Genomic DNA, 56196 nt, shown 5'->3' on the forward strand with positions numbered 1-56196 from the left:
CTTAACACTTCGTGCTAAGTTACTGTTTTATCAGAAGTTTTAATCTTCATCACTGCCGATGGATGTGCATTCTACAGCATTTCACACTCAACACAACCCTTATTTTTAAATAATTCAGCAAAAACCCAACGACTGTTTATTTATTCTACAAAAAATGCAGGTTTTTCTATTTTTTGAGCATTAAAGGTACAGAATTTGATAAATGAGTTAAAAGTTTGTCGGTTTTATCTTGTTCTTGAAAGCGTAAAGGACGGCAATCAATGTATTCACAGTAGCCACCTTCCCCATTTTCGTTCTCTTCATTTATTTTGACCTGATAACTAAAACTTCCAACATAGCCCGCGGCCAAACCAAATTTGAAATCACCGCGACTTTGCCCTTGTACCCAAATACAGGTACCATCTTTAGCTTCGTAACACCATTCAAATTCACGTGGCAAATACATATTTTGCCCATTCGGCGTGGTGACGCGCGGATAGACACGATGAACTTTAAAATACACTTTTTGGTCAAACATCTGAGTCTGCATCTTGTTTAAATCACGCAAATACATCCGAGACTGAACAATACTATTCACTCCATCCCGAATTTGCGCCAACAGTAGCTGCCGGTTTTCACTCAGGTTAATAATTTGATAAGTCAGGAAGGCCAAAGGCAGATAAGGGAAATTGAAACTTCGTGCATATTCAAAACTTCCGAGGCTATCAATATTATATGTCTGTTGTTTATATTTTAATGTGCCCTGGCAATAGCACAGCAAAGACCAGTGCTCGGCAAGTGAAAACCTCACCTGGCTAAAGTGGGAAATGAGCTGAGTGGTATGAATGCTTAAATCGAAACTGAGTTCCGAGTCAAAACGCTGCAAACGAAAATGAGGAAAGGCCCCACTCAGTTGCTCCCGATCTAAAAACTGAAATAAGCCAGCATCAAAGTTACAGTCCTGCTGTACTGAATAACGATGCAGTTGGCCGACCATATGCGAACTCGTGCTGCAAATCACCGTAGCGGTATCCAGTGCGTTGGTTTGAATTGCACTGGGATTGGCCAGCATCGGTGCATTCGGCTGCCCGATAATGCTGAGAAAATTTAGATAGTGCAGCGGCGCCGGAAGTCCAGGAATCATCAAACCTTGATGAATAATCTTATATTTTGAGTTGGGGCCATGATAGGCAGGATAATGCGAAACAGTTGGAGTCTGATTCAGCTGTTTCGAACGATCTAAAAAATCTTGAAGAAACCGCATCTCAGACTCCTTATATTTTTATAATCTACTCGATCTTTTTGCCATAAAGGTGGTCACAAAACCAGATAAGGCATAGAGAATAGAAATTACCAGAATGCCGACAGGAATATTATAAGTCATCGCAGCAAAGACAAATACGGCAATTGGTAATACAAAAAACGGAACGCGTTTACGCTCTACGGTCTTGAATGAATAATATTTGATATTGGAAATCATCAACAAGCCCACCGCAATAATGACAACGGCGTTAATGATCTGAATGGATGCTTCACGAATATCAAAAATTTCAGGAAAATCTAAACCGACCCAGACCAGCGAAACAATCATGAGAGCCGCCAATGGACTGGCCACACCAATAAAATAACGCTTGTCTACCACGCCAATCTGTACGTTAAAACGGGCCAGACGAAAAGCAGCACAGGCGGTATAGACAAAACAGGCGGCCAGACCAATCCGGCCTAAATCACTCAACCCCCAGCTATACATCAAGATCGCGGGAGCCACACCAAAAGCCAGCATATCGGAAAGCGAATCAAACTGTTCACCAAACGGACTTTGCGCACCAATCGCACGCGCCACGCGCCCATCCAAACCATCCAGCAAAGCCGCAATAAAAATTGCATAGATCGCTTGCTGGAAATTGCCATTCATACTGGCAATAATGGAGTAGAAACCCGCTAACAACGCAGCGGTTGTAATCAGGTTCGGCCATAGATAGATGCCTCGACGCTTAACTTTCTGCCCTTCCTGGGTATGTTCCTCTTCTTCCACCTCAAAGGTGATGCCATCAAAAGGCAAGTCTTTTGATGAGTCGCGTTCCGGTTTGCTTATATTTGTCATTCTTGTCGATCCTAGCTATGACCTGTGCTTTGAAAAAATTATTCGCCGACTAACCAGCGAACTGCAGCGTGACCACCATTTTCACTCATACGAAGATGTGGGAATAACCATTGTAGTGCTTCATCTGCATCTTCAGAGAATTTCCAAGGCGGATTAATCACCAGCAAACCACAACCATTCAAGCCGACTGGGGTGTCATCCGGCCATACACAGACTTCACACACCAGTTGACGGCGGATGCCGGTCTTGAACATTTTTTTCTCGAAGCGTTCAATCATGGCACGGTCTTTAATTGGATACCAAACAGCAAATACACCTGTCGGCCATTTCTTATAAGCGGCAACCAGCAATTCTACCAATTGTGGAAAATCTTTACGCTCAAGCTCATAAGGTGGATCGATCATCACCAGACCACGTTTTTCTTTCGGCGGAATCACCCCCAAAAGACCTTCATAAGCATCACGCTCATGCAAACCGGCACGCTTGTCAAAAATATTATGACGAAGCTGCTGAAACACATCACGCTGCATTTCAAAAATGGTCGCTTTATCAATCTCGCGCATGCCTTCTAGTGCAAACCAAGGTGAACCGGGATAAGCACCCTTACCAAAGTTTTCACGCATTTTCTCAACAACTTTCAAATATTGTTGTACACCTTCAGGTGCATTACGCTTGATCGAGTCATCCAGTTTAACAAGACGATGAATACCGTTTAAGAACTCACCAGATTTTTGCGCTTCAGCAGTCGATAAATCATATTTACCCGCACCACCATGTGTATCTACATAGCGATAAGGTTTGTCTTTTGCATTCAGTCGAGTCAACAACTGAAGCAATAAAACGTGCTTCATGACATCGGCAAAGTTGCCTGCGTGGTAAGAGTGACGGTAATTCATGTTTCATTAATTCCTAATATCAACAGCTATTTTAACATGAAAAATAGTTTCGTTCAGGCACGATTCTTACACTAAAATAGCGAACCTGTTTTGCCACACTATCGAGAATTGAAAAAAATGGAAGCTGTTATCATCCCAGGGGATTGGAATGTTGATCAAATCTTAGATGATTTAGATCAACATGGCTTTAGTATTGTTGACGATGCTTATTCTAGTGAATATCAACATGCGGTAAGTCAGGAATGCTTAAGCCACTTAAACGAATTTCGTAATGCAGCCATTCAAAATGGCGTCGTCAGCAACATCCGTAGTGATCATATTCTTTGGTTACGACCTGAATTTCAAATTTCCCACCTACACACCCAAACCCTGCAACAGTTTTCTCAAGCTTTAAACCGCGCGTTTTATTTAGGCATTAAAGAAATCGAAGCACATTTTGCCTGCTATCACGCTGGCGAGTTTTATGCGCTGCATCGTGACAATCCTAAAGCTAAAAATGGCCGAATGATTTCCAGTGTGTATTATCTGCATGAACAATGGCAGGCAGATTGGGGGGGTGAATTGCGTCTGCAAGATAAAAATGGCCAGTGGCATATTATTCAGCCACAGCCGAACCGGATTGTACTGTTCCAGAGTGATTTGTTACATGAAGTTTTAATTTCCAAACAGCAACGTCTATCCATTACGGCCTGGTTAAGAAGCGATACAGCCCTAGTCTAATGCTCGCTCATGCTTTAAATTTATTTTTTTAACCTCATATAGGCATTATTGAGAAATGAGGATTGCGTTGATGCGATTAACAACCAAGCAGATTATTGAGCGACTGGGTGAAACTGACCAATTGTACTTAAAAGGCAATACGCCAGAATTAACGCTTGAACGTGCTGATCTTCGTTTACAGCTGGTGACTTTAAGTGAGCTGCGTCAGGAACAGCGACATTTCCTGCAAGAAGCGATTGTCTTACTTGAACAAGGCCGGGTGGAATTTGAAGAAATGCCGCTGCGCATGTATATCAATTTATCCTTGCATCTGGCCAAGGCTTATATGATGTTTTTTGAATTGACCAAAGAGCAGCATTTTGCCCTGATTACCCAGCAAATTCTTAAGCCGATGGCCAGTTATGAACATGGCGATATTTATTTTTTACTGGCCTATGCCAGTGCCAGTAAAAATGAGCCGGCCCTGACACGTCACTGGTTAGGTAAATACACCAAAACGGCTGAATGTGAACTGGAATTGTTGCAGCAGCATCATGCCTTTAGTGATTATCGTCAGCAGGAATGGTTTATCAAAATATTAAAAAGTAAAATGCATTAAGCTTAACAGCGTCAAAAAAACGCCTCATTTGAGGCGTTTTCTTTTGAGCATCACTTTCATTTTTTAAGTAATACCAAGATATAACACAGTTAAGCAGGCTGACGTCTGTAGGCATCCATGTGTAATTGCTGGTTCAGCTCATCCACCCAGATTGCCCAATCATCATCCTGTACCAGATGACTAATCAATAAAGAGCGCTGAGCTTTATTCCAGAACGGCGCATCGTGCAAGGACAGCCCTGCTGGCAGTTGATGAGTGCGTACATACAATTCAATAGCCGCAGGACTATTGGCGAGACCGAGCTGAGAAAACAAGAGCTCTAAGGATGGTTGGTTCTTTGCGAGCATCGCGCCCTCCTTATATCAGATAAATTGTAATTATTTATAGATCTAACTTATAAGATAAGGCAAAAAAAACCTAGTCATTTGACTAGGTTTGTTGTTTCTTTTTGTATGAATGCATTTAAGAGCTTTGCTTGTCGCTTTCCACATGTAAAAGCTGATTTAACTTGTCAATAATGACAATCCATTCATCATCTTGGTGCCAGTGTTCACGCAAGAAGGCACTTTGCCCCTCACTCCAGAATTCGGCATCTGGCAATGCGACTTCAGATGGTAATTGATGGGTATGGGTAAACTGAGTAATTGAGGCTTCATCAGAAGGCAAACCCAATTGTTCAAATAATAATTCTAAAGTTAACTGTTGTTCCGTAAGCATAAATAGACTCCATCGTAGCGTTAAATTATGAGCGTGTTGAGATTCGAATTCTTAGGTTGATTTATGGCTGGGTATGTCACAGGAACCTGAACCCTCTGCCTCAATATGTAATTGTTCATTTAACACATCGACAAAAATGGCCCAGTCATCATCTTTCTTCCAGTGACTGATTAGAAAGTCATGCTGTGATTTACTCCAAAAAGGAGCTTTATGCAGTGGCACATCCATACCAATTTGATGCGTGCTAATAAACTCGTCAATCGCTTCCGGACTCGAATCCAGACCCAATTGTTCAAAGAAAAGTTCGAAGGTGGCGCGTTGTTCTAACATCTGAACCTCCATCTTTTTTATCTATAATCTTGTCTCTACCTTAGATCGCTCATAGCGAAAACTCAGTTGTCTCTCCTTCACAGCTTGTTATTTTTTGTTGATTAAAGTGAGGGACATAAAAAAAGCACCCCAAATGGAGTGCTTTTTAATTTAATCTGTGCAGATCAAATTATTTAAGCATGTCAGCAATTGCTGCGCGCTCTTCTTCAAGTTCATTCAACGTAACGTTGATACGTTCACGGCTGAATTCGTCGATTTCTAGACCTTGAACGATTTTGTATTCACCGTTTTCAGTTGTTACAGGGAAACCGAACATTACGCCTTCAGGGATACCGTAAGAACCGTCAGAAGGGATACCCATCGTTACCCATTCGCCGTTTGTGCCAAGAGCCCAATCGCGCATATGGTCGATTGCAGCATTAGCAGCAGAAGCAGCAGAAGACAAACCACGTGCTTCGATGATCGCAGCACCACGTTTACCAACAGTCGGAAGGAATGTATTTGCATTCCATTCTTGGTCGTTGATCATGTCTTTAACGCTTTCGCCGTTAATTGTTGCAAAACGGTAGTCAGCATACATAGTTGGAGAGTGGTTACCCCAAACTGTAAGATTTTTGATGTCTTTAACCGCTTTACCAGTTTTAGCAGCAATTTGAGATGCAGCACGGTTGTGGTCAAGACGTAACATTGCAGTGAAGTTTTTCGCTGGAAGATCTGGAGCAGATTTCATTGCGATGTAAGCATTCGTGTTTGCAGGGTTACCAACAACTAGAACTTTAACGTCACGGCTCGCAACTTCGTTCAATGCTTGACCTTGACCGATGAAGATTTCACCGTTCACTTTAAGCAGGTCAGCACGTTCCATACCTGGACCACGTGGACGTGAACCAACTAGAAGCGCGTAGTCAGCATCTTTAAATGCAACTTTAGGATCATCAGTACCGATCATGTCTTCTAGTAATGGGAATGCGCAATCTTGAAGCTCCATCATTACGCCTTTAAGCGCTTGTTGAGCTTTCTCAAAAGGAACTTCGAGCAATTGCAAAATCACTGGTTGATCTTTACCTAGCATTTCGCCGCTTGCGATACGGAATAATAGGCTGTAACCAATTTGACCTGCAGCGCCAGTAACGGCAACACGAACTGCTTGCTTCATCTAATTATCTCCAATTGAGGATATTCAATGCGATTAAATAGTTAGTATTTAATCTAATAATCGTAAACGCGAAAGATTGTACTCCAATCCTTTGCCAGATGCATATAAAAGAGGACGGATTTCACCTAAAGTCTGATAGGAAATATAAATTAAATCGGCAAAAAAGCTCAGTATGTTCCTTTTATTGTGACAGTTTTTGGACATGTATTAATAATGTTGGCAGGACAGGATTTGTAATTGCCATTCGGGCGATAACAGACCTTGATTGAGGTAAGCACGCTGGCCGACTGGGTCTGCTGGCAGTTGAATCGCAAGGCATTGCCCGGTAATTGCGGATTAATTTTCAGGAATTTTGCCCGCAATGTATCGACAGAAATCGTAATATTTTCCTGTTCCGTCAGTTCTGCAGGCACTTTGAGACGATCTGCATAATTGATAATCGTCCGGAAATATTGACTGGCATTCATCGGCACGCAGCCACCGATATTGCGCCATAAAATTGTCCGGGTATTGTCATCCGGCATGATCCTGGCCACTACCTTGGACTGCAGTGGTGACAGTTTCGCGGAGCTATTGGTCGTACAATTTTGTGATGTAGTCTGAGGATATAAGCCGGAAATATTCAAGGAATAACCTTCTAGACATTTTCGTTTCTTTGCATATTCAGGGTACAGGCTACACAAAGCCGGCACCATTTCTACATCCATAACATAGTCTGTCGGCATGGCGAATGCTGCCGGACTGCTGCCCAAAAATACAAGCGCTGCCCATTTCCCCCAAACTCGACGATCCTTCATTATTTTCATGAATAAATCACCATCCCCAATAATTTTAATTTTATTGTGTATTACGTAATGGTATCAGTTGCATACGCTTACCCACGGACTGTGCACCCTGTCCTAACAAGAGACCGTAATGCGTGGCATTGGTCATGACATGTTTCACATAATCCCGAGTTTCAAGTAAAGGAATACTTTCAGTATATTGATCTGCTGCCATGCCCTGAAATTCTGGCTGCCAACGGCGGGCACGGTTTGGTCCGGCATTATAGCCTGCGGTTGCCAAGACTGGGCTGTTGCTGAGCTGACGCTGAATGGTCGATAAATAAAAGGTGCCGTAACGGATATTGGTATTCATATCGGTGAGAGCTGCCGGATTATAAGCCTCACCCATTTGACGCGCCACCAGCTTGGCGGTATCTGGCATGATTTGCATCAGGCCACCGGCGCCCACATGTGAACGTGCCACGGTATTAAAACGGCTTTCCTGACGCATCAAGCCATAAGCCCAAGCCGGATCGATCCCGGCATTGCGGCTATGACTGACCACGTAATTCTGGTGCGGCATTGGATAACGATAATTGTAGTTATGTTTGTTCACGGTGCGGTCAGCTGCATAAATGGCCCGATCATGCCAGCCCATGTCCATGGCACGCTTTGCTGCGGCCAGCAACAGCTCATCATCTTTCTTCAGATAGGCCTGACGCACTGCCCAGTTCCATTCACGGTTAATGTAGTTATTCGGTGCACTGATATTACGTAGCGTGAACGCACGACGGAAATGAATATCCTGATTCAAACGTTGCATGGCCTGATTCGATGGCTGAATTGGATTGGGTGTGCTCGCAGTTAGCTGTCCCAACTTGTCGCGTGCCAGCAAGTTGTGATAATCATCCCCGGCGGCCAATGTACGATAAATACTCTCTGCAGTTTTCTTTGAACTACGATCTGCACGCTGCTCACTGGCACGGGCCAGCCAATATTGCCAGCGATCTTCCTGTTTCTGATTGACGCTCATGGCATCAATCGCACGGATTAGGCTTTCCCACGCACTAAAACGGATGGCCTGACGCGCATAAATCTCAGCTTCTTCCGGACTAAATGGCAGACCATAACTGGCATCAAAGGCATTTAACACTTCCCGGTTAAAGTTGTTCTTCATGACTGTGGTTCCACCGACATAACCCACAGCTCGGTATAAGGCACGTTGTACTTGTACTGGTGTGCTTTCAGCAGTCCGTTTCAGAATGGATAACGCCGAGTCCAGATCACTATCTGCCAGACGTCCCAGTGCATAAATCAGATAAGCATGTTCTGCCGCACTGTTTTTCGGTGCAGACCATAAATAATTGGTTGGATTGGCCTGAATCGAATTGAGTTGTGCTAAAGACAGATTCAGACCGATTCCTTGCGCAGTGGCAATGGCCTGACCTGACTGACCGGCACGCAATTGTACCCAAAGTCGCTGTTGGCGGTCTTCTGCCGTCATTAAAGGACTAGAAAGCATCATTCGACCAAGTCCAGTACAAGAATCCGGTTGGCTATTGGTGGTTAACCAGACCTCTTTAAACTCGGCATAAACCAGCTCATCACCGGCTTTGGCACGAACTTGTGCTACGGCACAGGCTTCAGCTGGATCGGCATTGGTCACATAAGGCAATACCGGTTGAGCCGTGGTGAAATCTGCCATTTTGACTTTTTCTTCGACATAGTCCGCTGCCAGCTTTTCAGCCATCGCAGATTGCGGGTAGCGCTGAGCAAAACTGACAATTTGGCTGGCAGGTTGCAAGGCAAGATTCTGGTTTAAAATCCAGTATTCCGGATAATAGCCTAAAGCATCATTCTGCATGGACAGGCGATATTGTTGTAATAATTCAGTATTACCTGCATTGGCCGCACGTAAGGCATCGTTAAATTGCTCTTCAGCTGCATATGTACTTGCTGAACAGATACACGCCACACTTAACGTAATTAATTTATAATATTTATACATATTTTCAGTGTGTTTCAACATCCCTTTGCCTTCTCTCATCGATTCTGTGCCTAGCCTATGTTGCTTATCATAAGAGCTTTGTTGAAATATTATAAGCAACTGTATTGTTCAGTTATGTAACCTTATGATTAAGCAATATTAATCTACAGACAATTTTTACCCATAAATCAATATTTTTCCACGTTTAATTTAAGCTATAAGTTTAAGCGACTTTCCTGCTAAAATATGCGCCTTCCCATATTTCAGTCCGTGAATTGAATTGTTATTCACCTGTTTGATGCGTCAATCAGGCTGTTCGTTCACTCTTTCAACGTATTACCTTGTAGGAGCCTACATGACGGTTCAAACCTTCATTCCGAATGGTGCCCCAGCTGCCTCAGAAAACACTGTTACCCAGCCAGCGCACACCCCTGTCCATGAGATTGCAGTAAAAAAACTGTATATCGAAACGCAAGGGTGTCAGATGAATGAGTACGACAGTCACCGTATGGCAGACCTGTTAGGCGATTCTCATGGCTATGTGCTGACCAACGATCCTAAAGATGCCGATATTCTGCTGATGAATACCTGCTCGATCCGTGAAAAAGCCCAAGAAAAAGTGTTTTCCGAGCTGGGTCGCTGGCGCAAACTGAAAGACAAGAATCCGGATCTGATTATCGGGGTTGGCGGCTGTGTGGCGTCTCAGGAAGGCGACAACATCCAGAAACGTGCCAATTATGTCGACATGATTTTTGGCCCGCAAACCCTGCACCGCTTGCCACAAATGCTGGATCAGCATTTTGACCAGATCGAAAAACCGAAAAAAGAAAAAATCAAACTGGTAGATATCTCCTTCCCGGATATCGAAAAATTCGACTTTCTGCCTGAACCGCGTGTTGAGGGCTATAAAGCCTTTGTTTCGATCATGGAAGGCTGTTCAAAATATTGTTCGTTCTGCGTGGTGCCTTATACCCGTGGTGAAGAAGTGTCTCGCCCACTGGATGATGTATTGGCTGAAATTGCGGGTCTGGCAGAAAAAGGCGTGCGTGAAATTTCCCTGCTGGGTCAAAACGTCAATGGCTATCGTGGTGAAACCTTTGAAGGCAATATCTGTACTTTTGCCGATCTGTTGCGTTTAGTCGCGGATATTCCGGGCATTGGCCGGATTCGTTATACCACTTCGCATCCACTCGAATTTAATGATGACCTGATCCAGTGTTATCGTGACCTGCCACAAATGGTTTCACATCTGCATTTGCCGGTACAAAGTGGTTCGAATGATGTGCTTCAGGCCATGAAACGTAATCATACCATCGATGTCTATATCGAGAAAATTAAAAAGTTACGCTCAGTTCGTCCCGATATGCATTTATCTTCAGACTTTATCATTGGCTTCCCGGGTGAAACCGATGAGAACTTTGCAGAGACCTATCAATTCATTAAAGATCTGGATTTCGATCATTCTTATAGTTTTATCTATTCAAAACGTCCGGGTACGCCTGCGGCAGAACTGGAAGATACCATTCCGGAAGATGTCAAAAAAGAACGTCTGGCCAAAGTTCAGCAATGGATTAAACGCTCGAGTATTGACAAAACGGATGCCATGCTCGGTAGCATCCAGCGGGTACTGATCGAGAAAGTCTCTGATAAAGATCCGAATATTCTGGTGGGTACGGCGGACAACACCCGTTATGTCAACTTTATTGGTGATCCTGCCTGGGTAGGTCGCTTTGCCGAGATCGAAGTGACCGAAATTAAAACTTTGAATTTAGTTTATGGTGAACTCTTGAATCTTGAGCCTGACGTGGCGTAATGTAGAGCATATAACGTACACTTCATAAGGAATACTCTTTGACTGCAGCGATTCGACGTACAGTAGCTTTTCCTGGGATTTCAATGGACCGTATCCAAGCGATGTTAGGTGCTTATAACGGTCATTTGAAGCAAATTGAACAACGTTTAGATGTCAAAATCTCCCATCGCGGAGAGAGTTTTATTGTGGATGGTGGAATCGATGCCGTTGAAAGAGCCGAAATGCTCTTGCAACGTCTGCATGAAGAATCTGAACAGAGCCAGCAGATCAGCGCAGATACCCTGCACCTAATGATTCAGGGCAGTCAGACTGACCGTGAACTCCAGCAAGATCTAGAAGACCAAGAACATACCGGCCTGGACAATGTCTGGTTACAAACCCGTAAAGGCCGGATCAATCCGCGTGGTGCCAACCAGAAACGTTATGTACAGCGTATTCTGCAAAGTGATATTTCTTTTGGTATAGGTCCTGCCGGAACCGGTAAAACCTATCTGGCTGTCGCTGCTGCTGTGGACATGCTGGAACGCAATGAAATCCAGCGCATTCTACTGGTTCGTCCAGCGGTCGAAGCCGGTGAAAAACTGGGTTTCTTGCCAGGGGATTTAAGCCAGAAAATCGATCCTTATTTGCGTCCATTGTATGATGCTTTGTATGAAATGCTCGGCTTTGAAAAAGTGGCCAAGCTGATTGAACGTCAAGTGATTGAGGTGGCGCCACTCGCTTATATGCGTGGCCGCACCTTGAATCATTCTTTCGTGATTCTGGATGAGGCACAGAACACCACCCCTGAACAGATGAAAATGTTCCTGACCCGTTTAGGTTTTGGTTCGCGAGCGGTCATTACTGGTGATGTGACGCAGGTGGATTTACCGCGCGGCCAACAGTCTGGTCTTTCACATGCCCTTCGTGTGATTGATAAAATTCCTGAAATTCATATCACCCGTTTTCATTCGCGTGATGTGGTTCGTCATCAACTGGTACAGAAAATTGTTGAAGCCTATGAAGGCTGGGACAGTGATCAGCAGCGTTTAAGTGCTGAAGCACGTGCCGAACGTAAAGCACGTCAGGACGCCTTGATCGCTGAAAATAATGCTGCCGCAGATGCACAGCATTAAGCTTTCAATTTAAGGATTTGTGTTGAAACTTAGTCTTTCCTTACAGCAGGATTTTCAGTCACCTGAACTGGTACTAAAACGTGCCTCTATTAAAAAAGTAGTCGAAACCACTTTAGGTCATATCGGTACGCAAAGTAATTGCGAAATCGGAATTGCCTGTGTCGATCATGATGAAAGTCATAAACTGAATCTGGAATATCGCGGCAAAGACAAATCGACCAATGTCCTGTCTTTTCCGAGCGATCTTCCAGATGAAATGGCGCAATTTCTGGATGCCTTTCCCATTGGCGATCTGGTGATCTGTATTCCTGTGGTACTTGCTGAAGCGCTTGAGCAGCAAAAAGCGCCGTTGACGCATTTCACCCATATGCTGGTGCATGGCACCTTGCATTTAATGGGTTATGATCATGAAACATCAGATGAAGATGCGGAAGAAATGGAAGGCATTGAAATTGAAATTCTGGCCAAGCTGGGTTTTGAAAATCCTTATCTGGAACGAGATTAAGATTTAAAAGAAAATGAAGGAAGCGAGCTGAGGCTCGCTTTTTTAATGCTTTATATTCGCTCTTCCTCTAGGAGATGAGAATCCTCAGAATATATTCTGAGTTCGCAAGGGAGAGGTTCTAATACCTGTTAAAACCCCTCTCTAACTCTCTCCCAAAGGGAAAGAGAACTAGAATGAATTAACGTACTTCAAACTCTGCTTCAGCCGGATCAAAACGCCAGGTTCGGATAATCCGCAATTCAGAAATTTCCTTCATTTTGGCATCAAACGCACCAAATGGCGCCGCTTTACGTACAGAAGATTTCGCAGCCTCATCCAGCATGGCATGTCCTGAACTGTCAATTAATCGGATGGCACGAATCCCTCCATTCTGATTCAGGATCACCATCAGACGAACTTCACCTGCCAGATTCTGCTGCTTGGCAGCTTCCGGATAATACTGATTGCCATAAAACTCTACTTTCTGACGGAACTTTTCCAGATAGGCTGCGGAGACATCCTGCTTGGATTGAATACCATCCACAGTTTTAATTTTTTGCTGACGACTAAAATTTTGCTGACGCTGTAAATATTGCGCTTCCAGACTGGCCACCATGGCTGCTTTGGCCTGAAACTGGCTTTGTAACTGCTCCTGCATTTTTTTACGCTGATTTTCTTCTGCCTGTTTTTGCCAGCTCAAGGTGGTCATCAGCACTTTTTCTTCAAAACTGAGTTCCTGTTTCTGTTGCAGCAGATCCGGACTTTCTTGTTGTTCTTCCCCTGCCTTCTGCTCTAACAAAGGAGATGGCATATCACTCGACATCCGATGCGCTTCTCGAAACTTGCCAGACCCTTGCTGGTCTGTCTGGGCCAGAAAATCAGCGTGTTCAATTTTTTCATCTGTTTGTCGCAAGCTGACTGCAATTTCTTTGGTGCTGGTCTCCCGATCTTGCGGCATACCAAATTCCAGTGTCAATACGATCAAATGCAGAATGCCTGCGGTGAGCACGGCACTGCTAAACACTGGATCTTTCCACCAGGTTCTGACCAGAGGCATTAATATCATTGTTTATCACATTACCCAAACTCAGTCCTGAGTTCAGTTCCCCAAAAAAGTATTTTAAAGATTAAAAACAAACAAATTGGGCATTTCTATTTTAAAAATGCCAAATCCATCAAATCTTCAACGTTACATAACTAAAACTATAAAAATGGTGCTATTTATTTTGCTAAACTTCAAGCTTGAATACTTGTATTTTTCATACAATTCGACAAGATACACTTCGAGTCAAAAATAAAGTTGCTAGGATGCTTCAATATGCAAACGCTAATTTCCAATATTTCCAACCGAATCCGCCAAGTGTATCAGAGGGCGGAAGGATTTATTGAGGATGAGCGTGAATTCCCTTTATCGCAAGTCTTCTTAAATGCAACTTTTCAACGCTTTGTCACCGACAATGTCGATGCACTGAAAGACTTACACGCAGACCTGCATGAAGACTGGCTGCGTCTCTACGCGACACTAGACTATAAAGGCCTGAATATCACTTTGTCGGTAGACTTGAAGCTGGTTCAGATGGAACTGAATAAGACCACCCAGCTGATTGTATTCGAGCAAATCAGTGATACACAGCTTATTGACGCCAAATATCCAAATCTGTTGTATAAGCTTGGGGTGCGTTTTGCCCTGTTCTTCTATCAACGCATCTTGAACAAAGATCCATTGGGCATGATTCTGGAAAAACTTGGCGTTATTAAAGTCATTGATGACTTGCTGTATCTGGACTTGAACCGCTGGTTAGGCAAAAACCGTTCGATTATTGATACTCTAGGAAAAGTTCATGTGAATCATGCAGTGCTTCGCGAAGCTGAACTGGTGGTGATTGGTAATGTGAATCTGGCAGCCCTGTTTAGGAAACTTTCTCAAGACAGAGAGGAAAATTGGGATGAAGACGAAATGGACGATAACCTGGTGACCCCGATCAAACAGAAAGATCCGTCTTGAATACTATTCAATCCCGTTTTTTGAACTTTTGTTGAAAAAAACTACATGAAAGATACATTTTTGCTAGAAATATCCCTTAAATTTCCATATTTTGCCTAAAGAATAAAAGCTACAACAAGTAAGATATTTTGCCCGTTTAACCAATATAGGAAAATGACTAATGGTGAAGACTGTATTTAAGACTTTAGCGATGACCACAGGTCTAAGCGGTGCAATACTGTTGACTGGTATTTCTAGCCAGGCTTTTGCCATGACGCCTTTCCAAGCCAATTATCAATTTAGCTATAATGGCAAGAATATGGGTTCTGCCACCCGTACTCTGAGTAAATCCGGCAATAACTGGACTTACGTCTTTGCTGCAAAAGCCGGTGGTATTGCTTCAGCAACTGAAACCAGCCGTTTCACCTTTAATAACGGCAAGATTGGCTCCAGCAGTTTCAGTCGTAGCAGTAAAATCCTGGTACATAACAACACCATGAGTATTAACTTTAATCCTTCCAGCAAAACCATCAATACCAGAAAAGATGATGAAAAGCGTTCTTTTGCCTGGAGAGCCGATGTTCTGGATGAACTGAATGCGGAATTACAAATTCGTGAAGATCTAAAAAATGGTGGCTTAAAATCGAATTATTATCTTGCTGATGCTAAAGAGGTCGAAGGCCGTAAGTTTGTTCGACAAGGTTCAGAAACGGTCAGTACCAAATATGGTTCTTTTAATACCATCAAGGTGGTGATGAAGCATAGCAAGCCGGGTCGTGAAACCATCTTCTGGCTGGCACCGAAACTTGACTATCTGCCAGTCAAAGTTTCGCATGTAGACAAGAAAACCTCTTATGGTTTGCTATTAACTGACTATAAAGGTGCAAGCAACTAAGATTTTGGCGAATTTCACTTGATTTTTTCCGGGTGCTTTTTACAATACGCTTTTGCTTGAAAAAGCACCTGCTCTTGAGGATTCTCCCGTGCATGCACTAGAACAGAAAATCTTGGCCGAAGGCATCGTTCTCTCTGAAGAAGTTTTGAAAGTGGATTCTTTCTTAAACCACCAGATTGACCCAGTCATGATGCAATTAATTGGTCAAGAATTTGCGCGTCTGTTTAAGGATGCTGGTATCACCAAAATTATTACGATTGAAGCATCAGGTATTGCACCTGCAGTGATGGCAGGTTTAGAACTTGGTGTACCTGTCATCTTTGCACGTAAATACCAGTCTTTGACCCTGAAAGATGATTTATACCGCTCTAAAGTGTTTTCATTTACCAAACAAACTGAAAGCACCATCGCGATTTCAAATAAACACATCAGCTCAACCGACAAGGTTTTAGTGATTGATGACTTCCTGGCGAATGGTCAGGCGGCGCTGGGTCTGGCCGATCTGATTCATCAGGCAAACGCAGAAGTGGTCGGTATTGGTATTGTGATTGAAAAATCATTCCAGCCTGGTCGCGACTTGCTGCTTGAAAAAGGCTACCGTGTGGAGTCACTGGCACGCGTAAAATCTTTGGCAAATGGCACAGTTGAATTTGTTCGTGATTAAGCAGTCATGCTGATCATGAATTTAAAAGCGCCAGATCTGGCGCTTTTTTTTATAGCTAGCCAACTCAAAAATAAAAACCAAAATGTTCACAAAATATCAATTGTTTATCGCCTAAAGCACCTTATGCTTAACAGAACAAGATTCTAATCTTTTCAATTAAACCTATATTTATAGAAACATTATGCGTGTTACGACAGGTAGCATGTCATACATCATGGAATGAGACTATGCAATGTCCTAAATGTGGCTCAACCGAGATCGAACAGCGCGATCACGAACAGAATTTAAAGAAAATTGGCGGTATTCTCATGAGTTCTGCCGGCGCAACTGCCGGGACTGTGGGTGGTGCTGCTTCGGGTGCTTCCATTGGTGCTGCGATTGGCACGGTAGCAGGACCTTTAGGTGTTATTGTCGGCGGGACTGTAGGCACCTTTGTCGGCGCAATCAGTGTCGGGATTACTGGTGGTGTAGTGGGGAATTTTCTAGGCAAGAAAGCCGGGATTTCCGTCGACCGTAATTTATTCTTGGATTATCAATGTTTAAAATGCAAACATAGATTTATTCAAAAAGATCAAAAAGATCAAAAAGATCAAAAAGATCAAAAAGATCAAAAAGATCAAAAAGATCAAAAAGAAGATTAATATCATGAAGGAAATGAAGTGAGTGAGTTCTTCATTTCCTTCTGAGTTAATGCTTAAGACTGATTGAGTTTGAAAGCCACTTCAGCCAGTCGTTTGCCCTGTACTTCGCACAAAACTTTTTCATCTGGGCTTAAACCCTGATCATGCCGTGGGCCACTGACATGACTGGCACCGTACGGCGTACCGCCAGTCTTGGTATTGGACAAGGCAGCTGTAGCATTACTGAGCCCCATAATCATCATACCGTGGTGGAATAATGGTGGCAGCATAGTCAACAAGGTACTTTCCTGTCCGCCATGCATGGAACCCGATGCGGTAAAGACACAGGCCGGCTTACCGTGCAGCGCACCATTCAGCCATAGACTGGTGGTCTGATCCCAAAAGTATTTCATTTCTGAGGCCATATTGCCAAAACGGGTCGGTGAACCTAAGGCCAAGCCAGAACACTGGGCCAAATCCTCTAAACTGCAATAAATATCTCCTTCTGCCGGAATACTCGGCTCGGCTATGGTTACGACGCTAGAAATATTCGGGACAGTCCGAATTTTTACCGCCATTCCTGCCGATTCAACGCCATTGGCTATCAGATGTGCCATTTCTTTCGTTGAGCCATATTTGCTGTAATATAAAACAAGAACATAAGGTTGCATGAGGCTTCTTATTCATTACTTAAAAAAATAAAACTATACGATATTCTGTAACTTTTTTGGTTAAGCTAATGGATGAAAATTCATGATGATTAAAAAAATTGAGATTGGATGCACATGATTGTTGAGTATTTAAAAAAGTTACCCTTTTATGAGAAACACTGGTTTCAGTTTATTTTATTCGTACTCCGACGCTTTGAAGCAGACCGTTGTCGTGAGCAAGCCGGTTCCCTGACCTATACTACGCTTTTCGCAGTCGTGCCGATGTTGACGGTTTTCTTGGTCATTATTTCATCGATTAAAGCCTTAGAGCCTGCACGACAACAATTGCAACAGCTGATCTACAGTAACTTTCTACCCAAAACCACGATTGCCTTTGATAAAGCGCTGAATGCCTTTACCGATAAATCCAGTAATTTAACCGTGATTGGTATCCTGTTTTTATTTATTACGACCGTATTGATGCTCACCAGTATCGAAACGGCCTTTAACCGAATTTGGCGAGTGACTCAGACCCGAGGTGGAATCATCGGGTTTATGCGCTACTGGACTATCATTTCGCTGGGACCGATTTTACTGGGTAGTGCCTTCGTCATTTCATCAACCGTGGCTTCCATGAGTGTCCTCAGCAATAACTTTGCCGGGTATGAACTTAATGGTGCTTTTGTCCTCTGGGCCATTTCTTTTTCTCTGACCGTACTCGGATTTTTCATTCTAAACTGGACCATCCCCAATCGCAGTGTGCCACTCAAGTCTGCATTTATTGCCGGCCTGTTTAGTGCAGTGGTGTTTGAGCTGCTTAAAAACCTGTTCGGTTTTGTGATGTCAAACTTTACCAGTTATGAGATTGTCTATGGTGCATTCGCCGCTGTGCCGATCTTTCTACTGTGGATTTATTTATCCTGGAATATTGTCTTACTCGGCGTTGAGATCAGTTATGCCCTGACGGCCTTTGAATCTGGCCAGGATCATAAACGTCACCCAATCATCATGCTGCTGGATCTATTAGAGCTGTTTCATAAAAAGCAAAAAACTGGTGAGAGCATTAGTGAAGCAGAAGCATTAGATGCTTTGGGTCGTGATGAAATTGGTCGCTGGCCAAACTATGTAAGCATGTTTGAAAAACAAAATCTGATCAAACGTACCGATGACAATGAATATGTCTTGGTACGTGATCTGGATCAGGTGAGTTTTTGGGACTTTTATCTGCAACTTCCTTATCCATTGCCACGTAAGCATCACTTCACCGAGGCACATACCGAGGAAATCTGGATGCAGAAATTCTCGCCTAAACTACAGGAAACCGATCAATATCTGGAAGAAAAGCTGAGTTTTCCACTTTCTGAATTGTTCCGGAATAAATAATCCTAAATCCTCTCGCTTGAGAGGATTTTTTTAAGTTGTTTGCGTAGACTTCCAGCAGACGATCGCACCTGCGGTCACCAAAGCAGTACCAATCCAAAAACTCAGCTCGGGCCGAATATCCAGAATCAGCATCGACATAACTGAAGACAGAATTGGCATAAAATAGGTGGCCAAAATCAGTACCTTGATATTGCCGTACTGCATGCCCTGATTCCAGTTACTATAAGCAATCCCGATCAGACTGCCTACTATGGCGATTTCCAGCCAGAGCTTCAATGAAGGCATCCTGAAAGGCTCATCCAAGCCCAGATGTAAGCCCCATAACGCAATGACGGCGACCACAAAAAAAATCGGTACGCCGTTTTGTCCACGACCATATTTTCTGGTCAGAATGCAATAACATGGCCATAACAAGGCACCGATAAAAGCAAAGCCATAAGCCCAAGGATTTTCAGCTAAAACCTGCATAAGTTTCGATAGATTAGTAATTTCAGGATTGACCACCAACATCAGACCGACTACAGCAAGCAAAAATCCTGGAATGACCCAAAGACGCGCCTGCAATTGCCGGGCAAATATCGAAAAGACAATCATCAAGGGTGGCCAGAGATAATTAATCATCGCAATCAGCATCACCTGTTCACGGTGATCCGACCAGGCAACTGCAACAAGAAATAGAATTTCATAAGCAACGAACAAAGCCCCACAACCCAATAGATAGCGCTTGGACATTTGCCTGATTTTAGGAAATCCAATCAATGCCAGAATCGCCAGACTACTAAAAGTGTAAATCAGGGCAATCCCCTGCACCGGACTGGTAGATTCGGTAATCAATTTGACCACAGCCACCAGACTGGCCCAGATCAGAATGGAAGACAGGCCAATCCAGGTGGCCAGTTTCATCGACCAGACGTTCATGTTTGCTCTTGAGGATTGTTCGTTGTATTCGGTTTTTTCAGCCATCCCTGCAAGCTCACCAGAATCACGCCCAGCATGACCATACAGGTTCCAACAATAAAATTCAGTTCGATCTGTTCATCCAGAATCAGCACCCCAAACAGCATGCCAAATACAGGCGTTAAAAAAGAAAATACGCCCAAACGTGAAGCCAGATAATGTTTCAGCATCCAGAACCAGATCAAATAACTGGCAAAGGAAATCAGCATGGTATGAAAGATCAGACTGGAAATAGACAGGGTCGTCCATTGAATGGTCGCTTGCCCACTAAAAAAGGCCAAGGGTAGCAATAATATGCCGCCCATCAATAATTGATAGAATAAGGTCTGGGTGGCAGGTGCTTCAGCCAGTCGGCTCAGACGTACACTGACAGTGGTGGCTGCCCAGAATATGCCACCAAGTAAGGCCAGAAAATCCCCCCATAAAGCATCGGTTTGTAAAGTAGAGCTTGTCTGTGGTCTGAGTAAAAAACTGACCACAATCCCGCTAAATGCCACGAAGATACCGCCCCATTGCACACGCGACAAACGCTCTGCCGGCAATTTCCAGTGCAGACCCAATGCGACAAAAATCGGCGCAGTATAAAGCAAAACAATGGTATGCGAAGCTGAGGTATAGCGTAGTGCTTCCCCAATCAGATAAAACTCGGTTGCGAACAGTATTCCGACCAGCAATCCTGCAGGCAAATAGCGGGTGCTCAAAAGCTGACGGCGCACGCTCTGCTGAATCAGGGGATACACCATGATCGCAGACAAGGCTGAACGCAAGGCAATTTGCATCAAGACTGAAATATCACTGGCCGCCCATTTCAGCACGACCTGTTGTAGCCCCACAACATACATAATACAAACATGATGGCAGATGCTTTGGCATCTAGCGCCTGACGTTGCTTCACCCCTACTCCTGTGACCGCTTTAAAGTGCCCACTATAATCTTCTCTGCGGTAAAACAATACTTTTCTATTATTTTGCCAGCGCTGTAAATACTTTAAAACTCGATAAAAAAGGACTGCACTCGCAGTCCTTTCAATCAAAAAATAACGTTCAGCTTATTTAACCCAAGTCGTCCAGACATAATCCTGAGACTGGCCTTTCAGGGTCATTTTCAACTGATCGCCTGCATGCAATGCCGCCACACCTGCGGGTGTACCCGTCATCACCACATCACCTTCTTCTAAAGTGAATACCTGGCTGATATCTGCCAGTAAAGTCGCGATATCAAAAATCAATAAAGCGGTATCGCCTTTTTGACGCAGTTCTTCATTCACCTCCAAAGTGTAATGCACATCTTTCCAGTCCGCGACCACATCATTCACAGGAATCCAGTCTGACAACAGACACGAACCATCAAAGGCTTTGGCACGTTCCCAAGGCTGGCCTTTTTTCTTGAGTTCATCCTGCAAGTCACGCAGGGTCAAGTCCAGACCTAAAGTCACCGCACCCACCGCTTGCAGTGCTTTTACAGGATCATTTTCTTTGCTTAAAGTCCGGTCAATACGCAAACTGAGTTCACATTCATAGTGGCAGTTGCCCCACTCCGGATTCCATTCAATCCCTGCATCGAGCGAGCCTAAGGCACTCGGTGGCTTAATAAATAAGACCGGACGATCAGGGATCGCATTTCCGAGTTCTTTGGCATGATCGGCATAACTGCGACCAACGCAGACAATTTTGGATGGGCGTGTACTCATGATCAAAACTTTCCTTTATTTGTCTTTATATCGATCTCTGGATTATTTTTTAAATGCATTCTCGAAAATGTTTTGCTCAGTCGCATCTTTAAAGGCACGTTTTGGCACAATGATGACGGTGCGGTTTTTCAGTTCAAGCATATAGGTCAGTTTGCCGGCAGCAAAATTCTGCACCTCATTATACGCTACCAGCTTGCTACGCTCATTATTAAAAATTTCCGCATAGTCCTGATACAGATCAAGGCCTTGTTCACTCTTACCAAACTGATATTTGACGAACTGGCGTTTAAACATCATCGGCAGAAACCAGTAACGCATGATGCCTTGCAGGATCAGGAAGAATGCCCCCAAAGCCACGTAATAGCGTCCTACCCCGTCAAAGCCCATCGAAAAGCCCCAAAGGATAATCCCGATACTGACCAGAGGCGTCAGAAAACGTGAAATCTGCTTTTTGCCAAAAGTCGCCAAGGCAAAACCATCCTGAGATTCTTCTAAAGTCAGAAAATAACGGGTCGATAAAGTCGGTGCTGACTCAGTCATAGCATCACATCAAAAAAATAAAATCTTGCCCAATACTATAGCAAAATATGCACAATGCTTATGGCCTGACGCATCAATTACATAACTTTGCTTTGGAAAAACGTGTATTTAGTTTTAAATAAACAGCAATTAAAACAAAAAATATGCAACAGGATGTTGAATGAAAGGATTCAAGCAATGTATTGCAATCGGTATCTGTTCGGGTCTGTCTACTCTATCACTGGCCAAGATCATTCCCTGGGATGCAGAATTACCCAGTAGCCTGAGTGCTTATCCGGGCAATGCCCAACAATTGGCAGAATTAACAGGCGAAAGGATTCTGATTTATGCGCATCCGGTGACTAAAACCCAGCTTCCTACCTTAAACAGTAAGGCCACCAGCAAGGTACAATTTTATAGTGCCGCCGTGGTTTTGCCTATGGCTGAAACACAGGTCGAGAAATTGCTACAGCATTATCCGGATTATGTTGGCCTGTTTCCGACTTTAAAGTCAGCCAAAATTCTAGAACAGCAAGGTTCGATTCAGCAGGTCAAATATCAGGTGCATATCCCCACACCAATTCCGATATTGAACTTCAAAGAAACCGTGGTGATGCAGCATCATCTGGGCAATAACAGCATCAGCACTTTAATTATTGATGCACCCATTCCTTATGGCGCGGGAAAACTGGAATGGTTCGCGCTTGATCCGCACAGAACTCTGGTGACAGTGACCCAGTGGGGCGACCTGAACCAGCCTAAAGGTTTTCTATTCAGTAAAATTCTCAATGCTCTGCCTGAAGCCAAACTTGGCATTCCTCCCGGTACCAACGCATTTCTACTCGAAGCACTGCAACAGCGTTTTAAAACCAGTCATGCCACAACACTCACCGCCCCGACTCCACAACTGAAATTTAATTCACAACAGCTACAGAAGATTGCCCAGCTTAGTCAAAAATCCGGCCAACCAGTCAGTTTTATTTTGCCCAGCTATCAGATTAAAGAAGGAAAAGCGTCAGAAAATTTGAGATTTAGCAGCACCTATCAATACTTTCCGCATTCGGTAGACAAGCTACGACCGTGGTTGGCTGCACAAGCCAGTCAACAGCTTTTCCCGCGCCAGATCAAGAAAGTCGAACTTAACCCGATCAATACCCAAAGTGTAGATGCCAACTATAAAGTTTCAGTGGGCTTAGGCGTGATTCAGATTCCATTTAACTTCAAGATGCGTTTTTACCAGCCCGATCCCTTGCAGAATCAGTTCAATGCCAATGGTGGCGACTTAAAGTTTGTCAAAGGCAGCATGAAGCTATTGCCGCAATCACAAGGTAATCTGTTCCAAATCACCAGCAGCATGAAGATTCATGATCAAGCACCGTTTTTATTAAGGGCCATGCGCAGTCTGCCCTATCACGATGTATTACCTGCGGTGGGTGGCAATACCGTCTATGCACTCAAGGTACAGCAAAAATTAAGATAATCAACGAATCGGTAGTTATTGGTTTTTTATATGAAAAAGCGTTAAATATTACAGACGTAAAAAAACCGCATCAATGTGCGGTTTTTCAGAATTCTTATCAAGATTGGTGCGCTCAGAGAGATTCGAACTCCCGACCCCTTAGTTCGTAGCCAAGTGCTCTATCCAGCTGAGCTATGAGCGCGTAACTTGTGTGCCTAGGTTGGCAATACGTTTTTCTGCTTAACTTACTTGGTGCGCTCAGAGAGATTCGAACTCCCGACCCCTTAGTTCGTAGCCAAGTGCTCTATCCAGCTGAGCTATGAGCGCGCGATATAAGTAAGCGTGGCGGTGAGAGAGGGATTCGAACCCTCGATACAGTTACCCGTATGCGTCCTTAGCAGGGACGTGGTTTCAGCCACTCACCCATCTCACCGTAACGTGCGGCCATAATACAAATTTCGGCATGGCACTGCAAGCGCAGCATCGAAAAAAAGTGCATATTTTTGCTCGTTTAAATACTTTTTAAGCAATTCAGCGATTTTTCGTACATTTTCCTGCTCAAAAAACCGAATAAATTTCCAGTTATCTAAAATGAACAGAAAATTGAAAACTTAAATGGATTATTGCAATCATTTACGTGCAGTCTGCGCACACATGTTTTATGCTAAACCTATCTCCTAAGATAAATTTAAAGACATGATGAAAAACTGGGTCGATCCTGAAGCAAAAGCTGAAGCCGAACGTTATGACAACCCTATCCCAAGCCGTACGCTAATTTTAGAAACCATAGAAAAAAATAATGCCCAGTCTCATGCCGACCTGGTAGAACATTTCGAAATTGCAGATCAAAAAAGTATTGATGCTCTCAGCCATCGTTTAATTGCGATGGTGCGTGACGGGCAATTGATGAAAGATGGTTATAAATTCCAGATTGCCGTCGAGCAGCCTGAATCCGAAGCGACGGTTTATATCAATTCCCGCGGGATGGGAACTGCCAACATTTCTGGCCAGGACGATCTCTTACTGGCTGAGCGTGAACTACGGCTGGTCTTTAATGGCGACCGTGTCAAAGTACGTCAAACTTCAGTAGACCGTAAAGGTAAAGCCTGGGGTTATGTGACTGAAGTTGTGCAGCACCGCGTTAAGCAGATCATTGGTAAAGTTTCCCTATATGAAGGTGAATACTTTGTTCAACCTGCTAGCCCAAATGCGCATCAGCCGATTACTCTTGAAAAAGAACTGATTGAACATGCGCAAGTCAATCTGGGTGATTCGATTCGCGTGGCGATTGATACTTATCCGACCCGTGAAGAATTTGCGACCGGTCATATTGTCCAGTCCATGGCAGATAAAGCCGATACCGAAATCATCATTCCACAAACCATTTTAGAATATGGTTTACCGTATGAATTCCCGGAAGAAGTGATTCAGGATGCAGAAAGCTTTAAAGAACCAACAGAAAAAGACCGTGAAGGTCGTGTGGATCTGCGTGATTTAGCTTTGGTCACCATTGATGGTGAAGATGCACGTGACTTTGATGATGCAGTATATGCTGAAAAACGTCCGGGCGGTGGCTATCGCGTGGTCGTAGCGATTGCCGATGTCAGTCATTATGTACGTACAGGCAAACCACTGGACGATGAAGCTCAGGAACGCGGAACTTCTGTCTACTTCCCGCACTTTGTTTTACCAATGCTGCCTGAAGCCTTGTCGAATGGCTTGTGTTCTTTAAATCCGGCTGTTGATCGTCTCTGTATGGTCTGTGATTTAAAACTGTCACGTGCCGGTCGTGTTACCGGTTTTGAGTTCTATCCATCCGTGATGCACTCTAAAGCACGTTTGACTTATGATCAGGTTGCCCAATATCTGGAAGGCGACAGTCAGGCCATTACCGAAGATCGCGAAGTTCGCAAGTCGATCAACACCCTGTTCCAGCTGTACCAGGTTCTGAAAGGCTTACGTGCTGAACGCCATGCCATGGAATTTGAAACCGTTGAAACGTATATGACTTTTGATGAGCTGGGCGGAATTAAAGAGATTTTGCCGCGTAGCCGTAATGATGCGCATAAGCTGATTGAAGAATGTATGTTGCTGGCCAACGTGGCAGCCGCAGAATATGCATTGAAAAATGAAATTCCGATGTTGTACCGCGTACATGAGCCACCTGAGTTCTCGCGTATTCAAAAAGTCCGTGATTTCGTCAAGCTGCTTGGTTTGAAATTCCCGGAGCAACCGACCCAAGCAGATTATCAGGCGGTGATTGAAGCGACCAAAGACCGCATAGATGCACCAAGCATTCATGCGGTGTTATTACGCTCCATGATGCAGGCTTATTACGGCCCTAACAATGCGGGGCACTACGGTCTGGCTTATGAGGCGTACACACATTTCACTTCGCCAATTCGACGTTATCCAGATCTGTTATTGCATCGTGCCATTAAAGCGCATTTAAATAAAAAGCCATCTCCGCTTTCAGGTGGAGCTTTAGATGAAGCAGGAACACATTTCTCTGCCACTGAACGCCGTGCCGATGAAGCCTCTCGCTCGGTGACGACCTGGTTGAAATGTCATTATATGCAGCAGCATCTGGGCGAAGAATTTGTTGGCATCATTAGTGCGACAGCAGAGTTTGGCCTGTTTGTGACGCTAAAAGACCTGTATGTGGATGGTATGGTACATGTCAGCCAGTTGGGCGATGACTTCTTTGTCTTTGATCAAGTCAGCCAGAATCTGGTCGGCCAGAATCATGGTCAGGTCTTTGGTCTGGGCGATGAAGTCAAGATCAAGGTGGCTGGCGTCAATCTGGAAGAGCGCAAGATCGACTTTGAACTGGTACAACAGCTCAGTCATGCCGGCCGTGCAATTCGTGCCCGTGCGCCGCGCGTGAGCGAGAAAAAACCGACAGCACGTCCAGCAGCAACAGAAGAGGTTTTTAGTAAGAATGAGCGCGAGTCTAAATCCAGCCTGAATGCCGATGGAGAACAGCCCATACGACGCAAAAAAGCCAAAGGAAAACCCAGCTCTTACAACAGCAAGTCTGTTAAAAAATCTGCAGCAAAGCCTGAAGCAAAGGCTAAAGATAAAGTAAAGAAAAAGACCAAAGTGAAAAAGAAAAAGTCGAATGCAAAAGCCAAGACTGAATAATTTTTGACGGTATAAAAAGAGCGCTACGGCGCTCTTTTTTATTTATAATCCAAATATTAAAATAGGAAAAATTATAAGAATGGATACCATAACTATTTTTACTTTGATCATTTCTTTAATGGCTTTGCTTGTGACTTATGCCGTATTTAAATCTGATCAGCAACCACAAATTATAGTTTTTGCTCTTCCGCATTACGGTAAGCAATCTTTCATTCAACTACAGATAAAGAATATAGGAAAATCCATTGCCTATAATGTACAAATATCGAGTGATCAACCCATTCCTAAACGGGCCTTCGGAATTAAAAAATTAAATGCTTCAAAAGATTATTTTGATAGCGGTATTTTCAAACATGGAGTCAAAGTATTTCCACCCAATCAGAGCTATATATACGATTGGGGACAATACGGCGGCCTCAGAGAGGCTTTAGATAATAATCCTATCACCATGAAAGTCACGTATTGGTATCAGCACCCTTTAAACTTATGGAAAACTCAAATCACTGATATTTCCATCATCGATATAAATGAACTAGAAGCCTTACCTTCATCTGATGGTGGATTTATTGAACAGCTTCAAAATATTAATAAAGAATTGAAAATATTAAATACAAAGCTAGAGAAAAAACTTTAACTCCCTTGATTTCCCCCACCAAAGGCCCTACATCTAGACTGAATATAGAAAATTAATTTGGCAGACCGACATGACTTTAGAAAAGGCAACTTTGCCTGTTCCACAATTTGATCAGATTACCCTGGCCGATCTCAAAGAAAAAATTGAAAGCTGTATCGCTGAAGGGCAAAAGTTCCTGAATGAACTCACCGAAACACCGACTTCAGTACAGGAGCAGCTGACTACACTGGAACATGTCGACACGCTTGAAAACAATATGAGTGAGTCTTGGGGCATCCTGTCGCATTTAAATGCCGTGATGAACAATGCCGAAACCCGTGACGTCTATCAAGCCTTATTACCGGGTCTGAGCGAATACTATACGCAACTAGGTCAACATACGGCGCTGTATCAAACTTATCAGCATGTTCATGATGCATCAATTTTTAATGAATTACCTGCAGCCCAGCAAAGTGCCATCAAACTGGCCTTACGTGACTTCAAACTGTCTGGTGTGGCCTTAGAAGGCGAAGCGAAGAAACGTTATGCAGAAATTTCTGCACGTCTCTCACAACTGTCTTCCGACTTCTCCAACCATGTGCTGGATGCGACTCAGGCTTATTTCAGACCATTAGCTGAAGATGAGTTAGCGGGTCTCTCTGAAAGTAATATTGAGCTGTTAAAACAATATGGCCAGCAACGCGAGCTGGATCAGCCGGTCGCTACGCTAGATTTCCCGTCTTATCTGGCAATCATGACCCATGCGGAACATCGTGAACTGCGTGAAGAGCTGTATAAAGCCTATACCACGCGCGCTTCAGATCAGTCCGAGCAGACTGAATTTGACAATACCGCCTTAATTGAAGAAATCCTCAGCTTACGTCAGGAAATGGCCAAGCTGCTCGGCTTCAACAATTATGCAGAATTGTCTCTGGCCAGCAAAATGGCGCCAAGTGTAGAAGCAGTAGACGAATTCTTGCGTGATCTGGCAGAGCATGCCCGTGCGCCGGCAACCAAAGAAATTGCAGAACTAAAAGCCATTGCCGCTGAAGATGGTATTGATGAACTGAAACCTTGGGACAGCAGCTATTATTCAGAAAAGCTGAAAATGCAGCAGTTCAATCTGTCACAGGAAGCGCTGAAACCTTATTTCCCTGCACCAAAAATCCTGCAGGGCCTGTTCAGTATTGTCAATCGCCTGTATGACATTCAGGTGATTGAACGTGAAGCGCCGGTTTGGCATCCAGAGGCGCGTTATTTCGAACTGGAAGACCAAGGTCAGGTGATTGGCGGTTTCTATTTTGACCTGTATGCACGCCAAGGCAAACGTGGTGGTGCCTGGATGAGCGGTTTCCGTTCGCGCATGCAGACACGTGATGGCCTGCAAAAACCGATCTGCTATATGGTGGGTAACTTTACTCCACCTGTTGGCAACCGACCTGCACTGCTCACGCATGATGAAGTGATTACCCTGTTCCATGAATTTGGTCACGGCCTGCATCATATGCTGACTGAAGTCGACAATATCGCGGTGGCAGGTACGCATGGCGTGGCTTGGGATGCCGTGGAGCTGCCAAGCCAGTTTATGGAATTCTGGGCCTGGGATCAGGACAGTCTGAATCTGCTCAGTGAACATATTGAAACCAAGGAATCTTTGCCGGCCGACCTGCTCAAAGCCCTGCTCGATGCACGTTTCTTCCAATCCGGTATGCAAACCCTGCGTCAACTTGAATTTGCCCTGTTTGACCTGAGTATTCACCGAGCCAATCCAGCTTTAAATGCAGCACAGGTTCAGGCTACTCTGAATGAGATCCGTGAAAAATATGCGGTTCTACCGACGACTGACTATAACCGTTTCCAGCACAGCTTCAGTCATATTTTTGCCGGTGGTTATGCAGCGGGATATTATTCCTATAAATGGGCCGAAGTTTTAGCCAGTGATGCCTTCGACCGCTTCGAAGATGAAGGTATTTTTAACACCACCACCGGAAAGCAGTTTCGGGAAAATATCCTCGCAGTTGGCGGAAAAGACACAGCACTTGACGCATTTATCAATTTCCGCGGACGCGAGCCAAAAATAGATGCATTGCTGCGTCATCAAGGTTGGACGAACCCCTCTAAAAACGCTTAAACTAGCTTTTTAAGTTGATCACAAGGTGAGTATGATGACCATTAAACGTCGTTTCATTGCAGGCGCAAAATGTCCAAAATGTCAGGCGTTAGATCGCGTCGTCATGCTGACCTCTGGTGAAGATGAATGGATCGAATGTATTGAATGTGGTTATGAAGAAAATCGTCCCACACATGTTGACCAACCAGAAACACCAGCTGTTCCAGATGAAGTTGGCGTGATTCAGTTTAAACCTCGTTCAGTAAAATAAAAATCAAGGTTCAAGCTATGTCAGTAGAACAAAGAAATAACCCCAAACTTTTAATGGGGATTATGGGGGCTTTAGTTACTGTCGTTGCATTGGTATTGCTATATCAGTGGTTGAATGCCTCTTCCGGTGAAGCGGAACGCATACATCAGGAAGATATCGCAGCTGTTCCGGCAGCAAAACCTGCGGCGAAAACTGAAGAAGATACAGCGGCAGCGAAAGCAGCTGAGGCGATCGAAGCTAAAGCACTGGTATCAGATCAGCTGTTAGATGCACCGGTGCCGGAGAATGCCAGTTTGGCCAAAGAAGAAGTGGCTAAATTAGATGACATCCAAGTTCAGCTCAATGAACAAAAAGCCACACTGGATGCGCAGCATAGCGATGCCGACCAGTTGATTCAACTGAAAGAGGAACAGATCAAGTTACTTGAAGCACAACTTGCTCAAAGCCAGTAAATCTCGACAGTATTTCAGCTAGAATATCGTCAGATCTTCTAGCTCAGTTGTTTCCATGTCTGCCCCAACCGCTCCGCATCTGCTTAAAGCCATTCTGTTACTGACCTGCTCTGCTTTTCTCTTTTCAGTCATGGGCGTGTGTATCCGTTATGCCTCGGCAACGGTTGATAACGCCACCGTGGTCTTCTTTCGCAATTTTGTCGGGCTGTTTATTTTCCTGCCCTTCATTTTCAATAAAGGCATTGGTTTTTTCAAAACTGAAAAACTATGGATGCACACCTGGCGCGCAGTGGTCGGACTGACTGCCATGTACGGCTTTTTCTATGCCATTGCCCATTTAAAACTCTCCAATGCCATGGTCTTCACCTACTCTTCTCCGATTTTTATTCCTTTGATTGCCTGGCTATTTCTCAAGGAAAAAATAACAGCAAGCATGTTAGTCGCCGCTGCAATTGGTTTCATCGGGGTACTCTGTGTTGCCAAACCGGATTCGGGTTTAATTAACCTGATGTCGGTCATTGGTTTGAGTGCGAGTTTTCTAGCGGCGATGGCTTTTGTCACGGTTCGGGCACTGACTAAAACCGAGTCTCCGGAAAAAATTGTATTTTATTTCTGCTTTATTGGCACCCTGATTTCAGTGATTCCGATGTTCTGGCTATGGCGGCCTTATACTCTGACAGAACTCAGCTATCTGATTACTGCCGGCATCCTGGCCAATTTTAGCCAACTGTTTATGTCCAATGCATATAAGCTGGCTCCGGCAGGACAAATTGGACCGGTCAACTATGTGGCAATTTTCTTTGCTGGTATGTGGGGATTTCTGTTCTGGCAGGAAGTTCCGGACCTCTATAGCCTAATCGGGCTGGGGCTGATTTTCTGTGCGATTCTACTGTGTAGCCCGATACTGCAGAAGCGCCTGAATTCATCGAAGATTTGATCAAGATTCGAAATCAAAGCAATAAAAAAGCACCCGTAGGTGCTGTTTTATTGCTTTTCTTTTATTGATACCAGCCGAACAGCTTAAAGATATAAGGCACATAGGCAATGATCAACATCGCAGGCAGCAATACTATCACCGGCAAAATCCAGCGTTCATAACGGTAGTAGAAAGACAGGTGTCGTACTTCGGCATCCGCTTCGGCCACTTCAGCATCACCAATCGACTGTCTGGCCAACAGATGATTCAGCGCAACTGGTGGCGTCACGTAACCCAGCTCAAAACCAATCAGGGTAATCATCCAGAAATGAACCGGATGAATGCCGTATTGGTAAGCCACTGGAGCAACGGTTGCAGAAATCAGAATCACCGCGCCAAATGGATCCATGATCATCCCGACAAAAATCATCAAGCCGACAATCAGTGAAATCACCAGAATGGTACTACTGATATCGGTCGGGAAGGCTTCCATAATTTCCATACGTTCCAGCAAGCCACCCACACTCACCGAGAGTGCCATCAGGATGACCAGCGCACCAATATGTCCCACGGTCTCACTGGTCGAAATATGCATGGACTTCCAGAAACCGACATGACGCAAAATTTCAGTCGCTTTCGAACGCTGTACAGTATGATCAACAGCCAGTTCTTTGCCTAGTTGTTCGCTATGTTCAGCTTCACGATATTCTGCATTGGCCGCGGCACCGGCTGTCACCAGTTCAGGTGTCGATCTTGAGTTTAAAGTTGCGGTCAAGGTTTCATCCCAATGCCCCACTGCCGGCAACGGCGCAGGTTCATGACGTAACTTATCGAACAGAACAATCATCAGCAGAATGACTGGCATCATCACTGGTGCGGTAAATTCATTCAGGTCAGTCGACAAGGCATATTTATAGAATAACCAGATCAGAATAAAAATCACGATATATGGAATAATCGCAATGAAGGCACGACCAGATTGAGGAGCAGCTATAGTAGGCGCAGCAATGCGGAATTTGTTTTCTGCAAAGAACAGGGAAATTACCAGGAATAAAGTCGAGCTGAGCAGGAAGACATAAATCCCGTAGTGATACAGTAAGTCGGTGGTCACTTCTTTATTGAGTGATGCCACAACAACAATCAGCAAGCAAGGACGTAAGACTACGCCCATTGAGCCGGACATTGCAGTGGCGGCCAGTGCAAACTGACGGCGTCCACCCGCATTCCAGACTTCCTTATAAATAATCGCACCTGCGGCAATCACGAAAATTCCTGATGCTCCAGTATAGGCGGTCGGTAATGCCGCTGCCAGCAAGATTAGCCAGGTCAGGGTTTCAGGTGCCAGATTCCAAGGACGCAGAATATTCAGGAACATGTCCACGACACGGGTCTGTTTCAGCAACATACCGGCCCAGATAAATAAGGCCAAGTTCAGGAAGATACTAGAAAACTCTACCAATTGACCGAGGTAAATCCCCTGTCCCATTGGATAGTCCATAAAGAAAGTGAAATTTATTCCGGTCGTAATGGCCATATAGGCATACAACGGTACACTCAGAAAGGCCAGACCAAAACTGCCGCCCTCTCGCGTTGGTTTTGGTTGTTTGATCACCTGATACAGGCTGATCAAGGTGAGTGTGCTGAACAGAATCATCCACAACCAGTAGATGTATTTCATTTCCCCCATCGGCACGCCCGAGTTCAATACGGACTGATATTGGCTATAGGATGAAAATGCCAGGAAAGCATTAGCAACCAGCATGGCGACCGAATAAACTTTAAAGTCGATACGCGTACTCGGGCTACGTAAGCCAATATGATGGGTTTTTAGGGTGGCACTGATCGCAGCAAAGACCACCATGATGACCAGAAGCAAAGCCCGGTTTTCCGTACCAAACTTGAAGATTCCAAAGAAAGAGGTTTCAAATGTCCGATAAGCCCGAATACTTGGATGGGCTTCCACATGCTGAATGGCTTTATCGTAAAACAGGTAGGATTCTTCACAGACCTGCTGTGCCTGTAACACCGCAGCACGGACATCCGCTTCCGAACGCACCCCGAAGAAATCGGCGTATTCATCGGCTGCATCGGCTTTCATCTGCTGCTGAACACGCTGATCAACATTGATATTGCGTTCACATTGTGGCCGCGTCGGTTCAGCCCTTAGAAATGAATATTGCATTCCGGTTGCCGGATCACCGTAAATACGCTCGCCCATACGCAGCAACTGGCCGTGAATCATTTCCCCGGTGCCAATAATCAAAGTGAGCAAAAGTAAAACCAGCACGACGAAGGTCGAGATCCACTCTGTCCATATATAACGCAACAGACCTAATCCTGATCTGTTTTGATCATCATTTTGCATGTGTATTCCTATTTTTATTTTAGCGGCCTAATGCTTGGTCTAGGACGCCGATCTTCCCTTCTGCCCCGAAAATTCCTTTTCAAAGGTCAGGATCTTTATTCTATGTTTTGACTTTGCATGAAAATTGGCACAATAAAAATGACAATTTATATTTTCTTTTTGTATTTTCTGCCAAGTAAATGATTTATCTCTGCACTTTAATTATCCCGAAAATAATTGCTCACGATATAGATCAGCGCCAGAATCACGCCCCAAATCACACCAAGTAAATGTGCCTCAACCAAAACCGGACTGCCGATCAGCTGCGCCGTTCCGACATTGCCAATGGTGTTTTCCCAGACCAGTTTGGCAAAAATCAAAAACAACACCAGCGCCGCAAAACCGCGTTCCCGTTTATACAGCAAATGCACACACGCCACTGCCACGTAGGCGCCATGCAGTACGCCCGACAAGCCGGCATAGGCTTCAATATTGGGTAAGAAAAAATAAAAACTTAAACTGATCAGCGGCGGCAAGATCAGTAAAATGGCACAGAAATGCCAGACGGTGGCGCGTGGAAAAATGAAAGGCAAACAGAGAAAAGCGAGAATATTCAGAAAATAATGAATCCAGCCCACATGCACCCAATGCGCTGTCCAGAGTCGCCAAAATTCACCTAACAGGCTCTCTTGCCAGTAGATGAAATGATCCTGAAAAATTTGCAGACATGCACAGAGAGAGACAAAAGCCGCTAGAAAAATAATTTTTCGTCGAACATGTTGATCTAGCATCAGCTTATGCTTCTCCCTAACCATCTAGTTTAATTTCATCCTTAAAATTCTATGCAGGCTATCTGGGTTACAGGTCTGCACTGAACAGGTCATCGAGTTCCGAAGAGCTGTCTGATTCATCCCAGAAACGTTGCATGCCATCATCGGCGCTGCGCACACCAGTATTTTCTGTCCAGTAACGATCTGAAATTCCACCGACCATAATCGCTGCCATACTGTCGATCAGCTTGAACTGTGGATTTACCGGCTTTTCCTCAGTACGGGCCTGCGCAAAGGTTTTTAAAGCATCGCGGATTTTGGCATCGTCACCACTGGCCTGTGCTGCTACAGCATATAAAGCATGCGATAAACGTACACCTTTTTGCTCACCAATTTGTGTAGATTGTTTTAATGTTTGGTAAGGATCAGGTTTACCATCGCTTGCACCTGGTAATAAAGTCCAGATCACAGCACGCGTAGCATTCGGTGCTCCCCAGAATTTGGCATTATCCAGACAGGTCATACCACGTTCGACCACAGCAGCGATATCTTTGGGTACATGCACTGCGCCGCCTGAATTAATATCATTGGTCATGGCTTGTAAACCGCTGAGCATGCCCAGCAGATAAACCGTTTGCTCCATATCGCTGTTCATGCGCGGGCATTCTTCACCCAAGGCTTTTTGATATTTTTTTTCATAACGGCTCTGGAACAATTGATAACCGGTATATTGACGCTGTGCCGCTAGAGCCGCCCAGCGCTTCTGCTCAATTCGCGCATCTTGGGCTTCCGCTACCTGGTTGGATTTTGAAGCACGCAAATAGCGTAACTCAGCTTCCAGCGCCTTTTGCTCGGCACAAATGCCGGCAGCCGAATACATCAATACGGCTACTCGCGTCGGATCCGCTCCCATTTCTTTGGTTGCCATGATGGCCGGAGTTAGAGAATTGCCTGAATTACAGACCATCTCAGCATCATCCATGGCTAAAATTGGCGGGACAATATGGTTTTCGGTAAAACCCAGTGCGACATTGGCACCGGTTTTAATGACATGGGAACACCCCGTTAATACTGTTGTTGTTATTGCAATGGTCGCCATACCTTGGCATATTTTACGGACGCCTGACATTTTCCTGTCCTCTATAATTGTGATTATGTCCATCTTTCTGTTAAAGATATCAGAAGCATTTTGTGAATAAAAGAGTATTTACTCTAATCCGTACCAGACACTGTGCCATCAAACTGGCCGACTGCAATTGACTTGATCTGTTGAATTCCCAAATTTTGGGCAAAAAAAAGTAGCATTGCGACGGTTCAGCACATGCTACTTATTAACTGTACAAACAGAGAGCCGGTAATAACTCTGCTTGATTAAGATGAAAATTTATCCTTCAGCACCATCGCGAATTGTCCAACCACCAAAGCTGAAACAATCACTACGATCAAAAACATCCACACTGGAGATTCTATTGAATTCTCCCGTATTTGCTGTTGGTGCGTTCAATGTACAGGCTAAAAATAAAACATAGGCGGGAAATTGTCATACAATTTATCTTACTGATAAGTCATTATTATTTTTTGTCTGACAATGAAAGCGCGTTAATGATCTAAGTATCTGTTTTATTGAAACTTCAATCAAATGATTAAAATAGCGTTGTCTGACAACTAGATAAGTTTGGTCAGAACTTTCAGGGATTTCCATTGTTTTAGCGGCAATTGGTCACACCAGATCAATAAAGGCTGAGCCTTGGCGTGCTGAAAATACACCACAATATAAGCTTGATGATCAATCACATGACTAACACATACCCGACAGGTGGGCCGAGATTTGGCCGTCAATGACCATTCACGTCCATCCAGATATTCAAACTGTTCAATCTGGGGCGTCTTGCGATAAAACAGCTGATAAATCACCAGTCCAATCGCAGCACACAGCAGCCAAATCGCAATCGGCAATAGCTGGTATAGGAGGTACATCAACAGTGCAAAAATAAAAAGCTGAAACGCCAGTGCACAATAACTGCGTTTCAGCTTGAAACAGCGATTATCCATGGACGTAAAATTTAAGCTTCTTGATCAAATCTTTTAATTCAGGACGCGGCGGCTCAGAGACTTCCATAAACCAGTCCAGCAGATCTGGATCTTCCTGATCGACCAACTCAGCAAACATCTGCTTTTCAAATGGATCAGCAGTTAAGTAGTAGTTTTTTACGTAGGGATCAAAATACACATCCAGCTCTTTTAGGCCACGACGCGCGCGATAAATCACTTTGCGCTCTTCTAAGGTGATGTCATCAGTCATCGAATTTCCCCAATTCGTTATAAACCGGAATAGTTTACCTGAAGCCATCGCTGAATTTCGAGGGATTTCATACAAATGACCAAAAGCATCAGCATATTTAAGTTATTTGAACATTCCGCTCATTGTTGCTGATCTATGCTTGACCTACTTTAAAGCAAACAGATCAGAATAAGGAATAACAAGATGCAATCTGCAGCCATTCGCCCGCTTGCCCCGATGCTACCCCGCCAGCTTTTTACTGCCGAACATGAAGCATTTCGTCAAACCGTACGCAAGTTTTATGAAAAGGAAGTTATTCCGCATAGCGAGCGCTATGAAAAGCAACAGCATGTGGATCGAGAGCTCTGGACTAAAGCGGGTGAACTGGGACTACTCTGCGCCACCATGCCAGAGCAATATGGCGGCTCTGGGGTAGACCGGCTGTATAGCATGATTCTGATTGAAGAACAGGCTTATGCTGGTGATTCAGCCACGGGGTTTTCATTACATTCAGATATTGTCGCCAATTACCTGCTGAACTTTGGCAATGATGCTCAAAAACAGCAGTGGTTACCCAAAATGGCGTCTGGAGAAGTCGTCACCGCGATTGCCATGACCGAACCAGGAACCGGCTCTGACCTGCAAGCAGTACGTACCTCTGCGGTACTGGATGGCGATGACTATGTGATTAATGGATCCAAGATCTTTATTACCAATGGCTATCTCTGTGATATGGCGATTGTGGTCTGCAAGACCGGTCATAGTGACAAAGGCTCGGCCAATCTCTCATTGATTATGGTCGAAGCCGACCGGGCCGGATTTAGCAAAGCTAAACCGCTGAATAAAATCGGCATGAAAGGCCAGGATACTTGCGAGCTGTTCTTTGACGATGTACGCGTACCACAAGAAAACTTGCTCGGTCTGGAAGGCATGGGCTTTATGATGTTGATGAAAGAACTGGCCTGGGAACGCCTGATTGTGGCAATTATGTGTCAGGCTGGCGCTGAAGCTGCTTTCGCACATACAGTGAAATACACCAAGGAACGTCAGGCCTTTGGCAAGAGTATTAGCCATTTTCAGAATACCCGCTTTAAACTGGCAGAAATGCGTACCGAAATCGAGTTTTGTCGCGCTTATCTGGATCGCTGCATGGAGCTGCAACTCAAGCAAGAACTAGGCATCGATGCCGCTGCTGCGGCCAAATACAAGATTTCAGAAATGTGTAGCAAGGTGGTAGATGAATGCCTGCAATTGCATGGTGGTTATGGCTATATGCTGGAATATCCAATTGCCCGGGCCTATATCGACAACCGCGCCAACCGGATTTATGCTGGTACCAACGAAATCATGAAAGAACTGATTGCACGTTCACTGTAAACTGGACGCATAAAAAAGGAGTCACTCAGGACTCCTTTTTCTTCAGTTCAATATCCGACTTTAAGAGACCAGACGCGGTTTATGTTTGAGAGCCTTGCTGTTTTTTTTAAATTTCAGCACCCTATCTTCAAACGAAGCCTGTTTAAGTTCCTTACGATCTGCAAGATAATTGTTGCTGACTTTCCACGGTGCATGTTTACCTTGTTTTGGCATCACATCTGCAGCACGGGCAATATAGCCCGAACTGAGACTACCCATCACAGTATCCTCTAGCAATTCAGTCTGATCACCCTGAGCGATGACTTCAGCATAGCCCTGCTGATCCATATAGTTCAGCAAACGGCAAATGTACTCAGCGGCAATATCCACTTTTAAAGTCCAAGAGGCATTGATATAACCAATAATTAGCGCCATATTCGGCACATCACTAAGCATGATGCCTCTATACAGCATATGTTGTGAGGTATCGACAGGTTGACCATCAATCGTCGCCTGAATTCCACCAAGAATCTGGATATTTAAGCCTGTGGCTGAAACGATAATATCTGCCTCCAGATGTTGACCCGATTTCAGCTGAATGCCAGTTTCAGTCAAGCTTTCGATCTGATCCGTTACAACTGATGCCTGCCCTTCACGTAAAATTTTAAACAGATCACCATCCGGCACCACGCATAGGCGCTGATCCCACGGCTCATAATTCGGGGTAAAGTGTTTCATATCCACTTTACCTTTGAGCTGAAACTGCACGGATTTAAGTAACAGCGTTTTTAACAGTTTTGGCTGTTTTTGTGCCAAGGCATAAATTCCGCGCTGCATGCCAATATTCCGGGTACGGGTAATTTTATAAGCCACATCTTCTGGTAGATACTGCCGCATCTTTGCATAAATCATATCAATGGAGGGCACTGAAGCGATATAGGTCGGGGAACGCTGTAACATGGTCACATGCCCGGCGCCGCCTTTGACCATCGCCGGAACTAAAGTAATCGCGGTGGCACCACTACCAATGATCACCACTTTTTTGCCCTGATAATCTAAATTTTCCGGCCAATGCTGCGGATGAATGAATTGACCTTTAAAAGCCTCCTGATTTGGAAACTCAGGCTGAAAACCTTGGTCATAATTGTAATAACCGGTACAACTCAGTACGAAATTCGCAATCCAGACCTGCTTCTTGCTGTGTTCATCCTCAATCTCTACTGACCATTTACAGGTCATAGAATCATAGTTGGCGGTTAACACACGGTGTTGATAATGAATTTTCGATTCCAGATTAAATTCATCTACTACTTCGGCCAGATAGCCCTTAATCGAAGCGCCATCGGCAAGTACACTGGCTTTTTTCCAGGGTTTAAAATTAAAACCAAAGGTCGACATATCCGAATCAGAACGAATTCCCGGATATTTAAATAAATCCCAAGTTCCGCCAATGCTGGCACGTCGCTCAATAATTTCAAATGAGCGCTGCGGACAATGTTTAGAAAGATGCGCTGCCAGACCAATTCCCGAGATCCCCGCACCCACAATTAAAATATCGATTTGCTTTTCCATATTGTTCTTTTACCTAAGCGATACTATCTGTTTTTATTAAATCACAAAATTGACAATACACAATGTCAAGTTTGATAAAAAGCCATTATTTTTTTATCTTTTCAGGCCAGATTCAGATTAGTTCTGCATGATGCAAATACCTGAAAATAAATTTCAGACATTAAAAAAGGCCGGTTTATTCAACCGACCTTTTCGAACAACTCGCGTTATTCTTCACGAAATTAGTTAACTTCGCGATCTACTAGCTCAACGTAAGCCATCGGTGCAGCATCACCTGCACGGAAGCCCGCTTTAAGAACACGTAGATAACCGCCGTTACGCTCTTTGTAACGAGGGCCAAGAACGGTAAATAATTTACCAACAGTTGCTGCTGAACGAGTACGAGCAAACGCCAAACGACGGTTTGCTACTGTATCGTTTTTAGCTAAAGTGATTAAAGGCTCAGCTACACGACGTAACTCTTTCGCTTTAGGCACAGTTGTTTTGATCAACTCGTGCTCGAACAAAGAGTTAGCCATGTTTTGGAACATCGCTTTACGATGGCTGCTTGTACGGCCTAATTTCACACCACTATTACGATGACGCATGGTGATAGTCCTACTTAATTAACGGCTACGATAGGCGAAACGATCGTCCATACGGAGACTAGCCGGTGGCCAGTTCTCTAAACGCATGCCGAGTTGTAAGCCTTTAGAAGCCAGAACATCTTTGATCTCAGTAAGCGATTTTTTACCCAAGTTAGGAGTTTTAAGCAACTCAACTTCAGTACGCTGTACAAGATCACCAATGTAGTAAATGTTTTCTGCTTTCAAACAGTTAGCAGAACGAACAGTTAGCTCTAGATCATCTACTGGGCGAAGCAAGATTGGGTCAACTTCTTCACGCGGCTCTTGAGCCACAGGTGCTTGATCTTTCTGAAGGTCAACAAAGATTGCAATTTGTTGTTGCAAGATTGTTGCCGCTTTACGGATTGCTTCTTCAGGATCTACAGTACCATTGGTTTCAAGATCAATGACCAATTTGTCAAGGTCAGTACGTTGTTCTACACGAGCGTTTTCCACTGTATAAGACACACGTTTGATTGGGCTATAAGAAGCATCTAACTGCAAGCGACCCACTGGGCGAGTTTCGCCTTCTGGGAAGCGTGAATCAGAAGTCTCGTAGCCACGACCTTGAGCAACTTTCAGACGCATTTTCAATGAGCCTGAGGCACTTAAAGTACCGATCAAATGTTCAGGGTTAACCACTTCAACATTATGAGGTAAACGAAGGTCAGCCGCAGTTACGTCGCCTGCACCTTGTTTCTCTAATGTTAAGTATGCTTCATTTTGATCGAACAGCTTAATCGACAATCCTTTTAGGTTCAGCAAGAGCTCGACGATGTCCTGCTGCAAGCCTTCCAAAGTACTGTACTCGTGCTCGACCCCTTCAATCTCAACTTCTACCACAGCTGCGCCAGGTAGAGAAGAAAGAAGGATGCGACGTAAAGCATTACCCAGAGTATGACCAAAGCCACGCTCTAAAGGTTCTAGAATAACTTTTGCCGAGGTCCCGCTTGCCGCTTCGACCTTGATCGCTTGCGGAGTTAGAAACTCATTTGCAGTACGCGTCATATTGCTTCCTCAAGGATTATTTAGAATACAATTCTACAATCAAGCTTTCGTTGATTTCAGCAGGTAAATCAGAACGATCCGGTGCAGCTTTGAACGTACCTTCTAATTTAGAATGGTCGATTTCCATCCAAGAAGGCATGCCACGTTGAGTTGCTAATTCAATTGCGTTTTTGATACGTAATTGTTGTTTAGCGCCTTCGTGAACTGCGATCACATCACCCGCTTTAACTTGGATAGACGCAATGTTAACACGACGGCCATTCAAAGTGATGCTGCGGTGAGATACTAACTGACGAGCTTCTGCGCGAGTAGAACCGAAACCCATACGATAAACAACGTTATCAAGACGGCTTTCAAGTAGCTTCAACAAGTTTTCACCAGTTGCGCCTTTAACACGAGCAGCTTCTTTGTAGTAGTTACTAAATTGACGCTCTAAAACACCGTACATACGACGTACTTTTTGTTTTTCACGTAATTGTAGTGAGTACTCAGACTGTTTACCGCCACGAGCTCCACCATGTTGGCCAGGAGCTTTAGCGTGTTTTTTAGTTTTTACATCAAACGGTTTAACGCCTGATTTAAGTTGCAGGTCTGTCCCTTCGCGGCGAGAGAGTTTGCATTTTGGACCAATATAACGAGCCATGAATGTTTCTCCTTACACGCGACGTTTTTTAGGTGGACGGCAACCGTTGTGCGGGATTGGCGTCACATCGGTAATGCTGTTAATTTTATAACCCACTGCACCTAAAGCACGAACCGCAGATTCACGACCAGGACCAGGACCTTTTACAAGGACGTCCAAGTTTTTCAAACCGTAGTCTAAAGCAGCTTTACCAGCAACTTCAGCAGCTACCTGAGCAGCGAACGGAGTTGATTTACGTGATCCACGGAAGCCTTGTCCACCTGAAGTGGCCCAAGCCAGTGCATTACCTTGACGATCGGTAATAGTCACAATGGTGTTATTAAAAGAAGCGTGAATGTGTGCGACACCTTCAGAGACGGTACGAGTGACCTTCTTGCGTGCGCGAGTATCTTTAGCCATCTTTTAGCTTCCAGAAATCTTATTTCTTAATAGGTTTGCGCGGACCTTTACGGGTACGAGCGTTAGTTTTGGTGCGTTGACCGCGGACAGGCAAGCTGCGACGATGACGAAGACCGCGATAGCAGCCTAAATCCATTAAACGTTTAATGTTCATGGAAATTTCGCGACGTAAATCACCTTCGGTCGGAACCTTAGCAACTTCTGCACGAATCGCATCAAGCTGAGCGTCATCTAATTCACGGATCTTAGTCGTTGGAGCAATACCCGCAGCAGCTAAAATAGCTTTTGAAGTATGGCGACCAATACCAAAGATATACGTTAGAGAGATAACAGCGTGCTTGTTATCCGGAATGTTTACACCGGCAATACGAGCCATTCAATTTTCTCCAAAAAGGCAGTAGATAATCAACCGCCCCACAAAAATCTTGAGGGGCGGATAATAACCCAATTCGCCTACAGAAATCAACAGGTCTTAATCAGATTAACCTTGACGCTGCTTATGACGAGGTTCTGCGCTACAAATTACGCGGATAACCCCATTACGACGGATAACTTTACAGCTACCACAAATTTTCTTAACAGAAGCTTGTACTTTCATGATGAAACCTCTAAGTGCGCTTATCCCTTAGGATGAGCTGTCGTTTTTCTCATTAACGTTTGATTATCGTACTGGTGCGAGGTGAGGTGTGACTGCAGCTGAGCCATAAAGTCCATCACTACTACCACAACAATCAGCAAAGAAGTACCACCCAAATAGAATGGAATACCAAATGAACTTTGCAACACCATCGGCATCAAACAAATGACGGTGATGTAAATCGCGCCAATAAATGTCAAACGACTGAGAATATGATCTAAGTAACGAGCAGTTTGCTCACCTGGACGTATACCAGGCACATAAGCTCCGCTGCGTTTCAAGTTCTCTGACACTTCTTTAGGACTAAATACCAGTGCTGTATAGAAGTAACAGAAAAAGATAATTAACGCACCAAAGAGCACCAAATACAACGGCTGACCAGGCGACAATACCAATGCTACATCTTGCAGGCTACGCTGAATAAATCCGGCATTCGGATCTGCACTACCCACCCACTGGCCTAAGCTCGCAGGGAACAACAGCAATGAGCTGGCAAAAATTGCCGGAATCACACCCGCCATATTAATTTTCAATGGCAAATGTGTCTGTTGTGCAGTAAATACACGACGACCTTGTTGTTTTTGAGCATAGTTGACCGGAATACGACGTTGCGCTTTCTCGATAAACACGATGGCTGCCAAAACACCCAGAGACAATAGACCAAAAATTACCAAGCCAATCAGGCTGGTCTGGCCATTATCTACAGATGACAAAGATTGCATAATTAAATTAGGCAATCCGGCAACAATACCCGCGAAGATGATCATGGAAATACCATTCCCCACCCCACGTTCGGTAATCTGCTCACCCAACCACATCAAGAACATGGTTCCCGCAACCAATGAGGTTACTGCAGGAATATAAAAAGCCAGACCAGTATTCAGGGTAATCCCCTGACTGATCAAGCCTGCACACATCCCGATCGCTTGTACAAGCGCCAGAAATAATGTGCCTTGTCGTGTGTATTGATTTATTTTACGTTTGCCTTGCTCGCCTTCTTTTTTCAAAGCTTCCAGCGAAGGAACCACTGTCGACATCAGCTGCACGATAATCGATGCAGAAATGTAGGGCATGATCCCAAGAGCAAGAATAGACATTCGTTCTAATGCACCACCGGAAAACATGTTAAACAAACCAAGGATAGTACCTTGGTTTGCATTAAACAGGTTTTCTAGGGCCGCATTATTGATGCCCGGTACTGGAATATGCGCTCCTAGCCGAAACACCAACAACGCACCAATGAGAAACATCATTCGACGAATAATTTCACGGTATTTCACATGAAATGGTTGGCCTTTCATCATGTTGACATGACCTGAAGAACTAGGAGTCATAGACACTGGGGATTACTCCTCGACTTTGCCGCCAGCAGCTTCAACAGCAGCTTTAGCGCCTTTAGTCAATGCAACACCTTGAACAGTGAATGCACGAGTAATTTCACCAGAAAGTACGATACGAGCACGGATCATGTCTTTACGTACAACGTTCGCCGCTTTTAAAGTTTCTAGAGACACGATGTCGCCTTCAACTTTAGCAAGCTCAGATAAACGTACTTCAGCAGTTTTCAAAGCCAATTGGCTAGTGAAGCCGAATTTAGGCAAACGACGATAAAGTGCTGTTTGACCGCCTTCGAAACCTGGACGAGTACCACCGCTCTTACGTGAGTTTTGACCCTTGACACCACGGCCACCGGTCTTACCAACGCCAGAACCGATACCACGGCCTACACGAAGGTTGTCACGTTTAGCACCTTCTGCAGGTGCAATTGTATTTAAACGCAGAGTCATGGCTTATTCCTCTACACTAACCATATAGTAGACTTGGTTGATCATACCACGGTTAGAAGGCGTATCTTGCACTTCTACAGTATGACCAATACGACGCAGACCTAAACCTTGCAGGCTCAGCTTATGATTTTTCAAGCGGTGCGATGCAGATTTAGTCTGGGTAACTTTAATCGTTTTCATGATTGATTACCCTTGAATTTGTTCTACTGAAAGACCACGTTTCGCAGCAACCTTCTCAGGAGTAGTCATATCACGCAAACCGTTGAAAGTTGCGTTAACTACGTTAGCAGCGTTAGTAGAACCACGGCATTTAGTCAAAACGTTACGTACACCTACAGCTTCTAAAACTGCACGCATAGCGCCACCAGCAATTACGCCTGTACCTTCAGAGGCAGGCTGCATGAATACGCGACTAGCGCCATGACGTGCATGAATTGGGTGCTGTAACGTACCATCAACAAGGTCAACAGTAATCATGTTGCGACGAGCAGCTTCAAGTGCTTTAGAGATAGCAGCTGGAACTTCACGTGCTTTACCACGACCAAAACCTACGCGACCATTACCATCACCCACAACAGTTAATGCTGTGAAAGAGAAGATACGACCACCCTTAACAACTTTGGCTACACGATCAACGGCAACCAGCTTTTCAACAAGACCTTCGTTTTGTTCAACTTTAGCCATGATTAGAACTCCAAGCCGTTTTCACGAGCAGCATCAGCCAAGGCTTTGATACGACCATGATATTTAAAACCAGAACGGTCAAATGCAACTTTAGTAACACCAGCTGCTTTAGCGCGTTCTGCGATTAAAGCACCTACTTTTTGAGCTGCTTCAACGTTACCAGTTGTACCTGCACGTAGAGTAGCGTCTAAAGTAGAAGCTTGCGCTAATACTTTGCCACCATCTGCAGAGATAACTTGAGCATAGATGTGACGCGGAGTGCGGTTTACACACAAACGAGTCGCACCCAATGCACGGATGTGCAAGCGTGTGCTTTTCGCACGACGCAAACGGGATTGTTTCTTTTCGTTCATAAGAACCTCGCGCCTTATTTCTTCTTAGCTTCTTTACGAAGTACAACTTCGTCAGAATAACGAACACCTTTGCCTTTATACGGCTCTGGTGGACGGTAACCACGGATATCTGCAGCAACCTGACCTAAAGCTGCTTTGTCAGCAGATTTAAGTACGATTTCAGTTGCAGTTGGAGTTTCAGCAGTTACACCTGCAGGAAGTGCATAATCGATCGGGTGAGAGAAACCAAGGTTAAGATGAACAACATCACCTTTAACCGCAGCTTTATAACCAACACCGATAAGCTGTAACTTACGTTCGAAACCTTCGCTAACACCTTTTACAAGGTTGTTAAGCACAGCGCGAGCAGTACCAGCTTGCATCCAAGCGTCTTTCGACTCTTGTACTGGAGCAATAGCCAGAGTACCGTCTTCCTGTTTAAGCTCGACCAGCGCATGCAGGTTGAAAGACAATGTACCTTTAGTGCCTTTCACTTCGACCTGCCGGCCGTTCTGAGTAACTGTTACACCATTCGGTACAGTTACTGGGGCTTTAGCCACACGAGACATGAGGAATCACCTATTAAGAAACAAAAGCAATAACTTCACCACCAACGCCTGCAGCACGTGCAGCGCGATCAGTCATGATGCCTTTGCTTGTAGAAACAATTGCAATACCTAAACCTTGCTTAACGCTTGGAAGTGCATCTTTACCGCGATACTGACGTAGACCTGGACGGCTTACGCGTTTCACAGTGTCAATCACTGGCTTGCCTTCAAAATATTTTAACGTAATTGTTAAAGTTGGTTTGCCTTCAGCTTCCGCAACTTCTACGTTAGAAATGTAACCTTCTTGTTGAAGTAAGTTAGCAATTGCAACTTTCAACTTAGAATTAGGCATAGAAACAGTTTGTTTCTTCGCCATTTGTGCGTTACGAACACGTGTTAGCATGTCGGCAACGGTATCTTGCATACTCATTTATAGTGCTCCTTACCAGCTTGCCTTAACAACGCCAGGTACATCACCTTGCATTACTGTTTCACGTAATTTGTTACGGCTTAAGCCGAACTTACGGAAATAGCCATGCGGACGACCAGTTAAACCACAACGGTTACGTAGACGTACTGGAGATGCATTACGTGGTAATGCTTGCAATTTCATCATCGCTTCGAAACGTTCTTCGTCTGATGCATTTACGTTTGCAATAACAGCTTTTAATTCAGCACGTTTTGCAGCGTATTTAGCAACAGTAGCTTCGCGTTTCAATTCGCGATTAATCATACCTTTCTTAGCCATATCGACCTCTTATTTGAACGGGAAGCCGAATGCACGCATAAGCGCACGGCCTTCGTCATCGGTGCGAGCAGTCGTAGTAATGGTAATGTCCATACCACGAATACGATCAATCTTGTCAAAATCGATTTCAGGGAACATGATCTGTTCCTTAAGACCCATTGAGTAGTTACCACGACCGTCGAATGATTTCGCAGAGAAACCACGGAAGTCACGGATACGAGGGATCGCAATCGAGATCAAACGGTCTAAGAATTCGTACATACGTTCGCCGCGTAAAGTAACTTTACAACCGATCGGCCAACCATCACGGATTTTAAAACCAGCGATTGATTTACGAGCTAACGTAAGTACTGGTTTTTGACCAGCGATAGCTTGCATATCTGAAAGAGCACCATCAAGGAGTTTTTTGTCAGCAGCAGCTGCGCCAACACCCATGTTGATCGTGATTTTAGTGATGCGAGGAATTTCCATCACATTTTTAACGCCTAAAGTCTCTAATAACTGAGCTTTAAGTTCGTCATTGTAACGTGTTTTAAGTCTGGCCATGGCCTATATCAACCTATTACTTCGCTACCGCCACTGATTCACCATTTGATTTGAATACGCGAGTTTTCACGCCATCAATCACTTGGTAACCAACACGGTCAGCCTTTTGGGTTGTAGCATTAAAAACTGCCACGTTTGAAATATGAAGCGAAGCTTCCTGAGTTACAACGCTACCTTCAGCGCCTGTAGCACGGTTCGGCTTTTGGTGCTTCTTCACCAAGTTAAGGCCTTCAACCTTAACACGGTCATTAGAAACAGACAGAACAGTACCCTGTTTGCCTTTTTCTTTACCTGCGATCACAATTACTTGATCGCCTTTTTTAATCTTAGCCATGATCGCCTCTTATAGAACTTCAGGAGCCAATGAAATAATTTTCATGAACTGTTCAGTACGAAGTTCACGAGTCACTGGTCCGAAAATACGAGTTGCAATCGGCGCTTTGTTGGTGTTCAAAATAACAGCAGCGTTATCGTCGAAACGAATCACTGAACCGTCTGCACGACGGATACCGAATTTTGTACGAACCACAACTGCATTCATCACGTCACCTTTTTTAACACGTGCGCGTGGAATTGCTTCTTTTACAGTAACTTTAATAATGTCGCCAACAGAAGCATAACGACGATGCGAGCCACCAAGTACTTTAATACATTGTACGCGGCGTGCACCACTGTTGTCTGCTACGTCGAGCATAGTTTCGGTCTGAATCATTGCCCTACTCCAAAACCGAGCAACACCGGTCGAAATTTCGAAAGGCTCAAAGAGTACTCGAAATTGACCGATGATGCAACAAGAACGTTAATTACTCAGCAGCTGCTTCAACAACTTCAACTAGAGTCCAAGACTTAGTTTTAGAAATTGGGCGGCTTTCTTTAATGGTTACAACATCACCAGCTTTCGCTGTGTTGTTCTCATCATGAGCATGTAATTTTGTTGAACGGCGGATTAATTTGCCATACAACGGGTGTTGAACTTGGCGTTCAATAAGAACAACGATAGATTTATCCATCTTGTCGCTTACAACTTTGCCAGTTAACGTGCGGACTGTTTTATCACTCATTGTCCGTTCCCCTGTTTTTCGGTAAGGAGGGTCTTAATACGAGCAATCGTCTGACGAGTAAGTGCAACTTCATGCGATTTACCCAATTGACCAGTTGCTTTCGCCATACGAAGACGGAATTGGTTAAGCTGTTGCTCATCAAGCAAAGCTGTCAACTCTTCTACCGACTTTTCACGTAGATCTTTAGTTTTCATTACATTACCGTCCGAGTCACGATAGCGGTTTTAAACGGAAGCTTAGCTGCTGCAAGCGTAAACGCTTCGCGAGCCAATTCTTCGTTAACACCATCAATTTCGTACAAGACTTTACCTGGTTTGATTTGGCAAACCCAATATTCCACAGAACCTTTACCTTTACCCATACGCACTTCAAGCGGCTTAGAAGTAATCGGTTTGTCCGGGAATACACGGATAAAGATCTTACCACCACGCTTAATACGACGGCTAATTGTACGACGCGCTGCTTCAATTTGACGCGCAGTCATTTGACCACGTTCAACTGATTTAAGTGCAATAGTACCGAAAGATACTGTGCTACCGCGGTGTGCTAGACCAGTGTTACGGCCTTTCTGCACTTTACGGAATTTAGTACGCTTAGGTTGCAACATGGATTATTCTCCTTTTTCAGCAGAACGATCATTGCGACGACCACGACGCTCTTGACCTTCACCACGACCACGACCGCGTTTAGCTGGACGTTCTTCTGCTGGAGCTGGGTTCATGACTTGTTTCATGCCGCCCAAGATCTCACCACGGAAGATCCAAACTTTAACACCAATCGTACCGTAAGTAGTCTCAGCACGCATAGTCGCATAGTCGATATCTGCACGAAGCGTATGTAGAGGTACACGACCTTCACGATACCACTCAGTACGAGCAATCTCAGCACCACCTAAACGGCCTGAAACTTCTACTTTGATACCTTTAGCACCAGCACGCATTGTGTTTTGTACCGCACGCTTCATAGCACGACGGAACATTACACGTTTTTCCAATTGAGAAGCGATTGCTTCAGCAACTAGACGCGCGTCTAAGTCTGGACGATCAATTTCATTGATACTTACTTGCGCAGGAACACCCATGATAGATGTTAATTCGCGTTGTAGTTTCTCAATATCTTCGCCTTTTTTACCGATTACGATACCAGGACGCGCAGTGCTAATAGTTACTTTAGCAGCGCCTGTAGGACGTTCGATAAGAATGTTGCTGATCATCGCGTTTTTAAGTTTTTTGATTAAAAACTCACGAACTTGAAGATCTTTAAGCAAGTATTCAGCGTATTGTTTCGGATTCGCATACCAGTTAGCGTTATGACGTTTCACAACACCTAGGCGGATACCGATTGGATGAACCTTCTGACCCATATCAAACCCCTACCTTAACGGTGATGTGACAAGTACGCTTAGTAATACGATCTGCACGGCCTTTAGCACGTGGCATAATACGTTTCAGGCTCATGCCTTCATCAACGTAGATCGTAGAAACTTTAAGGTCGTCTACATCTAAACTGTTATTGTGTTCAGCGTTTGCAATCGCAGATTCCAACGCTTTCTTAACTAGAACTGCAGCTTTTTTGTTGCTGAAGTTAAGGATGTTAAGCGCGTGCGCAACAGATTTGCCGCGGATAAGATCTGCAACCAAACGAGCTTTTTGTGCCGAGATAGCGGCACCGCGTAATTTAGCAGTTACTTCCATCATAGCACCCATTAACGTTTAGATTTCTTGTCAACACCGTGACCGCGATAGGTACGAGTTGGTGCAAATTCACCAAGCTTGTGACCAACCATGTGTTCAGAAACGATCACAGGAACGTGGTTACGGCCATTGTGTACAGAAATTGTTAAACCAACAAAATCCGGTAGGATCATCGAACGACGCGACCAAGTTTTGATCGGCTTACGGTTATTAGCCGCGATAGCCGCTTCAACCTTAGCGAACAAGTGCGCATCGACGAATGGGCCTTTTTTCAGAGAACGAGGCATTGTCAGATTCCTTTACTTGTTACTTAACGCGACGGTCGCGAATGATCATCTTAGTCGTACGCTTATTGGTACGTGTCTTGTACCCTTTAGCTTTTTGACCCCATGGGCTTACAGGTTGAATACCTTTGTTACGCCCTTCACCACCACCGTGCGGATGGTCAACCGGGTTCATTGCCATACCACGAACGGTAGGACGAACACCACGCCAGCGCGATGCACCAGCTTTACCAAGCGAACGAAGGTTGCTTTCCGAGTTAGATACTTCACCTAACACAGCGCGACATTCAACGTGAATTTTACGCATCTCGCCTGAACGTAGACGAACGATAGCGTAAGAACCGTCACGACCCAACAGCTGAACTGAAGTACCAGCTGAACGAGCAATCTGCGCGCCTTTACCGATTTTAAGTTCGATGTTGTGAAGAGTAGAACCGATTGGCATGTTGCGAAGCGGCAAGCAGTTACCTGGACGAATTGGAGCATCGTTACCAGACTGTACTTTATCGCCAGCGCGAAGGCCTTTAGGAGCAATGATATAACGACGTTCACCATCAGCATACAATACAAGTGCAATGTGTGCAGTACGGTTAGGATCGTATTCGATACGCTCTACAGTTGCAGGAATACCATCTTTGTTACGTTTAAAGTCAACTAGACGGTAGTGCTGCTTATGACCGCCACCAACGTGACGAGTCGTGATGTGACCGTTATTGTTACGGCCGCCAGTACGTTTTTTAGCTTCAACCAACGGAGAGTACGGTGCGCCTTTGTGAAGGTGATCATGAACCACTTTCTCTACAAAGCGACGTCCTGGAGACGTTGGCTTACATTTTTGAATAGGCATAATTCTCGTCCTTATTCCGCTGTGCTTTCAGCGGTATCGCCCAAGTCAGCCATTTCAACATCTTGGCCAGCTTTCAGGGTGACGTATGCTTTTTTAACATCAGAACGACGTCCTAATGTTTTACCAAAGCGTTTAGACTTACCTTTAGTGATAGTCGTGTTAACTTTAACAACTTCTACACCAAAGAGTTGTTCCACTGCTTTTTTGATTTCAAGCTTGTTTGCATTGATAGCAACTTTAAACACTTGAACACCAGCAGTTTCACCTAAAACTTGTGCTTTTTCTGAGAATACAGGTCCTTGCAGGACTTGATAGATACGTTCGTTGTTCATCCGAGTTCTACCTCAATTTTCTTAGCAGCAGCTACAGACATAACAACTTTGTCGAACGCAATCAAGCTAACCGGATCGATTGCAGCAGCATCAACCACATCTACGTGTGGAATATTGCGTGCAGCAAGATACAAGTTCTCATCAACAGCATCGGTAACGATCAATGCACGAGTTGCATTCAAGTCGTTAAGCTTTGCAAGCAATTCTTTAGTTTTTGGAGCTGCAACAGCAAACTCATCAACTAAAATTAGGCGATCTTGACGAACAAGTTCAGCCATGATGCATTGCATAGCACCGCGGTACATTTTACGGTTTACTTTTTGAGACCAGTCTTGTGGACGAGCAGCAAAAGTTTTACCACCGCCAACCCAGATTGGGCTACGAATAGAACCAGCACGAGCACGGCCAGTACCTTTTTGACGGAATGGCTTGCGGCCACCGCCAGAAACGTCTGCACGTGATTTCTGAGCTTTTGAACCTTGACGGCCACCAGCTAAATAAGCTGTAACCACTTGGTGAACAAGAGCTTCATTAAATTCACGACCGAACGCAACTTCTGATAATTCAACAGCAGAGCCGGAAACAGTATTTAAATTCACGTTATTTCCCCTCAGGCCTTGATCGTAGGACGAACGATTACGTCGCCACCAGTAGCACCAGGAACCGCGCCTTTAACAACAAGAACTGAACGTTCTGTGTCGATAGCAACGATCTCAAGACCCTGTGTAGTTACGCGTTCAGCACCTAAATGGCCAGCCATTTTTTTGCCTTTGAATACGCGACCAGGAGTCTGGTTTTGACCAGTAGAACCTAAAACACGGTGAGAAAGCGAGTTACCGTGAGTTGCATCTTGCGTACGGAAGTTCCAACGCTTAACACCACCTTGGAAACCTTTACCTTTAGATTGACCAGTTACGTCAACAACTTGACCAACCTGGAACAATTCAACGGTAAGCGTACCACCAACTTCACGACCTTCAAGATCAGCTTCTGTAGCGCGGAATTCTTGAACTAGACGACCAGCTGCAACACCTGCTTTCGCGAAGTGGCCTTTCTGAGCGTTAGTTACGCGAGATTCGCGACGTTCACCAGTAGTGATTTGAATCGCTTGATAACCATCAGTTTCAAGCGTTTTGATTTGAGTGATGCGGTTAGGATCAACCTCAATCACTGTAACAGGCACAGAAACACCAGCATCTGTAAAGATACGTGTCATACCGCACTTGCGACCGACTAAACCAATAGCCATGTGCATAAACCTCTAAAAAAGCGGCCTAATTAACTTAGAGTGTTAATTAACCCGAAAGCCTTAACCCAATGCGATCTGAACATCAACACCAGCTGCAAGATCTAACTTCATCAATGCATCTACAGTTTTGTCTGTAGGTTGAACGATGTCGATCAAACGCTTGTAAGTACGGATTTCGTACTGGTCACGCGCGTCTTTGTTTACGTGTGGTGATGTTAAAACGTTAAAACGTTCAATGCGTGTTGGCATTGGAATTGGACCACACACTTGTGCTCCAGTACGTTTTGCGGTTTCTACGATTTCTTGAGCAGATTGATCAATCAGGCGATGATCAAAAGACTTAAGACGGATACGAATTCTCTGGTTAGACATACCAGTAAACTCCAAGCCAAATATATAAAGAATCACTCCTGACGCATCTCACCCCACTTTAATACGGGTAAGTGTCAAGAGCAGTGAAATATCACTAAGGTCGTGATCGATGCCACGACTGTAACGATAGTTAACTACTTTATTCGCAGTTAACCCCCTTCCTATCGAAGGGTCGCTTATTATAGCCATTGTTTAATGCATAAGCAAATCCCTTTTATGGTTTTATCCAAGTTTTCAATTTACCCCCTAAAACAAGAGTTTATTTTCTGAATGCGGGGCAGTTTTCGCCAAGACATATTCTATAGCTCGATTTAATATCTGATTTCCTTCAACAAACTTATTTTTATGGGTCTTTTTTAATTCAGAGAGATCCTGAACATATTTTCCTGAAAATTGTGCAAGCTGCTCCTCATCTTCCAAAAATAAAGACAGGATTTCTGGAGTACTCTCTGGATGAAACTGAAAACCGAGCACATTTTTACCCAACTGGTACATCTGATTACGACAGGCTTGGTTTTCTGCCAGATGCACTGCCCCTTTGGGTATTTCAAAGCTTTCACTATGCCATTGCAGAATATTGAACTGTTCGGGTAAGCTAAAACATTCTTGCGGTAGATTGGCTACCTTGTGTACCGTGGCCCAGCCCAATTCCTGCTCAGGATTACGACTGACGCCCGCCCCCAATGCATTGGCAATCAATTGTCCACCCAGGCATAAACCGATTGCCGGTTTGCCATGTGACAGATAACGACGCAACCAGCGTTTCTCTATCTTTAACCAGGGGAAATTCGCCTCATCATTGACACTCATGGTTCCGCCCATGATGATCAGTAAATCGACGTCCTCAACCCTTGGCAAAGCCTCAATCTCTAAAGGACGATCCAACGGTAAAGCAAAAAACTCAGTCGCACTAATGTACGCCTGATACTGCTTTAAAAACTCATGACAACTACCATAGCCTTCACCAGCAATATGCTGAAAATAATGCACTTTTAAATGCGACTTCATGCTCCTCAACCTATTTTTTAGCTAGATAGTTTTAGGTTTTGCAAAAATGAAGCCAACTTTTTTCAAGGACCAATTTTTTTAACAATTCACAACCGAACTGGCAGTGAGTCACAGATTCTCTTAAGCTAAGGTAATATTTGATTACATTTAAGGGCATTCACGTGAAAAAAAACGCTCAAACCACCCTGATTCATGCACCACGAAAAGCCCCTCAATCCATTTCTACGGTTCAACCTCCCCTGTTTCGTGCATCGACCATTATTTTTGAGAATACTGATGCGCTATTTAATCGCCACTGGACCGATGCTTATGACTATAGCTACGGCACCCACGGCACACCCACGACATTCACCTTAGGCGATAACATCGCGCAAATTGAAGGGGGTGAATACTGCCTACTTGCGCCGAGCGGTTTATCCGCCATTAACCTGGTGAATTCTTGTTTCTTGAGCCAAGGTGATGAAGTCTGGGTTGCCGATAACATCTATGGCCCAAACATGGAACATCTGCGCAATCTGGAAACGCGTTATGGCATTGCGGTCAAAGTGTATAACCCGCTTGAGGTCGAAACCTTTACACCAAGTGAAAAAGCAAAACTGCTTTGGCTGGAAGCGGCCGGTTCAGTCACACTGGAGTTTCCAGATCTGGTCGGTTTAATCAAAAAAGCCCAGGCACATCATATTTTGACGGCGCTGGATAATACCTGGGGCGCAGGTCTGGCTTTTAATGCTTTTGATTTTGGCGAAGAGCATTTAAGTGTCGATATCACGGTTCATGCCCTGACCAAATATCCAAGCGGTGGTGGCGACATCTTGATGGGCTCAGTTGTTACACGAGATAAAACCCTGCATCACAAACTGTTCCGTACCCATGCCATTCAGGGCATTAGTGTTTCTGGTGATGATGTGGCGCAGGTACAACGCAGTCTGGCTTCGATGCAACTGCGTTATCAGCATCAGTCCGAAAGCGCACTGACTTTAATGAAGTGGCTCAAACAGCAAACTGAGCTTGTTCAAGTTTTACATCCAGCCGATCCAGATTGCGCTGGACATCAATACTGGAAAGATATTTGTAAGACAGGTCAAAGTGCCGGCCTGGTTAGCGTGATTTTTGATCATTCTTATAAGCTGCAAGATATTCGCAATTTCTGTGACAGCTTAAACCTGTTTAAGCTCGGCTTTAGCTGGGGTGGCCCTGTCAGCCTGGTCATGCTCTATAACTTAAAAGACATGCGTGTACTGGAACATTCACATTTAAAACATGGCTTTCTGGTTCGTTTCTGTATCGGACTGGAACATCCGCAAGATTTGATTCAAGATATCCAGTACGCCCTAGAACACATGAAAAAGCCTAAAAATGAATGATAAACAATAGGAAAAGTTAGGTGAACACTATTTGGTATTACTAAAAAACCACAAATACCATGCAAAACATTGTCTTACGTTCACAGCTTGCCAGTCGGCATGGTCTGCTTGTCGGTTTAACTGAAACTAAAAAAACAGTCACTCTTATTTATGAACAGAGTGTCGATCGGAATAGTGCTTTTGAAATGCTGCAAAACCCAAGTGGCCGAACCTCAAAAAAATGCCAAACAAGCAGAATTTGCAAAACAGCAAGCCAAGGAACAGTGACCTCTAACCGGTGAGCAACAAAAGGAATTAGAACACGCGACTTAGGCAACCTAAAAAGTTCATAAAAGATACTGATCGATTTATCAAACTGCGCACGCAGGCTCGGAGATGATACCGGGGAGAATTGTCCGCGAGTTTCATGACTGCTTTTTCAGTGAAAATAGCACGATTTATTCCTATCAAGATTTTTAAAATTATGGGATATTCAGATATCCCATAATTTTTTTATGGTTTTATTAAAAGATGTATTTACAAGGCATGCTTTAAGATGTATTTTAAATACATCTTATAAATAAACAGCCATGAGAGATCAAACATGACTCCGCAGCAAATTGACCTTGTAAAAGCAACAGTGCCTGTACTCCGCGAAAATGGTGTGGCACTCACGGGCTATTTTTATAACCGCATGTTAGGCAACAACCCTGCCCTTAAAGAAACGTTTAATATGGGTCACCAACGCAGTGGTGC

Annotated in this window: 68 protein-coding genes, 3 tRNA genes and 2 pseudogenes (1 of these 73 only partly in view); 20 read left to right on the forward strand and 53 right to left on the reverse strand. The window is 44.3% G+C overall.

All coding sequences use genetic code 11. The features are described 5' to 3' along the window. Window positions 1–166 precede the first annotated feature (166 nt). Genes GVV58_RS07450 through rlmJ form a run of 3 tightly spaced genes read right to left on the reverse strand, consistent with a single transcriptional unit; the run spans window position 167 to window position 2979 of the window. Entirely contained in the window at window positions 167–1243 is a 1077-nt protein-coding gene (locus tag GVV58_RS07450; protein WP_005094039.1) for a DUF6670 family protein, read from the reverse strand. A gap of 18 nt (window positions 1244–1261) precedes the next feature. Further along, window positions 1262–2083, reverse strand: a complete 822-nt coding sequence (gene pssA, locus GVV58_RS07455; protein ID WP_005094042.1) for a CDP-diacylglycerol--serine O-phosphatidyltransferase — start codon at window positions 2081–2083, stop codon at window positions 1262–1264. Between the two features lie 38 nt (window positions 2084–2121). Further along, the gene (rlmJ, locus tag GVV58_RS07460) at window positions 2122–2979 is read right to left on the reverse strand and encodes a 23S rRNA (adenine(2030)-N(6))-methyltransferase RlmJ (protein WP_005094045.1); all 858 of its coding nucleotides are present in this window, start codon (window positions 2977–2979) and stop codon (window positions 2122–2124) included. Window positions 2980–3096: 117 nt separating this feature from the next. Here rlmJ and GVV58_RS07465 point away from each other — a divergent pair, with 117 nt between their 5' ends. After that, window positions 3097–3699, forward strand: coding sequence for a 2OG-Fe(II) oxygenase (locus tag GVV58_RS07465; protein ID WP_100355119.1), 603 nt, complete (start codon window positions 3097–3099; stop codon window positions 3697–3699). 70 nt (window positions 3700–3769) lie between these two features. Further along, window positions 3770–4297, forward strand: a complete 528-nt coding sequence (locus GVV58_RS07470) for a hypothetical protein (protein ID WP_100355120.1) — start codon at window positions 3770–3772, stop codon at window positions 4295–4297. A gap of 89 nt (window positions 4298–4386) precedes the next feature. Here GVV58_RS07470 and GVV58_RS07475 read toward each other — a convergent pair whose 3' ends face one another. From GVV58_RS07475 to GVV58_RS07500, 6 genes are all read right to left on the reverse strand, one after another. Beyond that, window positions 4387–4644, reverse strand: a complete 258-nt coding sequence (locus GVV58_RS07475; RefSeq protein ID WP_004645106.1) for a DUF2789 family protein — start codon at window positions 4642–4644, stop codon at window positions 4387–4389. Between the two features lie 115 nt (window positions 4645–4759). Then, entirely contained in the window at window positions 4760–5014 is a 255-nt protein-coding gene (locus GVV58_RS07480; RefSeq protein ID WP_159516269.1) for a DUF2789 family protein, read from the reverse strand. A gap of 51 nt (window positions 5015–5065) precedes the next feature. Further along, on the reverse strand, window positions 5066–5344 hold the full coding sequence (locus GVV58_RS07485; protein ID WP_004645104.1) for a DUF2789 family protein: 279 nt from the start codon (window positions 5342–5344) through the stop codon (window positions 5066–5068). 169 nt (window positions 5345–5513) lie between these two features. Continuing rightward, a complete protein-coding gene (locus GVV58_RS07490) occupies window positions 5514–6500 on the reverse strand; it encodes a malate dehydrogenase (protein ID WP_004281429.1) in 987 nt (328 codons plus the stop codon). A gap of 167 nt (window positions 6501–6667) precedes the next feature. Continuing rightward, the gene (locus GVV58_RS07495; protein ID WP_159516270.1) at window positions 6668–7306 is read right to left on the reverse strand and encodes a ribonuclease I; all 639 of its coding nucleotides are present in this window, start codon (window positions 7304–7306) and stop codon (window positions 6668–6670) included. 31 nt (window positions 7307–7337) lie between these two features. Beyond that, window positions 7338–9272: a lytic transglycosylase domain-containing protein gene (locus GVV58_RS07500; protein WP_171502638.1), complete on the reverse strand. Its 1935-nt coding sequence runs from the start codon at window positions 9270–9272 to the stop codon at window positions 7338–7340. Window positions 9273–9606: 334 nt separating this feature from the next. On the opposite strand from GVV58_RS07500, the gene miaB reads away from it, so the two are divergent. From miaB to ybeY, 3 genes are read left to right on the forward strand one after another with little or no spacing between them, the layout of a single operon-like run. After that, complete coding sequence (gene miaB / locus GVV58_RS07505; RefSeq protein WP_005094063.1) at window positions 9607–11064, forward strand: tRNA (N6-isopentenyl adenosine(37)-C2)-methylthiotransferase MiaB; 1458 nt, start codon at window positions 9607–9609, stop codon at window positions 11062–11064. 38 nt (window positions 11065–11102) lie between these two features. Then, entirely contained in the window at window positions 11103–12179 is a 1077-nt protein-coding gene (locus GVV58_RS07510) for a PhoH family protein (protein WP_005094064.1), read from the forward strand. Window positions 12180–12201: 22 nt separating this feature from the next. Further along, window positions 12202–12684 (forward strand): rRNA maturation RNase YbeY, encoded by a 483-nt coding sequence (gene ybeY / locus GVV58_RS07515; RefSeq protein ID WP_005094076.1) that lies wholly within the window; start codon window positions 12202–12204, stop codon window positions 12682–12684. A 178-nt stretch (window positions 12685–12862) separates the two neighbouring features. On the opposite strand, the gene GVV58_RS07520 is transcribed toward ybeY, so the two are convergent. Beyond that, window positions 12863–13720 carry a TonB family protein gene (locus tag GVV58_RS07520; protein WP_005094077.1) on the reverse strand — a complete coding sequence of 286 codons (858 nt, stop codon included), beginning with the start codon at window positions 13718–13720 and terminating at the stop codon, window positions 12863–12865. Window positions 13721–13981: 261 nt separating this feature from the next. On the opposite strand from GVV58_RS07520, the gene GVV58_RS07525 reads away from it, so the two are divergent. The 4 genes from GVV58_RS07525 to GVV58_RS07540 all read left to right on the forward strand — a co-directional run bounded on the left by GVV58_RS07525 (window position 13982) and on the right by GVV58_RS07540 (window position 16847). Then, a complete protein-coding gene (locus GVV58_RS07525; protein WP_005094079.1) occupies window positions 13982–14668 on the forward strand; it encodes a hypothetical protein in 687 nt (228 codons plus the stop codon). Between the two features lie 160 nt (window positions 14669–14828). After that, window positions 14829–15542: a DUF3108 domain-containing protein gene (locus GVV58_RS07530; RefSeq protein ID WP_005168676.1), complete on the forward strand. Its 714-nt coding sequence runs from the start codon at window positions 14829–14831 to the stop codon at window positions 15540–15542. A gap of 88 nt (window positions 15543–15630) precedes the next feature. After that, complete coding sequence (locus GVV58_RS07535; RefSeq protein ID WP_005094083.1) at window positions 15631–16206, forward strand: xanthine phosphoribosyltransferase; 576 nt, start codon at window positions 15631–15633, stop codon at window positions 16204–16206. A 227-nt stretch (window positions 16207–16433) separates the two neighbouring features. Further along, window positions 16434–16847 (forward strand): hypothetical protein, encoded by a 414-nt coding sequence (locus GVV58_RS07540; RefSeq protein ID WP_159516272.1) that lies wholly within the window; start codon window positions 16434–16436, stop codon window positions 16845–16847. A gap of 53 nt (window positions 16848–16900) precedes the next feature. On the opposite strand, the gene wrbA is transcribed toward GVV58_RS07540, so the two are convergent. Continuing rightward, complete coding sequence (wrbA, locus tag GVV58_RS07545) at window positions 16901–17497, reverse strand: NAD(P)H:quinone oxidoreductase (RefSeq protein ID WP_100535169.1); 597 nt, start codon at window positions 17495–17497, stop codon at window positions 16901–16903. A gap of 114 nt (window positions 17498–17611) precedes the next feature. Between wrbA and GVV58_RS07550 the strand changes: the two genes are divergently transcribed. Next, entirely contained in the window at window positions 17612–18859 is a 1248-nt protein-coding gene (locus GVV58_RS07550; RefSeq protein WP_005168686.1) for a YihY family inner membrane protein, read from the forward strand. A gap of 30 nt (window positions 18860–18889) precedes the next feature. Here GVV58_RS07550 and yddG read toward each other — a convergent pair whose 3' ends face one another. The 4 genes and pseudogenes from yddG to GVV58_RS07570 form a co-directional block, all read right to left on the reverse strand. Continuing rightward, window positions 18890–19777, reverse strand: a complete 888-nt coding sequence (yddG, locus tag GVV58_RS07555; RefSeq protein WP_159516361.1) for an aromatic amino acid DMT transporter YddG — start codon at window positions 19775–19777, stop codon at window positions 18890–18892. Beyond that, window positions 19774–20711, reverse strand: a pseudogene (locus GVV58_RS07560) (DMT family transporter). Before GVV58_RS07560 ends, yddG begins: the two are co-directional and overlap by 4 nt. Window positions 20712–20864: 153 nt before the next feature. Next, entirely contained in the window at window positions 20865–21506 is a 642-nt protein-coding gene (locus GVV58_RS07565; protein ID WP_159516273.1) for a fumarylacetoacetate hydrolase family protein, read from the reverse strand. 42 nt (window positions 21507–21548) lie between these two features. Beyond that, window positions 21549–22046: a YcxB family protein gene (locus GVV58_RS07570; RefSeq protein ID WP_159516274.1), complete on the reverse strand. Its 498-nt coding sequence runs from the start codon at window positions 22044–22046 to the stop codon at window positions 21549–21551. A gap of 160 nt (window positions 22047–22206) precedes the next feature. On the opposite strand from GVV58_RS07570, the gene GVV58_RS07575 reads away from it, so the two are divergent. Continuing rightward, window positions 22207–23505 carry an SRPBCC family protein gene (locus GVV58_RS07575; RefSeq protein WP_159516275.1) on the forward strand — a complete coding sequence of 433 codons (1299 nt, stop codon included), beginning with the start codon at window positions 22207–22209 and terminating at the stop codon, window positions 23503–23505. A 104-nt stretch (window positions 23506–23609) separates the two neighbouring features. Here the strand turns inward: GVV58_RS07575 and GVV58_RS07580 are convergent. From GVV58_RS07580 to GVV58_RS07590, 3 genes are all read right to left on the reverse strand, one after another. Then, a tRNA-Arg gene (locus tag GVV58_RS07580) sits at window positions 23610–23686 on the reverse strand. Between the two features lie 48 nt (window positions 23687–23734). Continuing rightward, a tRNA-Arg gene (locus GVV58_RS07585) sits at window positions 23735–23811 on the reverse strand. A gap of 16 nt (window positions 23812–23827) precedes the next feature. Then, a tRNA-Ser gene (locus tag GVV58_RS07590) sits at window positions 23828–23917 on the reverse strand. 263 nt (window positions 23918–24180) lie between these two features. Between GVV58_RS07590 and rnr the strand changes: the two genes are divergently transcribed. The 6 genes from rnr (at window position 24181) to GVV58_RS07620 (ending at window position 31011) form a co-directional block, all read left to right on the forward strand. Further along, entirely contained in the window at window positions 24181–26628 is a 2448-nt protein-coding gene (rnr, locus tag GVV58_RS07595; RefSeq protein WP_159516276.1) for a ribonuclease R, read from the forward strand. Window positions 26629–26707: 79 nt separating this feature from the next. Continuing rightward, entirely contained in the window at window positions 26708–27262 is a 555-nt protein-coding gene (locus GVV58_RS07600; protein WP_159516277.1) for a hypothetical protein, read from the forward strand. Between the two features lie 55 nt (window positions 27263–27317). Next, a complete protein-coding gene (locus tag GVV58_RS07605; RefSeq protein WP_171502639.1) occupies window positions 27318–29372 on the forward strand; it encodes a M3 family metallopeptidase in 2055 nt (684 codons plus the stop codon). 40 nt (window positions 29373–29412) lie between these two features. Further along, window positions 29413–29622, forward strand: coding sequence for a YheV family putative zinc ribbon protein (locus GVV58_RS07610; protein ID WP_171054337.1), 210 nt, complete (start codon window positions 29413–29415; stop codon window positions 29620–29622). Window positions 29623–29639: 17 nt separating this feature from the next. Further along, window positions 29640–30074, forward strand: a complete 435-nt coding sequence (locus GVV58_RS07615) for a hypothetical protein (protein ID WP_005168705.1) — start codon at window positions 29640–29642, stop codon at window positions 30072–30074. Window positions 30075–30129: 55 nt separating this feature from the next. Continuing rightward, the gene (locus GVV58_RS07620) at window positions 30130–31011 is read left to right on the forward strand and encodes a DMT family transporter (protein WP_074383575.1); all 882 of its coding nucleotides are present in this window, start codon (window positions 30130–30132) and stop codon (window positions 31009–31011) included. 61 nt (window positions 31012–31072) lie between these two features. Here GVV58_RS07620 and GVV58_RS07625 read toward each other — a convergent pair whose 3' ends face one another. The 5 genes from GVV58_RS07625 to GVV58_RS07645 all read right to left on the reverse strand — a co-directional run bounded on the left by GVV58_RS07625 (window position 31073) and on the right by GVV58_RS07645 (window position 36406). After that, window positions 31073–33355, reverse strand: coding sequence for a TRAP transporter large permease subunit (locus GVV58_RS07625; protein ID WP_159516279.1), 2283 nt, complete (start codon window positions 33353–33355; stop codon window positions 31073–31075). A gap of 197 nt (window positions 33356–33552) precedes the next feature. Further along, window positions 33553–34125, reverse strand: coding sequence for a rhombosortase (rrtA, locus tag GVV58_RS07630; RefSeq protein ID WP_005168711.1), 573 nt, complete (start codon window positions 34123–34125; stop codon window positions 33553–33555). A 67-nt stretch (window positions 34126–34192) separates the two neighbouring features. Beyond that, a complete protein-coding gene (locus GVV58_RS07635) occupies window positions 34193–35233 on the reverse strand; it encodes a hypothetical protein (RefSeq protein ID WP_005094123.1) in 1041 nt (346 codons plus the stop codon). A gap of 536 nt (window positions 35234–35769) precedes the next feature. Next, complete coding sequence (locus GVV58_RS07640; protein WP_005094124.1) at window positions 35770–36156, reverse strand: hypothetical protein; 387 nt, start codon at window positions 36154–36156, stop codon at window positions 35770–35772. After that, window positions 36149–36406 (reverse strand): succinate dehydrogenase assembly factor 2, encoded by a 258-nt coding sequence (locus tag GVV58_RS07645; protein WP_005094125.1) that lies wholly within the window; start codon window positions 36404–36406, stop codon window positions 36149–36151. The genes GVV58_RS07640 and GVV58_RS07645 overlap by 8 nt, the downstream gene beginning before the upstream one ends. 183 nt (window positions 36407–36589) lie before the next feature. On the opposite strand from GVV58_RS07645, the gene GVV58_RS07650 reads away from it, so the two are divergent. Further along, complete coding sequence (locus GVV58_RS07650; RefSeq protein ID WP_159138628.1) at window positions 36590–37762, forward strand: acyl-CoA dehydrogenase family protein; 1173 nt, start codon at window positions 36590–36592, stop codon at window positions 37760–37762. 60 nt (window positions 37763–37822) lie between these two features. Here the strand turns inward: GVV58_RS07650 and GVV58_RS07655 are convergent, their stop codons facing one another. The 30 genes and pseudogenes from GVV58_RS07655 to GVV58_RS07800 all read right to left on the reverse strand — a co-directional run bounded on the left by GVV58_RS07655 (window position 37823) and on the right by GVV58_RS07800 (window position 54097). Then, window positions 37823–39313: an NAD(P)/FAD-dependent oxidoreductase gene (locus tag GVV58_RS07655; protein WP_159516280.1), complete on the reverse strand. Its 1491-nt coding sequence runs from the start codon at window positions 39311–39313 to the stop codon at window positions 37823–37825. Between the two features lie 221 nt (window positions 39314–39534). Continuing rightward, complete coding sequence (rplQ, locus tag GVV58_RS07660; RefSeq protein ID WP_004281488.1) at window positions 39535–39900, reverse strand: 50S ribosomal protein L17; 366 nt, start codon at window positions 39898–39900, stop codon at window positions 39535–39537. Window positions 39901–39918: 18 nt separating this feature from the next. Further along, window positions 39919–40926, reverse strand: coding sequence for a DNA-directed RNA polymerase subunit alpha (gene rpoA / locus GVV58_RS07665; RefSeq protein ID WP_005094131.1), 1008 nt, complete (start codon window positions 40924–40926; stop codon window positions 39919–39921). A gap of 16 nt (window positions 40927–40942) precedes the next feature. Continuing rightward, window positions 40943–41569 (reverse strand): 30S ribosomal protein S4, encoded by a 627-nt coding sequence (gene rpsD / locus GVV58_RS07670; protein ID WP_005094132.1) that lies wholly within the window; start codon window positions 41567–41569, stop codon window positions 40943–40945. Window positions 41570–41581: 12 nt separating this feature from the next. Continuing rightward, window positions 41582–41968, reverse strand: coding sequence for a 30S ribosomal protein S11 (gene rpsK, locus GVV58_RS07675; protein ID WP_004281491.1), 387 nt, complete (start codon window positions 41966–41968; stop codon window positions 41582–41584). 19 nt (window positions 41969–41987) lie between these two features. Continuing rightward, entirely contained in the window at window positions 41988–42344 is a 357-nt protein-coding gene (gene rpsM, locus GVV58_RS07680; protein ID WP_004281492.1) for a 30S ribosomal protein S13, read from the reverse strand. Window positions 42345–42449: 105 nt separating this feature from the next. Continuing rightward, a complete protein-coding gene (rpmJ, locus tag GVV58_RS07685) occupies window positions 42450–42566 on the reverse strand; it encodes a 50S ribosomal protein L36 (RefSeq protein WP_000867907.1) in 117 nt (38 codons plus the stop codon). Between the two features lie 20 nt (window positions 42567–42586). Beyond that, window positions 42587–43906 carry a preprotein translocase subunit SecY gene (gene secY, locus GVV58_RS07690; protein WP_171063316.1) on the reverse strand — a complete coding sequence of 440 codons (1320 nt, stop codon included), beginning with the start codon at window positions 43904–43906 and terminating at the stop codon, window positions 42587–42589. Between the two features lie 45 nt (window positions 43907–43951). Further along, a complete protein-coding gene (gene rplO / locus GVV58_RS07695; protein ID WP_005094137.1) occupies window positions 43952–44392 on the reverse strand; it encodes a 50S ribosomal protein L15 in 441 nt (146 codons plus the stop codon). 3 nt (window positions 44393–44395) lie between these two features. Beyond that, window positions 44396–44572, reverse strand: coding sequence for a 50S ribosomal protein L30 (gene rpmD / locus GVV58_RS07700; protein ID WP_005094139.1), 177 nt, complete (start codon window positions 44570–44572; stop codon window positions 44396–44398). Window positions 44573–44578: 6 nt separating this feature from the next. Beyond that, the gene (rpsE, locus tag GVV58_RS07705) at window positions 44579–45076 is read right to left on the reverse strand and encodes a 30S ribosomal protein S5 (protein ID WP_004281496.1); all 498 of its coding nucleotides are present in this window, start codon (window positions 45074–45076) and stop codon (window positions 44579–44581) included. 2 nt (window positions 45077–45078) lie between these two features. After that, window positions 45079–45429: a 50S ribosomal protein L18 gene (gene rplR / locus GVV58_RS07710; RefSeq protein WP_004281497.1), complete on the reverse strand. Its 351-nt coding sequence runs from the start codon at window positions 45427–45429 to the stop codon at window positions 45079–45081. Window positions 45430–45443: 14 nt separating this feature from the next. Next, a complete protein-coding gene (rplF, locus tag GVV58_RS07715; protein WP_005094142.1) occupies window positions 45444–45977 on the reverse strand; it encodes a 50S ribosomal protein L6 in 534 nt (177 codons plus the stop codon). A 13-nt stretch (window positions 45978–45990) separates the two neighbouring features. Continuing rightward, window positions 45991–46386, reverse strand: a complete 396-nt coding sequence (rpsH, locus tag GVV58_RS07720) for a 30S ribosomal protein S8 (RefSeq protein WP_005094144.1) — start codon at window positions 46384–46386, stop codon at window positions 45991–45993. A gap of 12 nt (window positions 46387–46398) precedes the next feature. Next, the gene (rpsN, locus tag GVV58_RS07725) at window positions 46399–46704 is read right to left on the reverse strand and encodes a 30S ribosomal protein S14 (protein WP_004732275.1); all 306 of its coding nucleotides are present in this window, start codon (window positions 46702–46704) and stop codon (window positions 46399–46401) included. A 9-nt stretch (window positions 46705–46713) separates the two neighbouring features. Then, window positions 46714–47250 carry a 50S ribosomal protein L5 gene (gene rplE, locus GVV58_RS07730; protein WP_005094146.1) on the reverse strand — a complete coding sequence of 179 codons (537 nt, stop codon included), beginning with the start codon at window positions 47248–47250 and terminating at the stop codon, window positions 46714–46716. Window positions 47251–47266: 16 nt separating this feature from the next. After that, window positions 47267–47584 carry a 50S ribosomal protein L24 gene (gene rplX / locus GVV58_RS07735; RefSeq protein ID WP_004281502.1) on the reverse strand — a complete coding sequence of 106 codons (318 nt, stop codon included), beginning with the start codon at window positions 47582–47584 and terminating at the stop codon, window positions 47267–47269. Window positions 47585–47593: 9 nt separating this feature from the next. Beyond that, window positions 47594–47962: a 50S ribosomal protein L14 gene (gene rplN / locus GVV58_RS07740; RefSeq protein WP_005094147.1), complete on the reverse strand. Its 369-nt coding sequence runs from the start codon at window positions 47960–47962 to the stop codon at window positions 47594–47596. Between the two features lie 91 nt (window positions 47963–48053). Further along, the gene (rpsQ, locus tag GVV58_RS07745; protein ID WP_004281504.1) at window positions 48054–48311 is read right to left on the reverse strand and encodes a 30S ribosomal protein S17; all 258 of its coding nucleotides are present in this window, start codon (window positions 48309–48311) and stop codon (window positions 48054–48056) included. Beyond that, window positions 48308–48505 carry a 50S ribosomal protein L29 gene (gene rpmC, locus GVV58_RS07750; RefSeq protein ID WP_004281505.1) on the reverse strand — a complete coding sequence of 66 codons (198 nt, stop codon included), beginning with the start codon at window positions 48503–48505 and terminating at the stop codon, window positions 48308–48310. The genes rpsQ and rpmC overlap by 4 nt, the downstream gene beginning before the upstream one ends. Then, window positions 48505–48918: a 50S ribosomal protein L16 gene (rplP, locus tag GVV58_RS07755; protein WP_004281506.1), complete on the reverse strand. Its 414-nt coding sequence runs from the start codon at window positions 48916–48918 to the stop codon at window positions 48505–48507. Before rplP ends, rpmC begins: the two co-directional genes overlap by 1 nt. After that, window positions 48858–49674, reverse strand: a pseudogene (gene rpsC / locus GVV58_RS07760) (30S ribosomal protein S3). Before rpsC ends, rplP begins: the two are co-directional and overlap by 61 nt. Window position 49675: 1 nt before the next feature. After that, a complete protein-coding gene (rplV, locus tag GVV58_RS07765) occupies window positions 49676–50005 on the reverse strand; it encodes a 50S ribosomal protein L22 (protein WP_001982638.1) in 330 nt (109 codons plus the stop codon). Between the two features lie 11 nt (window positions 50006–50016). After that, window positions 50017–50292: a 30S ribosomal protein S19 gene (gene rpsS / locus GVV58_RS07770; RefSeq protein ID WP_004281508.1), complete on the reverse strand. Its 276-nt coding sequence runs from the start codon at window positions 50290–50292 to the stop codon at window positions 50017–50019. Between the two features lie 19 nt (window positions 50293–50311). Continuing rightward, window positions 50312–51136, reverse strand: a complete 825-nt coding sequence (gene rplB / locus GVV58_RS07775; RefSeq protein WP_005094148.1) for a 50S ribosomal protein L2 — start codon at window positions 51134–51136, stop codon at window positions 50312–50314. A gap of 11 nt (window positions 51137–51147) precedes the next feature. After that, window positions 51148–51468: a 50S ribosomal protein L23 gene (gene rplW / locus GVV58_RS07780; protein ID WP_005094149.1), complete on the reverse strand. Its 321-nt coding sequence runs from the start codon at window positions 51466–51468 to the stop codon at window positions 51148–51150. Next, window positions 51465–52067 carry a 50S ribosomal protein L4 gene (gene rplD, locus GVV58_RS07785; RefSeq protein ID WP_005094150.1) on the reverse strand — a complete coding sequence of 201 codons (603 nt, stop codon included), beginning with the start codon at window positions 52065–52067 and terminating at the stop codon, window positions 51465–51467. The genes rplW and rplD overlap by 4 nt, the downstream gene beginning before the upstream one ends. 11 nt (window positions 52068–52078) lie before the next feature. Beyond that, the gene (rplC, locus tag GVV58_RS07790; protein ID WP_005094152.1) at window positions 52079–52717 is read right to left on the reverse strand and encodes a 50S ribosomal protein L3; all 639 of its coding nucleotides are present in this window, start codon (window positions 52715–52717) and stop codon (window positions 52079–52081) included. A gap of 60 nt (window positions 52718–52777) precedes the next feature. After that, entirely contained in the window at window positions 52778–53089 is a 312-nt protein-coding gene (gene rpsJ, locus GVV58_RS07795; RefSeq protein ID WP_000070912.1) for a 30S ribosomal protein S10, read from the reverse strand. A gap of 246 nt (window positions 53090–53335) precedes the next feature. Next, a complete protein-coding gene (locus GVV58_RS07800) occupies window positions 53336–54097 on the reverse strand; it encodes a type 1 glutamine amidotransferase (RefSeq protein WP_100357820.1) in 762 nt (253 codons plus the stop codon). A gap of 161 nt (window positions 54098–54258) precedes the next feature. Here GVV58_RS07800 and GVV58_RS07805 point away from each other — a divergent pair, with 161 nt between their 5' ends. Both GVV58_RS07805 and hmpA read left to right on the forward strand, forming a co-directional pair. Further along, window positions 54259–55461, forward strand: coding sequence for a PLP-dependent transferase (locus GVV58_RS07805; protein WP_005094155.1), 1203 nt, complete (start codon window positions 54259–54261; stop codon window positions 55459–55461). 583 nt (window positions 55462–56044) lie between these two features. After that, window positions 56045–56196 carry the 5' portion of an NO-inducible flavohemoprotein gene (gene hmpA / locus GVV58_RS07810; protein ID WP_074383583.1) on the forward strand. The gene runs 1060 nt beyond the window's last position, so 152 of the gene's 1212 nt are visible here — the first part of the coding sequence; the start codon lies at window positions 56045–56047; its stop codon lies off the right edge, out of view.

It is taken from the genome of Acinetobacter sp. 18QD2AZ41W (genome assembly GCF_009829025.1).
Taxonomy (GTDB): Bacteria; Pseudomonadota; Gammaproteobacteria; order Pseudomonadales; family Moraxellaceae; genus Acinetobacter; species Acinetobacter pseudolwoffii.

Coding starts and splice junctions, on each gene's coding strand:
- GVV58_RS07450 (WP_005094039.1), bottom strand. CDS start 1,243: ATGCGGTTTCTTCAAGATTTTTTAGATCGTTCGAAACAGCTGAATCAG.
- pssA (WP_005094042.1), bottom strand. CDS start 2,083: ATGACAAATATAAGCAAACCGGAACGCGACTCATCAAAAGACTTGCCT.
- rlmJ (WP_005094045.1), bottom strand. CDS start 2,979: ATGAATTACCGTCACTCTTACCACGCAGGCAACTTTGCCGATGTCATG.
- GVV58_RS07465 (WP_100355119.1), top strand. CDS start 3,097: ATGGAAGCTGTTATCATCCCAGGGGATTGGAATGTTGATCAAATCTTA.
- GVV58_RS07470 (WP_100355120.1), top strand. CDS start 3,770: ATGCGATTAACAACCAAGCAGATTATTGAGCGACTGGGTGAAACTGAC.
- GVV58_RS07475 (WP_004645106.1), bottom strand. CDS start 4,644: ATGCTCGCAAAGAACCAACCATCCTTAGAGCTCTTGTTTTCTCAGCTC.
- GVV58_RS07480 (WP_159516269.1), bottom strand. CDS start 5,014: ATGCTTACGGAACAACAGTTAACTTTAGAATTATTATTTGAACAATTG.
- GVV58_RS07485 (WP_004645104.1), bottom strand. CDS start 5,344: ATGTTAGAACAACGCGCCACCTTCGAACTTTTCTTTGAACAATTGGGT.
- GVV58_RS07490 (WP_004281429.1), bottom strand. CDS start 6,500: ATGAAGCAAGCAGTTCGTGTTGCCGTTACTGGCGCTGCAGGTCAAATT.
- GVV58_RS07495 (WP_159516270.1), bottom strand. CDS start 7,306: ATGAAAATAATGAAGGATCGTCGAGTTTGGGGGAAATGGGCAGCGCTT.
- GVV58_RS07500 (WP_171502638.1), bottom strand. CDS start 9,272: ATGTATAAATATTATAAATTAATTACGTTAAGTGTGGCGTGTATCTGT.
- miaB (WP_005094063.1), top strand. CDS start 9,607: ATGACGGTTCAAACCTTCATTCCGAATGGTGCCCCAGCTGCCTCAGAA.
- GVV58_RS07520 (WP_005094077.1), bottom strand. CDS start 13,720: ATGCCTCTGGTCAGAACCTGGTGGAAAGATCCAGTGTTTAGCAGTGCC.
- GVV58_RS07525 (WP_005094079.1), top strand. CDS start 13,982: ATGCAAACGCTAATTTCCAATATTTCCAACCGAATCCGCCAAGTGTAT.
- GVV58_RS07530 (WP_005168676.1), top strand. CDS start 14,829: ATGGTGAAGACTGTATTTAAGACTTTAGCGATGACCACAGGTCTAAGC.
- GVV58_RS07540 (WP_159516272.1), top strand. CDS start 16,434: ATGCAATGTCCTAAATGTGGCTCAACCGAGATCGAACAGCGCGATCAC.
- wrbA (WP_100535169.1), bottom strand. CDS start 17,497: ATGCAACCTTATGTTCTTGTTTTATATTACAGCAAATATGGCTCAACG.
- GVV58_RS07550 (WP_005168686.1), top strand. CDS start 17,612: ATGATTGTTGAGTATTTAAAAAAGTTACCCTTTTATGAGAAACACTGG.
- yddG (WP_159516361.1), bottom strand. CDS start 19,777: ATGAACGTCTGGTCGATGAAACTGGCCACCTGGATTGGCCTGTCTTCC.
- GVV58_RS07565 (WP_159516273.1), bottom strand. CDS start 21,506: ATGAGTACACGCCCATCCAAAATTGTCTGCGTTGGTCGCAGTTATGCC.
- GVV58_RS07570 (WP_159516274.1), bottom strand. CDS start 22,046: ATGACTGAGTCAGCACCGACTTTATCGACCCGTTATTTTCTGACTTTA.
- GVV58_RS07575 (WP_159516275.1), top strand. CDS start 22,207: ATGAAAGGATTCAAGCAATGTATTGCAATCGGTATCTGTTCGGGTCTG.
- rnr (WP_159516276.1), top strand. CDS start 24,181: ATGATGAAAAACTGGGTCGATCCTGAAGCAAAAGCTGAAGCCGAACGT.
- GVV58_RS07600 (WP_159516277.1), top strand. CDS start 26,708: ATGGATACCATAACTATTTTTACTTTGATCATTTCTTTAATGGCTTTG.
- GVV58_RS07615 (WP_005168705.1), top strand. CDS start 29,640: ATGTCAGTAGAACAAAGAAATAACCCCAAACTTTTAATGGGGATTATG.
- GVV58_RS07620 (WP_074383575.1), top strand. CDS start 30,130: ATGTCTGCCCCAACCGCTCCGCATCTGCTTAAAGCCATTCTGTTACTG.
- GVV58_RS07625 (WP_159516279.1), bottom strand. CDS start 33,355: ATGCAAAATGATGATCAAAACAGATCAGGATTAGGTCTGTTGCGTTAT.
- rrtA (WP_005168711.1), bottom strand. CDS start 34,125: ATGCTAGATCAACATGTTCGACGAAAAATTATTTTTCTAGCGGCTTTT.
- GVV58_RS07635 (WP_005094123.1), bottom strand. CDS start 35,233: ATGTCAGGCGTCCGTAAAATATGCCAAGGTATGGCGACCATTGCAATA.
- GVV58_RS07640 (WP_005094124.1), bottom strand. CDS start 36,156: ATGGATAATCGCTGTTTCAAGCTGAAACGCAGTTATTGTGCACTGGCG.
- GVV58_RS07645 (WP_005094125.1), bottom strand. CDS start 36,406: ATGACTGATGACATCACCTTAGAAGAGCGCAAAGTGATTTATCGCGCG.
- GVV58_RS07650 (WP_159138628.1), top strand. CDS start 36,590: ATGCAATCTGCAGCCATTCGCCCGCTTGCCCCGATGCTACCCCGCCAG.
- GVV58_RS07655 (WP_159516280.1), bottom strand. CDS start 39,313: ATGGAAAAGCAAATCGATATTTTAATTGTGGGTGCGGGGATCTCGGGA.
- rplQ (WP_004281488.1), bottom strand. CDS start 39,900: ATGCGTCATCGTAATAGTGGTGTGAAATTAGGCCGTACAAGCAGCCAT.
- rpoA (WP_005094131.1), bottom strand. CDS start 40,926: ATGACGCGTACTGCAAATGAGTTTCTAACTCCGCAAGCGATCAAGGTC.
- rpsD (WP_005094132.1), bottom strand. CDS start 41,569: ATGGCTCGTTATATTGGTCCAAAATGCAAACTCTCTCGCCGCGAAGGG.
- rpsK (WP_004281491.1), bottom strand. CDS start 41,968: ATGGCTAAAGATACTCGCGCACGCAAGAAGGTCACTCGTACCGTCTCT.
- rpsM (WP_004281492.1), bottom strand. CDS start 42,344: ATGGCTCGTATTGCCGGTGTAAACATTCCGGATAACAAGCACGCTGTT.
- rpmJ (WP_000867907.1), bottom strand. CDS start 42,566: ATGAAAGTACAAGCTTCTGTTAAGAAAATTTGTGGTAGCTGTAAAGTT.
- secY (WP_171063316.1), bottom strand. CDS start 43,906: ATGAAAGGCCAACCATTTCATGTGAAATACCGTGAAATTATTCGTCGA.
- rplO (WP_005094137.1), bottom strand. CDS start 44,392: ATGACTCTGCGTTTAAATACAATTGCACCTGCAGAAGGTGCTAAACGT.
- rpmD (WP_005094139.1), bottom strand. CDS start 44,572: ATGAAAACGATTAAAGTTACCCAGACTAAATCTGCATCGCACCGCTTG.
- rpsE (WP_004281496.1), bottom strand. CDS start 45,076: ATGGCTAAAGTTGAACAAAACGAAGGTCTTGTTGAAAAGCTGGTTGCC.
- rplR (WP_004281497.1), bottom strand. CDS start 45,429: ATGAACGAAAAGAAACAATCCCGTTTGCGTCGTGCGAAAAGCACACGC.
- rplF (WP_005094142.1), bottom strand. CDS start 45,977: ATGTCTCGTGTGGCTAAAGCCCCAGTAACTGTACCGAATGGTGTAACA.
- rpsH (WP_005094144.1), bottom strand. CDS start 46,386: ATGAGTATGCAAGATACCGTTGCCGACATGCTAACACGTGTTCGTAAC.
- rpsN (WP_004732275.1), bottom strand. CDS start 46,704: ATGGCTAAGAAAGGTATGATTAATCGCGAATTGAAACGCGAAGCTACT.
- rplE (WP_005094146.1), bottom strand. CDS start 47,250: ATGGCCAGACTTAAAACACGTTACAATGACGAACTTAAAGCTCAGTTA.
- rplX (WP_004281502.1), bottom strand. CDS start 47,584: ATGGCTAAGATTAAAAAAGGCGATCAAGTAATTGTGATCGCAGGTAAA.
- rplN (WP_005094147.1), bottom strand. CDS start 47,962: ATGATTCAGACCGAAACTATGCTCGACGTAGCAGACAACAGTGGTGCA.
- rpsQ (WP_004281504.1), bottom strand. CDS start 48,311: ATGAGTGATAAAACAGTCCGCACGTTAACTGGCAAAGTTGTAAGCGAC.
- rpmC (WP_004281505.1), bottom strand. CDS start 48,505: ATGAAAACTAAAGATCTACGTGAAAAGTCGGTAGAAGAGTTGACAGCT.
- rplP (WP_004281506.1), bottom strand. CDS start 48,918: ATGTTGCAACCTAAGCGTACTAAATTCCGTAAAGTGCAGAAAGGCCGT.
- rplV (WP_001982638.1), bottom strand. CDS start 50,005: ATGGAAGTAACTGCTAAATTACGCGGTGCCGCTATCTCGGCACAAAAA.
- rpsS (WP_004281508.1), bottom strand. CDS start 50,292: ATGCCTCGTTCTCTGAAAAAAGGCCCATTCGTCGATGCGCACTTGTTC.
- rplB (WP_005094148.1), bottom strand. CDS start 51,136: ATGCCTATTCAAAAATGTAAGCCAACGTCTCCAGGACGTCGCTTTGTA.
- rplW (WP_005094149.1), bottom strand. CDS start 51,468: ATGAACAACGAACGTATCTATCAAGTCCTGCAAGGACCTGTATTCTCA.
- rplC (WP_005094152.1), bottom strand. CDS start 52,717: ATGGCTATTGGTTTAGTCGGTCGCAAGTGCGGTATGACACGTATCTTT.
- rpsJ (WP_000070912.1), bottom strand. CDS start 53,089: ATGTCTAACCAGAGAATTCGTATCCGTCTTAAGTCTTTTGATCATCGC.
- GVV58_RS07800 (WP_100357820.1), bottom strand. CDS start 54,097: ATGAAGTCGCATTTAAAAGTGCATTATTTTCAGCATATTGCTGGTGAA.